We start from the raw sequence: 57,671 nt of genomic DNA, 5'->3' as shown, positions 1-57,671 counted from the left end.
ATCACCGGCGGTCGTACTCCGGCCTCGTTCGAGCCGTCTATCGACTACGTTGTAACCAAAATTCCTCGCTTCAACTTCGAGAAATTTGCCGGCGCTAACGACCGTCTGACCACCCAGATGAAATCTGTCGGCGAAGTGATGGCCATTGGCCGCACCCAGCAGGAGTCCCTGCAGAAAGCGCTGCGCGGTCTGGAAGTGGGCGCCACCGGTTTCGACCCGAAAGTAAGCCTGGATGATCCGGAAGCCCTGACCAAAATCCGTCGTGAGCTGAAAGACGCGGGCGCCGAGCGTATCTGGTATATCGCCGACGCCTTCCGTGCGGGCATGTCCGTCGATGGCGTCTTCAACCTGACCAACATTGACCGCTGGTTCCTGGTGCAGATTGAAGAGCTGGTGCGTCTGGAAGAGAAGGTGGCAGAGCTGGGCATCAACGGCCTCGACGCTGACTTCCTGCGCATGCTCAAGCGTAAAGGCTTTGCCGACGCGCGTCTGGCTAAACTGGCGGGCGTACGCGAAGCGGAGATCCGCAAGCTGCGTGACCAGTACGACCTGCACCCGGTCTACAAGCGTGTGGATACCTGTGCGGCAGAGTTTGCGACCGACACCGCCTACATGTACTCCACCTATGAAGACGAGTGCGAAGCGAACCCGTCCGTTGACCGCGACAAAATCATGGTGCTGGGCGGCGGTCCAAACCGTATCGGCCAGGGCATCGAGTTCGACTACTGCTGCGTACATGCCTCCCTGGCGCTGCGCGAAGACGGTTACGAGACCATTATGGTCAACTGTAACCCGGAAACCGTCTCGACCGACTACGACACCTCCGACCGCCTCTACTTCGAGCCGGTAACGCTGGAAGATGTGCTGGAAATCGTGCGTATCGAGAAGCCAAAAGGGGTTATCGTGCAGTACGGCGGCCAGACTCCGCTGAAGCTGGCCCGCGCGCTCGAAGCGGCAGGTGTACCGGTTATCGGTACCAGCCCGGATGCGATTGACCGTGCGGAAGACCGCGAACGTTTCCAGCACGCCGTTGACCGTCTGAAGCTGAAACAGCCGGCTAACGCCACCGTTACCACCATTGAGCAGGCGGTTGAGAAGGCCAAAGAGATCACCTACCCGCTGGTGGTGCGCCCCTCCTACGTGCTGGGTGGCCGCGCAATGGAGATCGTCTACGACGAAGCCGACCTGCGCCGTTACTTCCAGACGGCGGTCAGCGTCTCTAACGATGCGCCAGTCCTGCTGGACCGCTTCCTGGACGATGCGGTAGAAGTGGATGTGGATGCTATCTGCGACGGCGAAAGAGTGCTGATTGGCGGCATCATGGAGCACATCGAGCAGGCGGGCGTGCACTCCGGCGACTCCGCATGTTCTCTGCCAGCCTATACGCTGAGCAAAGAGATTCAGGACGTGATGCGCGAGCAGGTGCAGAAACTGGCCTTCGAGCTGCAGGTACGCGGTCTGATGAACGTGCAGTTTGCGGTGAAAGACAATGAAGTCTACCTGATTGAAGTGAACCCACGTGCGGCACGTACCGTCCCGTTCGTCTCCAAAGCCACCGGTATCCCGCTGGCGAAAGTGGCGGCGCGCGTGATGGCTGGCCAGACGCTGGCGCAGCAGGGCGTAACCAAAGAGATTATCCCGCCGTACTACTCGGTGAAAGAGGTGGTGCTGCCGTTCAACAAGTTCCCGGGCGTTGACCCGCTGTTAGGGCCAGAGATGCGCTCAACCGGTGAAGTCATGGGCGTGGGCCGTACCTTCGCGGAAGCGTTCGCCAAGGCGCAGTTGGGCAGTAACTCCACCATGAAGAAACAGGGCCGTGCGCTGCTCTCCGTGCGAGAAGGCGACAAAGAGCGCGTGGTGGACCTGGCGGCGAAGCTGCTGAAGTATGGCTTTGAGCTGGATGCGACCCACGGCACCGCGATTGTGCTGGGTGAAGCGGGTATCAACCCGCGTCTGGTGAACAAGGTGCATGAAGGTCGTCCGCACATTCAGGACCGTATCAAGAATGGCGAATATACCTACATCATCAACACCACCGAAGGGCGCCAGGCGATTGAAGACTCCAAGCTGATTCGCCGCAGCGCGCTGCAGTACAAAGTGCACTATGACACTACCCTGAACGGCGGTTTTGCGACAGCGATGGCGCTGAACGCGGATGCCACCGAGAAGGTGATTTCTGTGCAGGAGATGCACGCGCAGATTAGCAAGTAACAAGCCTGTTATCGTAGGGCGGGTAAGCGAAAGCGACGCCGGGCAAATGGCGGGTGGCGCTTCGCTTACCCGCCCTACGATGGCTGCCTCCCTCTTCAGAACCTTCTGCTTTCTCATCTCCCATCAGTCAGTTAGCCTAAAATTATCAGGTCGATAATTAAATCCAACTGAAAAGCAGGGAGAACACCATGCGTAAGAATCTTTTGCTGACTTCAATTTTTACTGCCGCAGCACTATTTACCGTTGCAGGTTGTTCCTCTAACCAGGCGGTGAAAACTACTGACGGTAAAACCATCGTCACCGACGGAAAACCGCAGGTAGATGACGATACTGGAATGATGTCTATTGATAATGCCGAAACCGGTCAGACGGAACAGATTAACCGCGATCAGGTGAAATCCATGGGTGAACTGGATAACTGATAAAAAAATGCAGTGGCCTGCGCCACTGCATCGGTTGTTGCGGTAACAGGATTACCAGCGGTGATTTAACAGGATATGACCGCCATAGGCGTCGTAGCTGTTTTCGCCCCATTCGCCGCTGGCGCGCAGCGAGATCAGGGTGGTCTCGTTCAGCTTGCCCGTTACGCCCAGCTCCAGCTGTGCGCGGTCGTCCGGGGTATCGTTGCTGAAGGTTTCGCCGTTGAAAGCGATGTCGTTCTGTCCTGCCCCTTTCAGCCAGTTAACTGCCACATAAGGCTGCCAAGCCTGAACATCTTTCTGGTCAAAGTAGCTGGATTTCACCCCTACGCGGCCAAGTACGCTGTCGTTATCAAGGGTAGAGATCCGTACGCCGTCGGCATCCTTATGATTTTCCTGGTCCAGGTAGCTGTAAATCGCCTGAATTTGCGGCTCGATTTTCCAGGTTCTCTCGTTTTCTGAGTCAACAATCCAGGCATGGCCCGCTTCCAGCGACACGGCAAAACCGTGGCTGTTGTAAGATTCATTGTCGCGCCCATCGCTTCTCAGGCCGTTGTGATACCAGCCGTAAGAGGCCCAGCTGTCGATATAGCTGCCTTTACGCAGCTTCTGATCTTCCTGCCAGGTGGCGTAGACGCCAACGTTCACACCATCGACCTTGCCGTGCGCGGAACGGTGGCTGCCGGTAGAGGTGGAGTCGGTTTTCGCCTGGCCTGCGCCAAACATCATCCCACTATGCAGAACACCAGTATCCATCTGCTTGCTGATGAAATCGCTGCCAACCTGCATGACGTACTGGGTCGTGTCATAGTTTACTTTTCCGCCTGCCACGTCATTGTCGTGATAGCGGCCTTTGACATACATCCAGGTATTGAGATCCTCACCATCGCGCAGCGTCAGCTGATCGCGATCGTCACGTTTGTGCAGGAACATCCCCTGGGCTGCCAGGTAGTTACCCATATAGGCGCCGACTTCAGGGGCCATGTTAGACGGTGCTGGTGGGGTATAGCCACCATCATCAGGGTTGGTATTGTTGCCGTTATCATCCGGCTCTGGTGCCGGCTGAGGGGCTGGCGTCGGGTCTGGCGTTGGATCGGGTGTTGGCTCGGGCGCAGGGGAAGGCGAAGTGTTCGCAGATTCCAGGTACCAGTTACCGTCGGTGTGCTTGTTCAGGCTGTATTCCCAGGCACCGGCAACAACAGGTCGGGAAAGGGAGAATGCGGCGTCGGAGTTACCACTAACTTTGACAACCTGCATACCGTTAACGGTTTGCGCACCCAGACCACCGATATTCGAGATGCGGATACCGGACTGGCCGGCGCTATCACCGGTAATGGTCAGGTGATCGGTAGCAGAATCATCCTCTCCCAACACGCTGTTCATCAGGATCTGGCTACCGCTCGTCCCGGTATAGTTGCCGTTAATGACGAATCTGTTGCCGACGTGGTCATTAAGACCATTGACCTGCAGCGTACCGCTGTTGGTCACATTACCGTTGATGGTATTCGCAGTTGAAGGCGTTACGCTATTGCCAGAGATGGCATTCCAGGAGGCGAGGGTACCGCCGTTAAGAATATTGATGTTGTTATTAACGGTTCCGGCGCTGGCAAAGGTTGCTCTATTGCCAACGGTGACGGTAGCGGTATTGCCGCTGGTGCCCAGGGTTGCGCCTTCTGCGATCAGGGTGGTACCGCTATTCAGTAGGGTATTGCCGGTATAGCTGTTATTGCCGGTCAGGGTTAACAGATTAGCATCGATTTTTTTAACGTTGCCGCTGCCGGTAATATCCCCTGCGAAAACAGAGTCGGAGCCCTGGTTGAACGTGAAGGTGCCGTTATTGGTCAGGGTGCCGGTCAGAAAGCCTGTTTGGTCACCATTACCCAGCTGAAGATGGCCTGCCTCTGAAATCAGGGTATTACCGGCGTCGTTTTTTACGATGCCCGCCAGAGTCAGTTTACCTGAGTTGATCTTAATTGAGTCACCCGCGCCGATAATATCGATGTTGCCGGTCAGTGACCAGTCAGTACCGTCCATAGACAGCGAAGCAAAGCCATCACCTGCGTTCAGGCCGCGGAAATTGCTGTCTTCTGAGCCGCTATCCAGTAACGCTAAGGTGTTTGTTGTGGAATTGGTGGAGATGACATCGCCATCAAGCACAGATCCTTGCCCCAAAGTCAGCGTATTAGCCTGGGTACTCTCAAAGGTAATTGCACTTTCTGAACCTTTTATCAGGCCATTATTTCCTATATTAAGTCTGTGATTACCCGTGACGACAACACCGTTAACATCAGCCTCGATCTGCCCCCGATTATTAAGATTACTTTTGCCTGAAGCATCAAGCAGGATACCGTTATCGGTGCCGCCTTTTAACATTCCATCATTATCAATGATGACACTGGCACCGGAGGTGAACGCGGTTTTACCTTGGATCGTACCGGTATTTGCGATGTTGACGTTACTTGAATCTTCATGAATTTTAATACCGTATTCTGCCCCCAGAATTTTACCGGCGTTGTTTATGTCCCCACCCATATTTTCGACATAAATTCCGGTGGCACCCGTGGATTCGATTAATCCACTTTGCTGGTTATTTATGATTACTTTTTGTGAGCCAGTAGCGATAAGCATTCCATCGCCTACGCCAGACACTTTCCCATAGTTCGTGACACCGTCAATTACCTGCCCTTTGACCGTAACAGTGGGCATGTCAGTGGAATTGGTAATGCTGACATCTTCAGGAATGATGTATGTATTATCTGATGAAAAAGTCTGTGGGGCATCCGTGTTGTCATTAATTATGATTTCTGCGGATACCATTAACGGGGTAAATACTATTAATGCTGATAAAGCTGGAAAAATATTTTTCAACGATGCCGTTGTCTTATTTAATTGAGGGGTTTTGCTTGTCATTGTCACATCCGTTTTGTGATTTAAGAAAGCGTATTTTAGTAATGAGGTGATTTTTTGTAAATCACTGCTTTTTAATGGTGTATTATTAATATTAAGTTAACCAATTGAGTTGTCAGCGGTTTTTTTATGAATGGTGTTTTTAAATTATGGATTAAATTCATTTTATTGATAATGTTTTTGCATTAATCCAAAGAGAATAATCTTAATGCTAAATATGATGTTTATTTTTTATGGAATTAATAAAAATAATAGATTTCCAAGCAAAGCCATTTACCAATCTTTGCGGTTAATGCCAGCAAGGCCAGAGACCCCTTCAAACGCCTCGCTTTCCTGACTACACTGACAGTCACAACAAGAAAGCCGTTTACCCAGGTTAATCATGATACTCATTATCTACGCCCATCCTTATCCGCACCATTCGCATGCGAATAAGCGAATGCTCGATCAGGTAAAGACGCTGGAGGGTGTAGAAATCCGCTCGCTCTATCAGCTCTATCCTGACTTTAATATTGATATCGCCGCAGAGCAGGAGGCGATTTCCAGAGCCGATCTCATCGTCTGGCAGCACCCGATGCAGTGGTACAGCACGCCTCCGTTGCTGAAACTGTGGATCGATAAAGTCTTCTCGCACGGCTGGGCGTACGGTCATAACGGGAGAGCGCTCAAGGGTAAAAGCCTGCTGTGGGCGGTGACCACCGGTGGCGGCGAAAGCCATTTCGATATCGGTTCCTTCCCCGGCTTTGAGGTGCTGGCGCAGCCGCTGCAGGCGACCGCGCTCTACTGCGGGCTCAACTGGCTCCCGCCATTTGCTATGCACTGCACCTTCGTTTGCGACGACGAAACCCTTCAGGCGCAGGCGCGCCACTACAAACAACGTTTACTCGACTGGCAGGAGGCGCACCATGGATAGCCATACGCTGATTCAGGCGCTGATCTATTTGGGGGCCGCGGCGCTGATTGTGCCGGTTGCGGTTCGTCTGGGGCTGGGGTCGGTGCTGGGCTATCTGATTGCCGGCTGCGTCATTGGTCCGTGGGGTTTCCGGCTGGTCACCGATGCCGAGTCGATTCTGCACTTTGCGGAAATTGGCGTGGTGCTGATGCTGTTCGTGATTGGTCTGGAGCTGGATCCGCGTCGCCTGTGGAAACTGCGCGCCTCGGTATTTGGCGGCGGGGCATTGCAGATGCTGGCCTGCGGTCTGCTGCTGGGCGGATTCTGCATCCTGCTGGGCATGGACTGGAAAGTGGCGGAGCTGATCGGTATGACGCTGGCGCTCTCATCCACGGCGATCGCCATGCAGGCCATGAATGAACGTAACCTGACGGTTTCGCAGATGGGTCGCAGCGCCTTCTCAGTGCTGCTTTTTCAGGACATCGCCGCCATTCCGCTGGTGGCGATGATCCCGCTGCTGGCCGCTTCCGGGGCGTCAACTACCCTGGGCGCCTTTGCCCTTTCGGCCCTGAAAGTTGTCGGGGCGCTGGCGCTGGTGGTCCTGCTCGGGCGGTACGTCAGCCGACCGTTGCTGCGTTTTGTCGCCCGCTCCGGCCTGCGTGAAGTCTTCAGTGCCGTGGCCTTATTCCTGGTCTTCGGCTTTGGTCTGATGCTGGAAGAGGCCGGGCTCTCTATGGCGATGGGGGCGTTTCTGGCAGGCGTTCTGCTGGCGAGCTCCGAGTACCGCCACGCCCTGGAAAGCGATATCGAGCCCTTTAAGGGGCTGCTGCTGGGGCTGTTCTTTATTGGCGTGGGGATGTCGGTTGATTTCGGGACGTTAGTCACCCATCCGCTGCGCATCGCGATCCTGCTGGTGGGCTTCCTGGCCATTAAAATGCTCATGCTCTGGCTGGTAGCTCGCCCGTTGAAGGTTCCCGCGAAACAGCGGCGCTGGTTTGCGGTGCTGCTGGGGCAGGGGAGTGAGTTTGCCTTTGTGGTGTTTGGCGCGGCAAACATGGCAAACGTGCTCGATCCCGAATGGGCGAAGGCGCTGACGCTGGCGGTGGCGCTGTCAATGGCGGTAACCCCGCTGCTGCTGGTGGTGCTGACCCGTCTCGACGCTGCCAACAGTGGTCAACAGCACGAGGCTGATGAAATTGATGAAGAGCAACCGCGGGTCATCATCGCCGGGTTTGGTCGCTTCGGTCAGATTGCGGGCCGTTTGCTGCTCTCCAGTGGGGTAAAAATGGTCATCCTCGATCACGATCCCGATCATATTGAAACCTTGCGTAAGTTTGATATGAAGGTCTTTTATGGCGATGCCACCCGCGTGGACCTGCTGGAATCCGCCGGGGCGCACAAGGCCGAAGTGTTGATCAACGCGATAGACGATCCGAAGAACAGCCTGCAGCTGGTTGAGCTGGCGAAGACGCACTTCCCGCATCTGAAAATCATCTCCCGCGCGCGCGATATCGATCACTACATCAAACTGCGTCAGACAGGTGTCGATGCCCCGGAGCGTGAAACCTTTGAAGGCGCGCTCAAATCCGGACGGCTGGCGCTGGAGAGCCTTGGCCTCGGGGCATATGAAGCCCGGGAGCGGGCCGATCTGTTCCGTCGCTTTAATATTGAGATGCTGGAGGAGATGGCGGAAATGGCGGAGAACGATGCCAAATCCCGCGCGGCAGTGGTTAAACGCACCAGCGCCATGCTGACCGAGATCATCAATGAGGATCGTAATCACCTCTCACTGACCCAGCGTCATGGCTGGCAGGGAACGGAAGAGGGTAAGCATACCGGCGATCCGCACGATGAGCCGGAGAGCAAACCTGTAGCGTGAAGAGGGGTTGCCAGCAAATATAAAAAATTTCCTGTTCTTTACTCTGCCGCCAGTCGACGAAAGATTAAGCTTTCCGTATAGTGGCGGCAATTTTTTGCATCCGGGAAATAATCAATGATCAGTCTGATTGCGGCGCTTGCGGTAGATCGCGTGATTGGTATGGAAAACGCCATGCCGTGGAATCTGCCTGCCGATCTCGCGTGGTTTAAACGTACAACGTTGAACAAGCCGGTAGTAATGGGCCGCCTGACCTGGGAGTCAATCGGGCGCCCGTTGCCGGGCCGTAAAAACATCGTAATAAGCAGCCAACCCGGCACGGACGATCGTGTTGAGTGGGTTAAATCCATCGACGAAGCCATTGCTGCCTGCGGCGATGCTGAAGAGATCATGGTGATTGGCGGGGGGCGTATCTATGAGCAATTCCTGCCGAAAGCGCAGAAATTATATCTGACCCACATTGATGCTGAAGTGGAAGGGGATACCCATTTCCCGGACTACGATCCTGACGAGTGGGAATCGGTGTTCAGCGAATTCCACGACGCGGATGCGCAAAACTCGCATAGCTACTGCTTCGAGATCCTTGAACGCCGCTAATGTGGTTACTGCACCTTTCCCGCCGGGAGAGGTGCAGCGCTCTTCTACGACGCTACGGCTTCATTTTCATCCAAATCCAGATGCCGGTTCGAAGGCTGCATAAACCAGGCTTTATCTTCCCAGCGCAGACAGGTGAGTTCTCCCCCCCAGCAGCAACCCGTATCCAGCCCATAAATGCCTTCAGGCGTGCCTTTCCCTTCCAGCGATGCCCAGTGGCCGAAGACGACACTGTACTGCTCCGTTACCGGGCCAGGGATTGCAAACCACGGCTTGAGCGGCGTCGGCGCGTTTTCCGGCACATCCTTGCAATACATATCCAGCTGACCATTCGGGAAGCAGTAACGCATGCGGGTGAAGGCGTTCGTGATAAAACGCAGGCGCGCAACGCCGCTGAGCTCCATGCTCCAGTTGTTGGGCATGTCGCCATACATCGCATCGAGGAAGAACGGGTAAGAGTCGCTGGCGAGCACCGCTTCGACGTCCCGGGCACACTCTTTGGCGGTTTGCAGATCCCACTGCGGGGTAATGCCCGCGTGCGCCATCACCACTTTTTTCTCTTCGTCGATCTGCAGCAGCGGCTGGCGACGCAGCCAGTTAATCAGCTCATCGGCGTCGGGCGCTTCCAGCAACGGCGTGATCCTGTCTTTCGGTTTATTGCGGCTGATCCCGGCGTAGACCGCCAGGAGATGAAGGTCGTGGTTGCCGAGGACGATCCGCACGCTGTCGCCCAGCGATTTGACATAGCGCAGGACTTCCAGCGAGCCAGGGCCGCGGGCAACGAGATCGCCCGTAAGCCACAGCGTGTCTGTACCTGGGGTAAAATCCACCTGCTTTAGCAAGGCGATCAGTTCATCGTAGCAACCGTGAACGTCGCCAATGAGATATGTAGACATGTTTAGTGAATGAGTGTTGGTACAGCCAGACGGAAAACAGGAATGGCAACGCGGAATGCATTGCCCTCGGTATCGACCATTTCATAATGGCCCTGCATGGTTCCCAGCGGCGTCTCGATTACTGCACCGCTGGTATACTGATACTCTTCGCCGGGCGCAATGTGCGGCTGTTCACCCACCACACCTTCGCCCTGCACTTCAATTTCACGGCCATTGCCGTTAGTGATAAGCCAGTAACGCCCCAGCAGCTGGACAGGGGTTCGCCCGAGATTGCGAATGGTCACGGTGTAAGCAAAAACAAAACGTTCTTCATCCGGTGTGGATTGAGACTCGATGTAAAGGCTTTGCACCTGAACACATACGCGGGGCGAATTAATCATGGCTTAGCTCTCCTTCGGCGGCGCATTTTCGCTGATGTAGTTAGCCAGCTTGCAGTACTGCTCTACGGAAATGTTTTCCGCGCGCATCGCCGGGTCGATACCCAACTGAGCTAACACGTCAACAGTAAACAGATTGCCAAGGCTGTTACGAATCGTTTTACGACGCTGGTTAAAGGCTTCGGTGGTGATGCGGCTCAGCACGCGCAGATCCTTCACCGGATACGGCTTCGTTTTATGCGGCACCAGGCGCACAACCGCTGAGTCAACTTTTGGCGGCGGCGTAAATGCCGATGGCGGTACTTCGAGTACCGGGATCACGTTACAGTAGTACTGTGCCATCACGCTTAAACGACCATACGCTTTACTGTTCGGCCCTGCAACCAGTCGATTAACGACCTCTTTTTGCAACATGAAGTGCATGTCAGCAATGGCATCAGTATAGCTAAACAGGTGGAACATCAGCGGCGTGGAGATGTTATACGGCAGGTTGCCGAATACGCGCAGCGGCTGGCCCATTTTCTCCGACAGTTCGCCGAAGTTCATGGTCATGGCATCCTGCTGATAAATGGTCAGTTTCGGCCCGAGGAACGGGTGCGTCTGCAGGCGCGCTGCCAGATCGCGGTCCAGCTCGATGACGGTAAGTTCATCCAGACGCTCGCCAACCGGTTCGGTCAGAGCGGCGAGGCCCGGCCCGATTTCGACCATTGCCTGGCCTTTCTGTGGATTGATAGCCGAAACAATACTTTCGATCACGAACTGATCGTTGAGGAAGTTTTGCCCGAAACGTTTACGGGCTAAATGGCCCTGGTGGACGCGATTATTCATTGAGTATTAACAATCATTTTGATGGCGAGATTAAGCGCCGTAATAAAACTGCCGACATCTGCTTTTCCCTGGCCTGCTAAATCGAGCGCAGTACCATGGTCAACAGAAGTACGAATAAAGGGTAAACCGAGGGTAATATTCACCCCGCGGCCAAATCCCTGGTATTTTAGCACGGGAAGGCCCTGATCGTGGTACATCGCCAGCACGGCGTCTGCATGATCCAGGTATTTCGGTTGAAACAGGGTATCGGCAGGCAGCGGCCCGCTGAGATTCATGCCTTTCGCGCGCATCTCTTCCAGCACCGGAATGATGGTGTCGATCTCTTCCATACCCATATGCCCACCTTCACCCGCATGTGGGTTCAGGCCGCATACCAGCACGTGCGGATCGGCAATACCGAATTTGGTGCGTAAATCGTGGTGCAGGATGGTAATGACGTCGCGCAGCAGATCCGGCGTAATGGCGTCGGAAATGGCTTTGATGGGCAGGTGCGTCGTCGCCAGGGCGACCCGCAGCTCCTCGGTTGCCAGCATCATCACCACTTTTGCGCTGTGCGACCGCTCTTCAAAAAACTCGGTATGACCGGTAAAGGCCACGCCGGCATCGTTGATCACCCCTTTATGGACCGGGCCGGTGATCAGCGCGGCAAATTCCCCGCTCAGACAGCCATCGCAGGCGCGCGCCAGCGTCTCCACCACATAATGACCATTTTCAGTGCTCAACTGGCCGGGGATAACCGGCGCGCGTAGCGGGACAGGTAGCAGCGTTAAGGTGCCTGCTTGCTGGGGAAGGGGAGCGTTTTCTGCCTGATACGGCAGAAGCGTGAGCGGGAGATTAAGCTGTTTCGCTCGCGCTTCGAGCACGCTGGCATCGGCGCAGATCACCAGTTCGACCGGCCAGCTGCGCTGGGCAAGCTGGACGACCAGGTCGGGACCAATCCCGGCGGGTTCGCCGGGAGTGATGACAACACGATGTTGTTTCATTAGTTGCTCAGGACTTTGACGTAGGCGCTGGCGCGTTGTTCCTGCATCCAGGTCGCTGCTTCTTCAGAGAACTTACGGTTGAACAGCATACGGTATGCACGATCTTTTTGCGCCGCATCGGTTTTATCCACATTGCGGGTATCCAGCAGCTCGATGAGGTGCCAGCCGAAGGTGGAGTGAACCGGTTCGCTCATCTGACCTTTGTTCATTCTCATCAGCGCATCGCGGAAGGCCGGATCGTAAATATCCGCAGCCGCCCAGCCCAGATCGCCGCCCTGATTCGCGGAACCTGGATCCTGAGAGAACTCTTTCGCGGCGTTGGCGAAGGAGGTTTTACCGCTGCGAATATCGGCGGCAATTTGCTCCAGCTTGGTACGCGCCTGCGTATCAGACATGATCGGCGAGGTTTTCAGCAGAATGTGGCGGGCGTGCACTTCCGTCACGGAGATGCTCTGGCTCTGGCCGCGCAGATCGTTCACTTTCAGAATATGGAAGCCCACGCCGGAACGGATTGGACCCACGATGTCGCCTTTCTTCGCCGTGCTCAGCGCCTGGGCAAAGATAGAAGGCAGCTCCTGAATACGACCCCAGCCCATCTGGCCGCCTTTCAGCGCCTGCTGGTCAGCGGAATAGGTGATCGCCAGTTTGCCGAAATCACCGCCATTACGCGCCTGATCGACGATGGAACGTGCCTGGCTTTCCGCCTCGGCCACCTGGTCAGAAGATGGGTTTTCTGCCAGGGGGATCAGGATGTGGCTCAGGTTCAGTTCGGTGCTGGCATCGTTCTGGTTGCCCACCTGTTTCGCCAGGGCATCCACTTCCTGCGGCAGGATGGTAACGCGGCGACGCACTTCGTTATTGCGCACTTCTGAAATCAGCATCTCTTTGCGGATCTGATTACGGTAGGTCGAATAGCTGATGCCGTCATAGGCCAGACGGCTGCGCATCTGGTCCGGGGACATATTGTTCTGCTTCGCAATGTTGGCGATAGCCTGATCGAGCTGCTCATCAGAGATCTTCACACCCATCTTCTGACCCATCTGCAGAACGATTTGATCCATGATCAAACGTTCAAGGATCTGATGACGCAGCGTGGAATCGTCCGGAAGTTGCTGACCTGCCTGACCCGCGTTGAGCTTCACAGACTGCATTAAACCATCAACGTCGCTCTCAAGTACCACACCGTTGTTCACAACGGCAGCGACTTTGTCGACAACCTGTGGGGCCGCGAAGCTGGTATTCGCGACCATAGCGATACCGAGCAGCAGCGTTTTCCAGTTCTTCATACTTTTTCCATATCAATTAACCGCAAAGCGGATTACGTGTTAAATCAAGTACATCACAATGAACTACGGTACGGCAGAATCGGTGAGCGCAGCATCTGCTGAGTACCCAGACCATAGTTGGAACTCAGGCCACGGAGTTCGATGTTAAAGCCGATGACGTTATCGTACTCGCTCTGATTTTTGTCTGGATCCCAGCCGTTAAGCTTACGTTCGTATCCAACGCGAATCGCATAGCAGCAGGAGTTGTACTGCACACCCAGCATCTGATCTGCAGACTTATTCTGGTTGGTATCGAAGTAGTAGGCTCCCACCACCGACCAACGATCGGCAATTGGCCAGCTTGCGATGCCTCCCACCTGCGAAATGCCCTCTTTCGTTTGTTCGGACGTGGCAAAGTTAGGTAACGTCGCCTGGATATATTCCGGGCTGGCGTAACGATAGCTGAGCTGTACCATTCGGTCTGCATCACGACGGTACTCGATTGAACCGCTACCGGTGGCAACATTGTTCAGCCGCGTGTCATATTGCACGCCGCTGCGCAGACCCCAACGATCGGTTATGCGCCAGTAAGTATCTCCGGCCCATACCAGCGATCCTTTTTTGTCGTCCTTCTCCCACTGGATATTGTCATCACCGGTACGTGCTTCGGTGAAGTAGTAGATTTGACCCACAGAAGCATTAAAACGTTCAACTGCAGCATCATCATAAATACGCGTTGTGACCCCGGTGGTCACCTGGTTGGCCGATGCAATACGGTCCAGACCACCGTAAGTACGGTCGCGGAACAGGCCGCTGTAATCAGATTGCAGGAATGAAGAGTCATAGTTCTGGATATTGCTCTGATCGCGGTACGGCACATAGAGATACTGGGCGCGCGGCTCCAGCGTCTGGGTATAGCCCTCGCTCCAGTTCATGTCGCGCTCGAAGACGAGCTTGCCGTCCACTTTAAACTGCGGCAGCACGCGGTTAACGGAATCTTCCAGACGCGTGCCATGATTGGCATTGTACATTTCCAGATTATCCTGCTGATAGTGGGTCGCCATCAGCTTCACTTCGGTATCGAGGCTGGCCCAGTCGTTTGAAACAGGCAGGTTAATCGTTGGCTCAAGGTGCAGACGCGTTGCTTCAGGCATGTCAGAGTCAGTATTGACGAAATGCACCGCCTGGGCGTAGACCCGGGTGTCAAAAGGACCCACATTATTCTGGTACCAGTTAACATCAAGCTGTGGCTCTGCAGCATAGGTGCTCTGCGTTTGGTCGCTAAAGACCTGGAACTGTTTGGTTGAAACGGTCGCGTCAAAATTCTGTACTACATAGCCCGCGCTGAATTTCTGCGTGGCGTAGCCATCGGTACTTGAGCCGTATTTAGAGGTAAAGTCGTTAAAATAGCTCGAGTCGCTGACTTTGGTGTAGTCGACGTTAAAACGCCACACCTGATCCATTACGCCCGAGTGCTGCCAGTAGTACAACCAGCGATGGCGATTATCCCCGGAGGTGTTTCTTGGATCATCCTCATACACTTTATCCGATGGCAGATAGTCCAGCTCCATCAGACCCGAACCCGCATGCGTCAGATAGCGGAACTCGTTCTCCCACATGATGTTGCCGCGCTTGTGGATATAGTGCGGCGTGATCGTCGCATCCATGTTGGGCGCGATATTCCAGTAGTACGGCAGGTAGAACTCAAAGTAGTTTGAGGTGCTGTACTTGGCGTTCGGGATCAGGAAGCCGGAGCGACGTTTGTCACCCACGGGCAGTTGCAGATACGGGCTATAGAAGACCGGTACCGGGCCGAGCTTAAAGCGGGCGTTCCAGATCTCCGCAACCTGCTCTTCGCGGTCGTGGATCACTTCGCTACCTACCACGCTCCAGGTATCCGAGCCTGGCAGACAGGAGGTAAAGGTCCCGTTTTCCAGAATGGTGTAGCGGTTTTCACCGCGCTGTTTCATCAGGTCCGCTTTACCGCGACCCTGGCGGCCAACCATCTGGTAATCACCTTCCCAGACGTTAGTGTCTTTGGTATTCAGGTTCGACCAGGCTTTCGGACCTTTCAGGATGACCTGATTATCGTCATAGTGCACATTACCCAGCGCATCGACCGTACGTACCGGTTCGGCTGCGCCTTCTGGCTGTTTCTGGTGCAACTGCACTTCATCGGCCTGCAAACGGCTGTTGCCCTGGTTAATATCCACATTCCCGCTAAACAGGGCGTCGTCAGGATAGTTCCCTTTTGCGTTGTCAGCGGTGATGGTAACCGGTAGCGTGTTCGTATCACCCTGTACCAGCGGGCGATCATAGCTGGGGATACCCAGCATACATTGCGAGGCGAGATCGGCTGCCAGACCCTGTTGACTGTACAGAGCCGTAGCTATCATCGTGGCCAGAAGGGTGGGGATACGTTTTTTCATACGTTTTATTTATTGTTCCGTCATCAGTGGCTTATCGCTGGCAAACGGTCAGAGACTATCTTACTCATCATCACAGTGCCAGCGTTAATCCTGCCCGTAAACGAGCCATGGTGATAGGCTCGTTATTGAATGACGAGTATGATAATGCAAATTATAGGCGATGTCCTTCACTTGACCGTGGCCAGGCCACCGGAATGATGGCGTTGCGCTGGATCAAATCGATCACCATTTGGGGAGTATATGCAGTATTGGGGAAAAATTATCGGCGTAGCGTTCGCTTTACTGATGGGCGCGGGCTTCTGGGGTATCGTTCTGGGGCTGCTTATCGGCCATATGTTTGATAAAGCGCGCAGTCGCAAGATGGCCTGGTTCGCTAACCAGCGTGAACGCCAGGCGCTTTTTTTTGCGACAACCTTCGAGGTAATGGGCCATCTGACCAAATCGAAAGGGCGTGTCACCGAGGCCGACATCCATGTCGCCAGCCAGTTTATGGATCGCATGAACCTGCACGGTGACTCCCGGGCGGCCGCGCAAAACGCATTTCGTATCGGTAAGGCGGATAACTATCCCCTGCGCGAAAAAATGCGTCAGTTCCGCAGCATCTGCTTCGGGCGCTTCGACTTAATTCGGATGTTTCTGGAGATTCAGATCCAGGCGGCGTTTGCCGATGGGTCGCTCCACCCGAACGAACGTGAAGTGCTGTATGTTATCGCCGAAGAGTTGGGCATTTCCCGCACCCAGTTCGATCAGTTCCTGCGCATGATGCAGGGCGGCGCACAGTTTGGCGGCGGCTATCAGCAACAGCAGGCGGGCGGTGGCGGCTGGCAGCAGGCGCAGCGTGGTCCTACCCTGGAAGATGCCTGTAATGTGCTGGGCGTGAAGCCAACCGATGAACCGACAACCATCAAGCGGGCCTACCGTAAGCTGATGAGCGAGCATCACCCGGATAAGCTGGTGGCCAAAGGTTTACCGCCAGAGATGATGGAGATGGCGAAGCAAAAAGCGCAGGAAATTCAGAAAGCCTACGAGCTTATCAAAGAGCAGAAGGGCTTTAAGTAAGGAAGCGGTTGGCCCGGCGGCAAGGGGTGCTGCCGGGCAACGGATCAAAAGTCTGCCGGTGCCTTAAAGGTCATCGGCGTACCGTATTCCGGGTGGGTGATGGTGAGCATCTGTGCATGCAGTTGCAGACGCGGCGCCATCGCCCGGGCTTCCGGCGTGGCATAAAAGCGATCCCCCAGAATCGGGTGACCCAGCGCCAGCATATGCACACGCAGCTGGTGCGAGCGGCCGGTAATCGGTTTTAGCAGCACGCGGGCGCTGTTGTCCGCCGCGTACTCCAGCACTTCATACTCGGTTTGCGCCGCCTTGCCGGTCTCGTAGCAGACCTTCTGCTTCGGGCGGTTAGGCCAGTCGCAGATCAGCGGCAGATCAACCAGCCCTTCCGCCGGTTGTGGATGACCCCAGACGCGCGCCAGGTACTGCTTCTTCGGCTCACGCTCTCGAAACTGACGTTTCAGCTCGCGCTCTGCCGCCTTGGTCAGCGCCACTACAATCACTCCGCTGGTGGCCATGTCCAGACGGTGGACGGACTCCGCCTGCGGATAATCGCGCTGAACGCGCGTCATCACGCTGTCTTTGTGCTCATCCAGCCTGCCCGGCACGGACAACAGGCCGCTTGGCTTGTTGACCACCATAATATGCTCATCCTGATAGAGAATGACCAGCCACGGATCCTGCGGCGGATTGTAGGGTTCCATCAACATGTTTCGCTCCGCTTACTGATGCGTCACAACGATAAGGCGCAGCGCATCCAGACGCCATCCCGCCTGGTTCAGGCTCTCAAGCACCTGCTGACGATTGGTTTCAATCGCCGCCAGTTCATCGTCACGAATATTCGGGTTCACCGCACGCAGGGCCTCGAGACGAGAGAGCTCCGCAGACAGTTTTTCATCCGCCTCGCTGCGCGCCGCATCAATCAGGGCGCGCGCTGCTTTCTCAACCTGAGACTCACCCTGCTGGAGGATGGCGTAGACATCCTGCTGCACCGCATTCACCAGCTTGCTGCCGGTATGGCGATTCACCGCGCTCAGCTGGCGGTTAAAGCTCTCAAACTCGACCTGCGCCGCCAGGTTGGTACCGTTTTTGTCCAGCAGCAGACGCACCGGCGTGGCAGGCAGGAAACGGTTGAGCTGCAGCTGTTTCGGTGCCTGAGCCTCTACCACGTAGATCAGCTCCAGCAGCAGGGTACCCACCGGCAGCGCCTTGTTCTTCAGCAGCGAAATGGTGCTGCTGCCGGTGTCGCCGGAGAGGATCAGATCCAGACCGTTGCGGATCAGCGGGTGTTCCCAGGTGATGAACTGCGCATCCTCGCGGGACAGCGCCACATCACGTTCAAAGGTGATGGTGCAACCATCTTCCGGCAGGCCCGGGAAGTCCGGCACCAGCATGTGATCGGACGGGGTCAGCACAATCAAGTTCTCGCCGCGATCGTCCTGGTTGATACCGACGATATCAAACAGGTTCATGGCGAAGCTGATCAGGCTGGTATCGTCATCCTGCTCTTCAATGCTCTCTGCCAGCCGCTGGGCCTTTTCACCGCCGTTGGAGTGGATCTCCAGCAGACGGTCACGACCCTGCTCCAGCTGCGCTTTCAGGGCGTCATGCTGTTCACGGCAAGTTTTGATCAGCTCGTCAAAGCCCTCGGTATTTTCCGGCGCCGCCAGATAGCCCGTCAGCTCGTTATGCACGCTATCGTAAATGGTACGACCGGTCGGGCAGGTATGTTCAAACGCATCCAGCCCTTCGTGGAACCAGCGCACCAGCACCGACTGGGCGGTTTTTTCCAGATACGGAACGTGGATCTGAATGTCGTGCGCCTGACCGATACGGTCCAGACGACCGATACGCTGCTCCAGCAGATCCGGGTTGAACGGCAGATCGAACATCACCAGACGGCTGGCGAACTGGAAGTTACGCCCCTCGGAGCCGATTTCGGAGCAGAGCAGCACCTGTGCCCCGCTGTCCTCTTCGGAGAACCATGCCGCCGCGCGGTCGCGCTCGATAATGGACATACCTTCATGGAACACCGCCGCGCGAATACCTTCCCGCTCGCGCAGAACCTGCTCAAGCTGAAGCGCGGTGGTGGCTTTGGCGCAGATGACCAGCACTTTCTGGGAACGGTTGGCGGTCAGATAACCCATCAGCCATTCAACGCGCGGGTCGAAGTTCCACCAGGTGCCAGTATCGCCTTCAAACTCCTGATAAATTTGTTCCGGATAGAGCATGTCCCGGGCGCGCTCTTCCGCTGTTTTACGCGCGCCCATGATGCCGGAGACCTTGATCGCCGTCTGATACTGGGTGGGCAGCGGCAGGCGAACGGTATGCAGCTCGCGTTTCGGGAAGCCTTTCACCCCGTTACGGGTATTACGGAACAGCACGCGGCTGGTGCCGTGCCTGTCCATCAGCATGGAGACCAGCTCCTGGCGTGCGGCGTCGGCACCTTCACGATCGCTGTTGGCCGCCTGGAGTAACGGCTCGATATCCTGCTCGCCAATCAGATCGCTCAGGGTGTTGAGCTCGTCGTTGGAGAGGTGCTTGCCCGCCAGCAGCAGGGCAACGGCATCCGCCACCGGGCGATAATTTTTCTGCTCTTCGACAAAGAGGTCAAAGTCATGGAAACGGTTTGGATCCAGCAGGCGCAGACGCGCGAAGTGGCTCTCCAGACCCAGCTGTTCCGGCGTAGCGGTGAGCAGCAGTACGCCAGGTACGCGCTCGGCCAGCTGTTCAATCGCCATATATTCACGGCTCGGCGCGTCGACATTCCACACCAGATGGTGCGCTTCATCGACCACCATGATGTCCCACTCGGCATCACAGAGGTGCTCAAGACGCTGCTTGCTGCGGCGCACGAAGTCCAGGGAGCAGATCACCAGCTGTTCGGTTTCGAACGGGTTATCGGCGTCGTGCTGGGCTTCGGCGTAGCGCTCGTCATCAAACAGGGAGAAACGCAGGTTGAAGCGGCGCAGCATCTCCACCAGCCACTGGTGCTGCAGGGTTTCTGGCACCACAATCAGCACGCGCTCGGCCGCGCCGGAGAGCAGCTGCTGGTGCAGGATCATGCCCGCTTCGATGGTTTTACCTAAACCGACTTCATCCGCCAGCAGGACGCGCGGCGCATGGCGGCGGCCAACGTCATGGGCGATGTTGAGCTGATGGGGAATCAGGCTGGTGCGCTGGCCGCGCAGACCGCTCCACGGCATGCGGTACTGCTCGCTCTGGAACTTGCGCGCACGGTAGCGCAGCGAGAAGCGATCCATACGGTCGATCTGACCGGCGAACAGGCGATCCTGAGGTTTGCTGAAGACCAGTTTGCTGTCGAGCAGCACTTCGCGCAGCATGACACCCGTCTCTTCGGTATCCAGTCGGGTTCCGATATAGGCGAGCAGTCCATTCTCTTCTTTTACGTCTTCAATCTTCAGCTGCCAGCCTTCATGGCTGGTAACGGTGTCGCCCGGGTTAAACATCACGCGGGTGACAGGGGAATCATTGCGAGCATACAGACGGTTTTCACCGGTGGCGGGGAAAAGGAGAGTCACCATACGCGCATCCAGCGCCACTACAGTTCCTAACCCAAGTTCGCTTTCTGTGTCGCTGATCCAGCGTTGACCAAGTGTAAAAGGCATATTTGTTCGGCTCTAATCTTTAATTGCAGGCAATAGTTCAACCACCGTTCAGGAATGACGGTCGTCGAATAATGGGTCCGGGAATGGAAAGGGCGCTATGGTACTGGATGGCAGCGATTTCGTCACCTGTCAAAATAGCCCCAACTGACCTGTCATCAGTGTAGCAAAGTCGTCGTCCATGAACGGTAAAATTCCCTCTGCGACGGGCTGTAGCTGGCGCGTGAGGTAGTGCTCATAGTCAAGGGGCGAACGCTGATAATCCACCGGCTCCGGGCCGCTGGTGGTCCAGACATACTTGATGGTGCCTCGGTTCTGGTATTGCGGCGCGCGACCAAGACGGACGTTCTCTTCATCGGCAAGCCGGGCGGCACGAACGTGGGGCGGCACGTTGCGCTGATACTCCGCCAGCGGGCGACGCAGGCGCTTGCGGTAGACCAGCTGGTCATCCAGTTCGCCCGCCATCAGGCTGGCGATGGTCTCGCGCACAAACTCCTGGTAGGGTTCGCGCCGAAAAATTTTCAGATAAAGCTCCTGCTGGAAACGCTGCGCCAGCGGGGTCCAGTCGGTACGGACGGTTTCCAGCCCTTTAAATACCATCCGCTGCTTTTCCCCCTCCTGGATAAGCCCGGCATAGCGCTTCTTGCTGCCCTGATCGGTTCCCCGAATGGTGGGCATTAGAAAACGGCAGAAGTGGGTCTCATACTCCAGCTCCAGAGCGCTGGTCAGGCCAGCCTGTTGCAGATGCGTTCGCCACCAGCTGTTAACAAATTCCACCAGCGACTGGCCAATGGCGGCAGCCTCCGCTTCGGCGTGGGCGCCCCTGAGCCAGACGAAGGTCGAATCGGTATCGCCATAAATCACATCATAGCCCTGGGATTCCACCAGCACTTTGGTCTGGCGCATGATCTCGTGGCCGCGCATGGTAATCGACGAGGCCAGGCGCGGGTCGAAGAAACGGCAGGCGCTGGTGCCGAGCACGCCATAAAAGGCATTCATGATGATCTTCAGCGCCTGGGAAAGCGGCTTATTGCCGTGGCGCTTGGCCTCTTCGCGCCCGTACCAGATCTGGCTGACGATCTCCGGCAGGCAGTGTTTTTCCCGGGAGAAACGCGCCCCGAGGAAGCCCTCAGTGCTGTGCTGCTCATCCGGCTGGGCGAGCCCTTCCACCAGGCCGACCGGATCGATAAGAAAGGTGCGAATGATCGACGGATAGAGGCTTTTGTAATCCAGCACCAGCACCGAGTCGTACAGGCCGGGGCGGGAGTCCATCACATAGCCGCCGGGGCTGGCCTGGGGCGGCACGTCACCGAGATTGGGGGCTACATAGCCCGCCCGGTGCATGCGCGGAAAGTAGAGATGGCTGAAGGCGGCCACGGAGCCGCCGTGGCGGTCGGCCGCCAGGCCATTGACCGTGGCGCGCTCCAGCAGAAACGGCATGATCTCGGTTTTGTGGAAAATCCGCGTCACCAGCTCGCAGTCTTTCAGGTTATAGGTCGCCAGGGCCGGTTTATCTTCGGCGAAGCGGCGGTCAATTTCGTCCATCCTGTCCCAGGGATTGTCGATGGATTTACCTTCCCCGAGCAGCTCCTGCGATACCGATTCCAGCGAGAATGACGAGAAGCTCCAGAAGGCAGATTTCAGCGCCTCGATGCCGTCGATAATTAAGCGCCCGTTCGCCTGGGCAAAGAAGACGCCGTTTTTAAAGCCGTGCTCGCGCCACTCCAGCTCGCTGTTGCCGCGTCCGAGCAGCAGAGGGATGCGGTAGCGCTCGGCATGTTTTTGCAGAATGCGCAAATCAAACTGCACTACGTTCCAGCCGATGATGACGTCCGGGTCGTGCCGGGCAAACCAGGCATTCAATTTTTCGATCAGCTGCGGGCGGCTGTTGACGTACTCCAGCTGGAAATCGAGCCCCGAGGCATCGCCGTTGGCCGGGCCCAGCATATAGACAACCCGCTGGCCGCAGCCTTCGATGCCGATGCAGTACAGCTCCCCGTGCCGGGTGGTTTCAATGTCCAGCGACGCCCATTTCAGGGGCGGGCGATAGTGCGGATTGGGTTTGAGACGGGCGTTGATCAGCCGTTCGCCCTGGGGCGTACCGTCCACCCAGACCGGGGCGGTGATAAAGCGCTCCATCAGAAAGCGCTCCGGGGGACGAACATCGGCCTCAAAGAGGGTCACGCCCGCCTCGCGCAGCAGCTTTTCATAACGCATCAGCTGGCGGTGGGCACGGCAGTAAAGGCCGTAAACCGGACGACGGTGGAAATCTTTCAGCTCAAGGGGCGTCAGCCGCCAGCCGTTTTCACCCTGCAGCAGCTGGCGGGCTTTTTCGACGTCAGGCTCGGGAATAAAGGCAACGGACTCCTGGACAGGCAGGGTGACGTTTAGCGGGCCGGTATCTGTCGCCAGCCAGAATTCAACTTCGGTACCCTGGGGCGTATCTCGCCAGTGCCGGGTGAGTAAAAAGCCTTGTTGCGCCTGCGCCACGCCGTTCTCTCATAAAACAAAACCAGGCCTGATTATAGCCTGGTTAAGGGGGTTTTGCTGGGGTTTTATACAGGTATGCTTTGCCGGATGGCGCTGCGCTTATCCGGCCTGGGAGACCTGTAGGCCCGGTAAGCGTAGCGCCACCGGGCGGGTTTTACTGCCCGTAATAGGCCTTCGCGCCGTGCTTACGCAGATAGTGTTTATCCAGCAACGTCTGCTGCATATCCGGCAGCTGCGGCGCCAGCTGGCGGCAGAAGATGCCCATATAGGCCACCTCTTCCAGCACGATAGCGTTATGCACCGCATCTTCAGCATTTTTACCCCACGCAAACGGGCCGTGAGAGTGAACCAACACCCCCGGCATCTGCGCGGCGTCGATACCCTGTTTCTCGAAGGTTTCAACAATCACGTTGCCGGTTTCCCACTCATACTCGCCGTTGATCTCGGCATCGGTCATCTTGCGGGTGCAGGGGATGGTGCCATAGAAGTAGTCGGCGTGGGTGGTGCCGGTCGCCGGGATCGGCTGGCCTGCCTGCGCCCAGATAGTGGCGTGGCGGGAGTGAGTGTGGACGATGCCGCCGATGGACGGGAAGGCCTGATAGAGCAGGCGATGCGTTGGCGTATCGGAGGAGGGCTTTTTCTTCCCCTCAACCACTTCACCGGTGGCGATGCTCACCACCACCATATCCTCGGCAGTCATTACCCGGTAGTCGACGCCGGACGGTTTAATGACGAACACGCCTGCTTCGCGGTCCACGGCACTGACGTTGCCCCAGGTCAGGGTAACGAGATTATGTTCCGGCAGGGCGAGGTTGGCTTCAAGCACCTGACGTTTGAGATCTTCCAGCATGTATCCTCCAGGAAAAAAGGCCCGCCCTGCGGCAGGCCAAAGGTTCCCCTGTTAACGTTTTGAACCGTAGTAGACTTCGTTCCAGCGCAGCGCATCTTTAAAGGCTGGCAGACGGGTGTCGTTATCAATGACCGTCAGTTCGATATCGTGCAGTTCCGCGAACTGACGCATGTCGTTGAGATCCAGCGCATGGCTGAAGACGGTATGGTGCGCGCCACCTGCTACGATCCAGGCTTCGGAAGCGGTTGCCAGATCCGGCTGGGCTTTCCACAGGGCGTTCGCCACCGGCAGTTTCGGCAGGGAATGCGGCGTTTCAACGGCGTCGACGCAGTTCACCAGCAGGCGGAAACGATCGCCCAGATCGATCAGGCTGGCGTTAATGGCCGGACCGGTACGGGTGTTGAAGATCAGACGCGCTGGATCGGCTTTGCCGCCGATGCCGAGATGCTGAACGTCGAGGATCGGTTTTTCATCCACGGCGATCGACGGGCAGACTTCCAGCATGTGCGAACCCAGCACCAGATCGTTGCCGTCCTCGAAGTGGTAGGTGTAATCCTCCATAAAGGAGGTGCCGCCCTGCAGACCGGTCGACATCACTTTCATGATGCGTAGCAGAGCGGCAGTTTTCCAGTCGCCTTCACCGGCAAAGCCGTAGCCCTGCTGCATCAGACGTTGTACCGCCAGGCCCGGAAGCTGCTTCAGGCCGTGAAGATCTTCAAAGGTGGTGGTAAAGGCATGGAAGCCGCCCTGTTCCAGGAAGCGTTTCATGCCCAGCTCAATACGGGCTGCATCCAGCACGTTCTGGCGCTTATCACCATTCACCTGTGCCGCCGCCGTCAGGCGATAGCTGCTTTCGTACTCATCCACCAGCGCATTAACGTCGCCATCGCTGATTTCATTGACGACCTGCACCAGATCGCCCACCGCCCAGGTGTTGACGGAAAAACCAAATTTGATCTGCGCGGCCACTTTATCGCCGTCCGTTACCGCCACTTCACGCATGTTGTCGCCGAAGCGCACCACTTTCAGCTGGCGGGTATCCTGCTTCGATACGGCCTGGCGCATCCAGGAACCAATCCGCTGGTGCGCCTGCTTGTCCTGCCAGTGGCCAGTGACGACAGCATGCTGCTGGCGCATACGCGCGCCGATGAAGCCGAACTCACGGCCGCCGTGCGCGGTCTGGTTCAGGTTCATAAAGTCCATATCAATGCTGTCCCACGGCAGCGCCGCGTTGAACTGGGTATGGAACTGCAGCAGCGGTTTGTTGAGGATGGAGAGGCCGTTGATCCACATCTTGGCCGGAGAGAAGGTGTGCAGCCACACCACCAGACCCGCGCATTTATCGTCGTAGTTAGCATCGCGACAGATATGGGTAATTTCATCCGGGGAGGTGCCCAGCGGCTTCAGCACCAGCTTGCACGGCAATTTTGCTTCCGCATTCAGGGCGTTTACGACATGTTCTGCGTGTTGAGTCACCTGGCGCAGGGCTTCCGGCCCATAAAGATGCTGGCTACCAATCACAAACCACACTTCATAATTATTAAAAATCGTCATTATCGTGTCCTTAATGTGTCAGGGTTGCCGTAGATTCCGGGATGTTCTTAACCGGGGCGGCGACAGGGAGATAGTGCTGCTCAGCGCTCTTCGCCCACTGCTGGTAGCGCTGATAAAGCTGTTCAAAACGTTGCGCCTGCTGCGCGCGCGGCTGCAGGGTACTTTCCACCTTGCTCGCCATATGCTGCTGCGCTGTCGGAATGTCGGTGTGTACGCCCGCCGCCACCGCCGCGAAGATCGCCGCGCCCAGGGCACAGCACTGATCCGAGGCGACAATCTGCAGCGGACGGTTCAGCACGTCGCAGCAGGCCTGCATGATCACCGGGTTCTTACGGGCGATACCGCCCAGCGCCATCACCTCATTGACGGCGATCCCCTGTTCGGTAAAGCACTCCATAATGGCGCGCGCGCCAAAGGCGGTAGCCGCTACCAGCCCGCCAAACAGCGCCGGGGCGTCGGTGGCGAGATTCAGATCGGTAATCACCCCTTTCAGGCGCTGGTTGGCATTCGGCGTACGGCGGCCGTTAAACCAGTCGAGAACGACCGGAAGATGATCGAGGGAAGGATTCTTCGCCCAGGCGTCGGTCAGCTGCGGCAGGAGCTGTTTTTTGCTCTCTGCGATCTGGGTTTTCAGTTCCGGATGGGCGGCGGCCAGTTGATCCAGCGGCCAGCCCAGCACGCGGCCAAACCAGGCGTAGATGTCGCCAAAGGCGGACTGACCCGCTTCCAATCCGATAAAGTCCGGTACCACGCTGCCGTCAACCTGGCCGCAGATACCTTTTACGGCGCGATCCCCGACGCTGGCTTTATCCGCTGTCAGGATGTCGCAGGTGGAGGTGCCGATCACTTTCACCAGTGTGTTGGGCTGTGCGCCCGCGCCGACTGCGCCCATGTGGCAGTCAAAAGCGCCGCCGGAAATGGCCACCGTCTGGGGCAGGCCCAGGCGTTCCGCCCACTCGGCGCAGAGCGTGCCGACCGGGATATCAGCGGTCCAGGTATCGGTAAAGAGCGGGTAGTCGAGGTTCTGGTTGATGATCGGGTCGAGTTCGTCAAAGAAGGCGGCAGGCGGCAGGCCACCCCAGCTTTCATGCCAGAGGGATTTGTGCCCGGCGCTACAGCGACCGCGACGGATATCCTGCGGACGGGTAGTGCCGGAGAGCAGGGCCGGAACCCAGTCACACAGCTCAATCCAGGAGACTGCCGCTTTTGCCACCTGCGGATCCTGACGGGTAACGTGCAGGATCTTCGCCCAGAACCACTCGCTGGAGTAAATGCCGCCGATGTAGCGGGAGTAGTCGTTTTTGCCTGGCTGATGGCACAAACGGGTGATGGCTTCGGCTTCTTCCACCGCGGTATGGTCTTTCCACAGCACAAACATGGCGTTCGGGTTATCGGCGAATGCCGGATGCAGTGCCAGAACGTGACCATCGGCGTCAATCGGCGCCGGGGTAGAGCCGGTGCTGTCCACGCCAATCCCGACGATCTGAGCGCGCTGCGCCTCGCTTAACTCTGCCAGCACGGTTTTGATTGCCGCTTCCATCGACTCGATATAGTCACGTGGATGATGGCGGAACTGATTGTTTGGCGCATCGCAATAGCGCCCCTCTTGCCAGCGCGGATACCACTCGACGCTGGTTGCTATCTCCTGACCCGTAGTGCATTCCACTGCCAGGGCGCGTACTGAGTCACTGCCAAAATCGAGGCCAATCGCAATTGCCATGGTGTTGCTCCATCAAAAAACAGATATGAATGAACATTAGAGAGTGAGGGGGAAAATCGTCAGGCGGGATCCGCTAATCTTATGGATGATTTTGCTGTGACATGGGAAAGTGTGACGCCGAGCAAATAATCCATGTGGACATTTCTGCCGTGGTTATAGACACTTTTGTTACCGCCGACCCGCTCGATGTTACGGATAAATCGCAACGGAAGCGTTATGATGGCGGATCTGAAAGCGGGCTGATACCTTTTCGATCTTTGTGTAGCCCGTTTTTATGCCGCTTTTGATGATATGGACAAATGGTTTCCTTCAGGACTGCCAGGAGGACTGAAAATATGGCTGAAACGCAAAGCGATCCGCTGCTGCCGGGCTACTCGTTTAACGCGCATCTGGTGGCGGGACTGACGCCCATTGAGGCTGACGGCTATCTCGATTTTTACGTTGACCGACCGCTGGGGATGAAGGGCTATATCCTCAACCTGACCGTGCGCGGAGAGGGGGTGATCAAGAATGGCGATCAGACCTTCGTCTGCCGTCCGGGCGATATTCTGCTCTTCCCGCCGGGTGAAATTCATCACTATGGCCGTCATCCCGATGCCCGGGAGTGGTATCACCAGTGGGTCTACTTCCGCCCGCGCGCTTACTGGCAGGAGTGGCTGGCCTGGCCGTCGATGTTTGCCCATACCGGTTTTTATCGCCCGGATGAAGCGCATCAGCCGCAGTTTCGGGAACTGTTTGCCCAGATCATCGAGGCCGGGCAGGGCGGGGGGCGCTATGCCGAGCTGCTGGCCATCAACCTGCTGGAACAGCTGCTGCTGCGCCGGATGGAGGCGATCAATGAATCGCTCAACCCGCCGCTGGATCACCGGGTGCGCGAAGCCTGCCAGTACATCAGCGACCACCTGGCGGACAGCCAGTTTGATATCGCCAGCGTCGCCCAGCATGTCTGCCTGTCGCCGTCGCGTCTGTCGCACCTGTTCCGCCAGCAGCTGGGGGTGAGCGTACTGAGCTGGCGCGAGGATCAGCGCATCAGCCAGGCCAAGCTGCTGCTCAGCACCACCCGCATGCCAATTGCCACCGTCGGGCGCAACGTGGGCTTTGAGGATCAGCTCTACTTTTCCCGGGTCTTTAAAAAATGCACCGGCGCCAGCCCCAGCGAATTTCGCGCAGGGTGTGAATAGAAAGTAAATAAAACTAAACAAGTTCGCTGGATCCTGTTCACACCCGGTAAACTATTCAGACAATTGTTGTCTTGACGCAGCAGGGCGCTCTTCGCAGAATCCCTGCTTCGTCACCTGACCGGAACTGTTATGCAGGCATTGCTGGAACATTTTATTACCCAGTCCGTTACCTATTCGCTCGTCGCCGTCGCGCTCGTGGCCTTCCTGGAATCTCTGGCGCTGGTTGGACTGATCCTGCCCGGCACGGTGATGATGGCCGGGCTCGGCGCGCTGATTGGCAGTGGCGAGGTTAACTTCTGGCAGGCGTGGCTGGCGGGGATCGTCGGCTGTCTGCTGGGCGACTGGATCTCATTCTGGCTGGGCTGGCGCTTTAAAAAGCCGCTGCACCGCTGGTCATTCATGAAAAAGAACAAAGCCCTGCTCGATAAAACCGAGCATGCCCTGCATCAACACAGCATGTTCACCATTCTGGTGGGGCGATTTGTTGGCCCGACGCGCCCCCTGGTGCCGATGGTGGCGGGGATGCTGGATCTGCCGGTGGCGAAATTTATCGTGCCGAACCTGATTGGCTGTCTGTTCTGGCCGCCAATTTACTTCCTGCCGGGCATCCTGGCCGGCGCGGCAATCGATATTCCTGCCGGTGTACAGAGCGGGGGCTTCCGCTGGCTGCTGCTGGCGACCGCGCTGCTGCTGTGGCTGGCGGCCTGGCTCTGCTGGCGGCTGTGGCGCAGCGGGAAAGCGTCCTCGGATCGCCTCAGCCGCTATCTGCCGCGTGGACGCTTATTCTGGCTGGCTCCCGTCACCCTGGGCGTGGCGCTGGTGGCACTGGTGATGCTGGTCCGTCACCCGATGATGCCGGTGTATGGCGAGATCCTGCTTAAGGTTGTCAGCCGCTGATCGGCATCAGTGGATCCCCAGCAGGCGCGACGCGCTCGCGTTTCCGCTTGCCAGCTGTTCCGTATCGCCATCCCAGGCGATACGGCCATCGGCAATCACCACCGACCGGGGGGCGATCCTGAGCGCATCTTCCACACTGTGCGATACCATCAGCATCGTCAGCTGCTGGCGCCCGCACACCTCTTTGACCAGCAGCAGCATCTCCTGGCGTAAGGCGGGATCGAGTGCCGAAAAGGGCTCGTCCAGCAGCAGGACAGGCTGCTCACGCACCAGACAGCGCGCCAGCGCGACGCGCTGACGCTGACCGCCCGAAAGCTCACCCGGCAGACGTTCCAGCAGATCGCCGATCCCCATCTGCAGCGCGATGTCGCTTAGCTTCTGCTGTTGCACTGCGTTGAGCCTGAGGCCGGGATGCATGCCCAGGCCAATGTTCTGGCGCACGTTCAGATGAGTAAAGAGATTGTTTTCCTGAAACAGCATCGACACCGGGCGCGCAGCAGGCGGCGTGCGGGTGTGATCGTGACCATTAAGGATGATGCTGCCGTTGGCCGGTTGCAGAAAACCGGCGATCAGATTGAGAAAGGTGCTTTTCCCGGCGCCGCTGGGGCCGAGCACGGCGATAAGTTCGCCCCGGCGCACGGACAAGTTGAAGCGCATCGGCAGGTGCTGATAAAGCCAGGTTACATCAGTCAGTTTTAACATCACGCCCCGGTAGTTTTTCGATAACGGTAAATAACGCAAAGCAGAGCAGCAGCAGCAGTAGCGCCGTGACGGCCCCGTCCTGGCTGCGATACGAGCCGATCTGCTGATAGAGCCAGAACGGCAGGGTGCGGAAATCATCATTGCCAAACAGCGCCACCACGCCGAAATCGCCGATCGACAGTACGCAGGCAAAGGCCAGCGCCTGGGCCAGCGGGCGCTTCAGGGCGCGCAGCTCTACCACCTTCAGCCGCTGCCAGCCGTGCATCCCCAGCGAGTCGCAAAGCAGGGTGTAGCGGGCGCTGAGGTCGCGCATCGGATTTTCCAGCACTTTCAGCGCGTAGGGAATGGCCATCAGGGCGTTGGTGAAGATGACAATGCCATCGGCCGATTCGGGCAGGCCAATGGTGCTGTTGAACAGCAGGAAAAAGCCGCTCGCCAACACGATGCCGGGCATCGCCAGGATCAGCATGCCGCTGAGATCCAGCGCCTGTCCGGCCACAATCGCCTGACGGGCATAGAGCTCCCGGCTGCTCCACAGCAGCATCATGGTCAGCAGGACGCAAAGCAGCCCGGCGCCCAGGGCAATGCGCAGCGAAGTGCCCAGCGCCTGCCATAGCACCGGCTGTTGCAGCACCGACACCAGGTTAAGATTCAGGCCATCCACCACCACCGCCAGCAGCGGCGGGAGCAACAACAGCAGGGCGAGGGTAATGAGCAGGCCATCGGTCAGGCGGCTGCGCAGGCTATCCTGCGGATCGCGCCAGCCGGCAAGCTGGCTGGCGCCGATGGGGATCGCTTTTCCCAACCGCTGGCTCAGCATCACCAGCCCCAGGCAGCAGACCATCTGCACCATCGCCAGCAGGGCCGCGCGGCCCGGATCGTAGTCGTAACTCAGGGCCTGATAGATGGCGAGCTCGATGGTGGTGGCCTGCGGCCCGCCGCCGAGCGAGAGCACGGTGGCGAAGCTGGCAAAGCAGAGCATAAAGATCAGGGCGGCGACGGGGGGGATCTGGCGGCGCAGCCATGGCCATTCGACAAAACGGAAAAATGACCCGCCACGCATCCCAAGCTGGGCGGCAAGCTGGCGCTGTTCGCCGGGGATATTTTCCAGCGCCTGTAAGAGCAGGCGCGTTGCCATCGGCATGTTGAAAAAGAGGTGCGCCAGCAGGATCCCCTGCAGGCCATAGGGCGAGAAGCGCCACTCAAGCCCGAGTGCCTGGAATAGCGCGGCCAGCCAGCCCTGACGCCCGTAAACGCTGAGAATGCCAAATACCGCCACCAGTACCGGCAGGATCAGGGTCATGGCGCACAGGCGTAGCAGCGCCTGCCTGCCAGGGAAGCGACGCCGGTAGAGCGCGCGGGCAAGAAATATCGCGGGCACCACGGAGAGCAGGGCGGAGAGAAACGCCTGCCAGAACGAGAAGCGGATAACGTGCCACAGATAGCTGTCGTGCAGAAGCGCCGCGACGTCGGTGGCTGGCGCGTTAAACCACAGCGCCAGAAATGCGCCCAGGGCGACGGCCACCATCAGCGTGGCGGCCAGCAGCCCCGGCAGCAACCAGCCGGCGATTAACGGCTGACGGCGCGTTGCCATTCACTGACCCATGCTGCACGTTTCCCGGCCACTTCCTGCGGGGTAAATTCCAGCGTGGTTTGCGGTTTCACCAGGGTATCAAAACCTGCCGGTAACGTCACATTGGTCACCGGGTACATCCAGTTGCCGGTCGGGATGGCATTCTGGAACGACGGAGAAACCATAAATTTCAGGAACTTCTCAGCCAGCTCCGGCTGTTTGCTGGCTGCGGTCCGGGCGGCGACCTCAACCTGCAGATAGTGACCTTCAGCAAAGTCAGCGGCGGCATAGTTCTCTTTTTTCTCGGCGATGATGTGGTACGCCGGGGAGGTGGTATAGCTCAGCACCAGATCGCTTTCCCCTTTCAGGAACAGACCATAGGCTTCGCTCCAGCCTTTGGTCACGGTGACCGTTTTGGCGGCCAGTTTCTGCCAGGCTTCCGGGGTCTTGTCGCCGTAGACCTTTTGCATCCACAGCAGCAGACCCAGCCCCGGGGTGCTGGTGCGGGGATCTTCGTAGATCACCCGCCACTTCTGGTCGCTCTCAACCAGCTCTTTCAGGCTCTTTGGCGGATTTTTCAGCTTGTTTTTGTCGTAGACGAAGGCGAAGTAGCCGTAATCGAAAGGCACAAAGGTGTCGTTCTTCCAGCCGCCAGGGACGTTAACCGCATCGGCCGCCACACCGCTTTTGGCGAACAGCCCGGTCTGGGTGGCTGCTTCCAGCAGATTGTTATCCAGCCCCAGCACCACGTCGGCTTTGCTGTTTTTGCCTTCCATGCGCAGGCGGTTCAGCAGCGAGACGCCATCCTCCAGCGCCACGAACTTCAGCTCGCACTTGCAGTCGGCCTCAAAGGCTTTTTTGACCGCCGGGCCCGGGCCCCAGTCGGCAGCGAAAGAGTCATAGGTGTAGACCGTCAGGACAGGACTGGCAACGGCAGGCAGCGCAACCAGCGCCAACAGGGGAAGAACAGTTTTGAACACTTTGCACCTCATTGTTTGAGAGTGGCAAAGGATTTTGAGCAACAGCCTCAAATCCCTTCGCCGGCGTTATCCGGATCAGGTTCGACGGGTATTTTCTCAGCACACGCTTTCACGCAGCACCCCGTTGAGAACGGCAGTATTGTAATGATTTGGTGAATATTACGAAAGTGTTATGGTTCCGGCGGCGCAAACCACGCCGATTTAAAATCAAACCACCCCAGCGTATTCATACGCAAGCCGCGCATACTGCGCTGCCCCTGGATCATCAGCCAGTGGTGGATCAGCGGGACGATCGCCTGCTGGGCGAGCAGCTGCTGGCACCAGACCGCAAGATTCATCTCACCCGCGCGCCACTCGGCGGCGTCCTGTTGCCAGTCCCGCTCAATACAGTTTTGCAGAAGCGGCACCTCATAGAGATGTGAGAACAGCGAGAAATCCAGCGGCAGGGTGAAGTTGACGCTGTTGAGCCAGATGTCGCTCACGATCTCGCCGCGATGCCACTCCTCATAGCTGACCTCCTGAATGTTCAGCGTCACCTGCTCGGCGGCGAGCAGCTCGCTCATCATTCTGGCGATCACCCGATGTTCGATATGTTCGCGGTAGAAGGTCAGGGTGAGGCTCTCCAGCCCGGCCGGTTGGTCGCCGCGTCCCGGACGGGCATGGTGCCAGCGCGGCAGCAGGCCATACGCCGGGAACCAGTAGGACTGATATACTTCCTCAGCCTGATAGATCAGGTTCGCCGGGGAGAGGATCCGGCTTACCCACTGGCGCACCTCGGCGCTGGCCCCGAGGTGGGAGCGGGCGTCAAACAGCAGATAGTAACAGCCCTCTTCGAGGCGGCTCTCCACTGCCTTTTCCCCCTCGGTTGGCCCCTCCAGGGTCAGGCCGACGCTCAGCTCTTCGTTGATATCCGGCAACACCCAGACGTTCACCTCGTCAATCAGCGCCCGGTAGCCGAAGTAATCATCGAAGGCGCGGATCTTCAGCTGGTTATTGTTATTACGGGAAACCGCATACGGCCCGGTGCCCACCGGCAGGCTGGCAAAGTTGTGCATGGTTTCCCACTCCCGCGGCAGGATCATAGATGGCACATACCCCAGCAGCCACGGCAGCCAGCGGTCGGGCTGCGTAAGCTGAATATCGAGCGTCCAGGCGGTGGGCGACTGGACCCGGCTGATGTGTGAATAGAGGGGCAATTCGCGGGCGCGCTGCAGCGAGGCGATAACATCAGCCATCTCCAGCTCGCGGCCATGATGGAAATGGATACCAGGCCGCAAAAAAAATCGCCAGTGCAGAGGAGAAAGCTGCTGCCAGTGGTGGGCAATGTCGGCTTCCAGTTCCCCATTTTCCTCATTTATGCGCGTCAGCCCGCTAAAGATTTGCCGCGCCATATGGGTTTCGGAGCGCCGTAATGCGCTACCCGGCAACAGGTTTTTCATCGGGCGATAATAGAGTACCCGCAGGATGTGCTTGCCCTGGCGGAAGCTGCGCCCGAGGTGGGAGACCAGCATCTGGCGCACCGCGGCTTTATCGCCGACCAGCTGCACCAGCTGCTCGATGCGATCCTGCTCCAGCAGATCCTCCGCCCGCTGCTGCTGAAGCGCCAGGCCGGTATACAAAAAGGTGAGACGCGAGCGCTTGCCGCGCCCGGCCTCCGCTTCCCAGCTCAGCCACCCCTGCTGCTGCATGGTGTTGAGCAGGGTGCGCATATGGCGGCGTGAACAGCTGAGCAGGTCGGCCAGTTCGCTGAGCGTGGTCTCCCGGGTCTGGCCGTCACAGCACTGCCACAGGCGAATGAATTGTTGTTGCAGACGACCAGAGGGCATAAAAGAGGAACTCCTGACAAAAAATCAGCAATTTATTAATCCCTATATTAAGCCAATAATTCACTTCGATGAAGCGAGGAGGTAAATATGAAGAGGTCTGCCACAAATCAGTTTTACCAACAGTATTTCTCAGCGACAAAGGGAGTGTCCTGGCTGGCCCGCCGGTGCGCAGAGCAGCGGCTGAAAATACTGGAAGAGCTGATGCAGTGGGAGGTGACAACGTCGACCTCGGAACGCTGAATTGCTTCGATCATGTGTGACTGAGTATTGGTGCTAATCACCACGCCAGCAGGTATCATCTGCTGGCTTTTTTCGTTTTCTCGTGCGCTAAAGGAACAGTGATGCTCTGGTTAATGACGATGGGACGCCGTCTCAACGGTGTGTATGCCGCTTTTTTGATGGTGGCGTTTATGATGGGCGTAGCCGGGGCACTGCAGGCGCCGACCCTGAGTCTGTTCCTGAGCCGCGAGGTGGGCGCCCAACCGTTCTGGGTGGGGCTGTTCTATACCGTCAACGCCGTCGCCGGGATCCTGGTCAGCCTGTGGCTGGCGAAGCGTTCAGACAGCCAGGGCGATCGCCGCAAGCTGATCCTCTTTTGCTGCGCGATGGCGATTGGCAACGCGCTGCTGTTTGCTTTTAACCGCCACTATCTGACCTTATTAACCTGCGGTGTGCTGTTGGCCTCGATTGCCAACACCGCCATGCCGCAGCTGTTTGCTCTGGCGCGGGAATATGCCGACAGCTCTGCGCGTGAGGTGGTGATGTTCAGCTCGGTGATGCGTGCGCAGCTTTCGCTGGCGTGGGTCATCGGTCCGCCGCTGGCGTTTATGCTGGCGCTGAATTACGGCTTTACCACCATGTTCTCTATTGCGGCGGCCATTTTTGCCATCAGCCTGGCGCTGATCGCCTTCGCGCTGCCCTCTGTGGCCAGGGTGGATTCAGCGGCCGCCGTTCCGGTGACGGAGGTCAGCGGCTGGAAAGATAAAAATGTCCGCAGGCTGTTTATTGCTTCCACGCTAATGTGGACCTGTAACACCATGTATATCATCGACATGCCGTTGTGGATCAGCAGCGATCTGGGGCTGCCGGACAAGCTGGCCGGGATCTTAATGGGCACTGCCGCCGGGCTGGAGATCCCGGCAATGATCCTTGCGGGTTATTACGTCAAACACGTTGGTAAACGGCGGATGATGGTGATCGCGGTGGCGGCGGGGGTGCTCTTTTATCTGGGGCTGATCCTCTTCCACAGCCGCGAGGCCTTGCTTGGCCTGCAACTCTTTAACGCGATCTTTATTGGAATCATCGCCGGGATTGGCATGCTCTGGTTCCAGGATCTGATGCCGGGCAGGGCGGGGTCGGCAACCACGCTCTTTACCAACAGTATCTCTACCGGCGTGATCCTGGCGGGGGTGATTCAGGGCGCGCTGGCACAAAGCTACGGCCACTCTGCGGTTTACATGGCTATTGCGGGGATTTCGCTGGTGACGCTGGTGCTCACCTGGCGGGTTAAAGATGTCTGAATAAAAAAAGAGTCCATTGACTGTGCAATGGACTCTTTAGCGTGATTAGCCCATAAAGGCTGGCTGCTTGCTCTCGTAGGCGGCAATGGCCTCTTCGTGCTGCAGGGTCAGTCCGATGCTGTCAAGGCCGTTAATCATGCAGTGGCGGCGGAACGCGTCGATGTTAAAGCTGTAGATTTTATCCCCGGCTTTTACGACCTGCGCTTCCAGATCCACTTCAAAGGTCATGCCCGGGTTGCCCTGCACCAGGGTAAACAGCTCGTCGACCTGTTCATCACTCAGCGTGACCGGCAGCAGCTGGTTGTTGAAGCTGTTGCCGTAGAAGATGTCGGCAAAGCTCGGGGCAATTACCACTTTGAAACCGTAATCGGTCAGCGCCCACGGCGCATGCTCGCGCGATGAGCCACAGCCGAAGTTTTCCCGCGCCAGCAGGATAGATGCGCCTTTGTACTCAGGAAAGTTCAGCACGAACTCCGGGTTCGGCTGCTGGCCTTTGTCATCCAGAAAACGCCAGTCGTTAAACAGGTGCGCGCCAAAACCGGTGCGGGTTACCTTCTGCAAAAACTGCTTTGGAATGATGGCGTCGGTGTCGACGTTAGCCGCGTCCAGAGGGACCACCAGGCCAGTATGTTGGGTAAATTTCTCTGCCATGATGGTCTCCTTATTTCAGGCTGCGAATATCGGCGAAGTGGCCGGTCACTGCGGCTGCCGCGGCCATCGCCGGGCTGACCAGATGCGTGCGTCCACCGCGCCCCTGACGACCTTCAAAGTTACGGTTGCTGGTGGAAGCGCAGCGTTCGCCCGGGTTCAGGCGGTCGTTGTTCATCGCCAGACACATGGAGCAGCCCGGCAGACGCCATTCAAAGCCTGCTTCAATGAAAATCTTATCCAGACCTTCAGCTTCCGCCTGCGCTTTGACCGGGCCGGAGCCTGGGACCACCAGCGCCTGCACACCCGGCGCCACTTTACGGCCTTTCGCCACTTCTGCCGCGGCGCGCAGATCTTCGATGCGCGAGTTGGTGCAGGAACCAATAAACACTTTATCAATGCTCACGTCGGTCAACGGTACGCCCGGCTTCAGTCCCATATAGGCCAGCGCTTTCTCTGCGCTGGCGCGCTCAACCGGATCGGCGAACGAGGCCGGATCGGGAACGCTGTCGTTAACGGAGATGACCTGCCCCGGATTCGTGCCCCAGGTGACCTGCGGCGCAATCGCTTCGGCCTGCAGGGTGACCACGGTGTCGAATACCGCACCCTCGTCGGTTTTCAGGGTTTTCCAGTACGCGACCGCGTCGTCAAAATCCTGGCCTTTCGGGGCGTGCAAACGCCCCTTCACATAGTTGAAAGTCGTTTCGTCAGGCGCAACCAGACCAGCTTTCGCACCCATTTCAATCGCCATGTTGCACAGGGTCATACGGCCTTCCATGCTCAGGGCCTGGATTGCGCTGCCGCAGAACTCCACCACATGTCCGGTGCCGCCTGCGCTACCGGTTTTACCGATGATCGCCAGCACGATGTCTTTGGCAGTGATGCCCGGTGCGGCCTCGCCGGTCACCTCAATTTTCATGGTCTTCGCACGGCCCTGTTTCAGGGTCTGGGTCGCCAGCACATGTTCCACTTCGGAGGTGCCGATACCAAAGGCCAGGGCACCAAACGCGCCGTGGGTCGCGGTGTGGGAGTCGCCGCAAACGATGGTCATGCCCGGCAGGGTGATACCCTGTTCAGGGCCCATCACATGGACGATGCCCTGGTAAGGGTGGTTCAGATCGTACAGCTCAACGCCAAACTCGTTGCAGTTCTTGATCAGCTCCTGCATCTGAATGCGCGCCATCTCACCGGAGGCGTTGATGTCTTTAGTCTGGGTTGAGACGTTATGGTCCATCGTCGCGAAGGTTTTGCCCGGCTGGCGCACCGGACGCTTGTGCGCGCGCAGGCCATCGAACGCCTGTGGCGAGGTCACTTCGTGCACCAGATGGCGATCGATATAGAGCAGCGGGGTTTCGTTCTGCGCTTCATAGACCACGTGAGCATCATAAATTTTTTCGTACAACGTCTTCGCCATGATTACACCCCTTCAGCGACATAGCGGGCAATGATATCGCCCATTTCTTCAGTACTGACCGCCGCGTTGCCGCGGGCTAAATCGCCGGTGCGCACACCCTCTTCCAGGGCGCGGTTGATGGCGTTTTCGATCGCGGTAGCTGCCTCGTTAGCATCCAGGCTGTAGCGCAAAAGCAGCGCCAGAGAGAGGATCTGCGCGATCGGGTTGGCGATGTTTTTACCCGCGATATCCGGTGCGGATCCGCCAGCCGGTTCGTACAGGCCAAAACCTTCTTCGTTCAGGCTGGCGGACGGCAGCATCCCCATGGAGCCGGTGATCATCGCGCACTCGTCAGAGAGAATGTCCCCGAACAGGTTGGAACAGAGCAGGACGTCAAACTGGGACGGATCTTTAATCAGCTGCATGGTGGCATTGTCGATGTACATATGCGCCAGCTGAACGTCCGGATACGCCTGAGCAATCTCGTTAACGATTTCGCGCCACAGGATGGAGGATTGCAGCACGTTAGCTTTATCAATCGAGGTCACTTTATGGCCGCGTTTGCGGGCAGATTCGAACGCGATACGGGCGATACGTTCAATCTCAAAACGGTGATACACCTCGGTATCGAACGCTTTTTCGTGCTGGCCGCTGCCTTCGCGGCCTTTCGGCTGACCAAAGTAGATACCGCCGGTCAACTCACGGACGCACAGAATGTCGAAGCCGTTGGCGGCGATATCGGCGCGCAGCGGACAGAACTCTTCCAGCCCCTGATAGAGTTTGGCCGGACGCAGGTTGCTGAACAGCTTGAAGTGTTTACGCAGTGGCAGCAGCGCCCCGCGCTCTGGCTGCTCGGCCGGTGGCAGATGTTCCCATTTCGGGCCGCCTACGGAGCCGAACAGGACCGCGTCGGCATTCTCACAGCCGGTCACGGTTGCCTGCGGCAACGGCGTACCGTGGTTATCGATCGCGATACCGCCTACATCGTAGTGGCTGGTGGTAATTTTCATCGCAAAACGGGTGCGGACAGCGTCCAGCACCTTCAGCGCCTGTGCCATAACTTCGGGACCAATTCCGTCGCCCGGTAACACAGCAATATGGTAATTCTTCGACATTACACGGTTTCCTTATTGTTCTCTTTATTCTGAGCTTTGCGTTGCAACTCTTTTTCGACTTCCGCGGCGCGCCAGATATTGTTCAGGACGTGAACCATCGCTTTGGCGGAGGATTCGACGATATCGGTCGCCAGGCCCACGCCGTGGAAGCGGCGGCCGTTATAGTTGACCACGATGTCTACCTGGCCCAGCGCGTTTTTGCCCTGGCCTTTCGCCGTCAGGTCATATTTCACCAGCTCAACGTCATATTCCGTGACGCGGTTAATGGCCTGGTAGATGGCATCTACCGGACCGTTGCCGTTGGCCGCTTCGGCTTTGATCTCGTCGCCGCAGGCCAGCTTGACGGAGGCGGTCGCGATGTCGCTTGAACCCGACTGCACGCTGAAGTAGTCCAGACGGAAATGCTCTGGCTCTTCCTGCTGCTTGTTGATAAACGCCAGCGCTTCCAGGTCGTAGTCAAATACCTGGCCTTTTTTATCGGCCAGCTTCAGGAAGGCGTCATACAGATGATCCATGTTGTAGTCGGTCTCTTTATAGCCCATCTCTTCCATGCGGTGTTTAACCGCCGCGCGGCCAGAGCGGGAGGTCAGGTTCAGCTGCACCTGATTCAGACCGATCGATTCCGGGGTCATGATTTCGTAGTTTTCGCGGTTCTTCAGCACGCCGTCCTGGTGAATACCGGAGGAGTGAGCGAAGGCACCGGTGCCGACAATCGCTTTGTTCGCTGGGATCGGCATGTTGCAGATCTGGCTCACGGTCTGGCTGGTGCGCCAGATCTCCTGGTGATTGATGCGGGTATGCACATCCATGATGTCCTTGCGCACCTTGATCGCCATGATCACCTCTTCCAGTGAACAGTTGCCGGCGCGCTCACCGATACCGTTCATGGCACCTTCAACCTGACGCGCCCCGGCGTGGACCGCGGCAATGGCATTGCCGACAGCCAGGCCTAAATCGTCGTGGGTGTGAACGGAGATAATCGCTTTATCAATATTCGGCACACGCTCATACAGGCCAGTAATGATCCTGGAGAACTCGAACGGCATGGTGTAGCCGACGGTGTCCGGGATGTTGATAGTGGTGGCACCGGCACGGATGGCCGCTTCAACCACACGGGCCAGATCCTCAATCGGCGTGCGGCCTGCATCTTCACAGGAGAACTCAACGTCGTCAGTATAATTGCGGGCGCGTTTCACCATATAGATGGCGCGCTCGATCACCTCATCCAGGGTGCTGCGCAGCTTGGTGGCGATATGCATCGGCGAGGTAGCAATAAAGGTGTGAATACGGAAGGCTTCGGCGACCTTCAGCGACTCGGCGGCCACATCAATATCTTTCTCGACGCAGCGAGCCAGGGCGCACACACGGCTGTTTTTTACGCTGCGGGCGATGGTCTGAACGGATTCAAAATCCCCCGGGGAAGAGACCGGGAAGCCTACTTCCATTACGTCTACGCCCATACGTTCAAGGGCCAGAGCAATCTGCAATTTCTCTTTAACGCTCAGGCTTGCCTGTAATGCTTGTTCACCGTCACGTAAGGTCGTATCGAAAATAATGACTTGCTGGCTCATGGGTTAGGTCCTTGTCTGAATTTGGGCGCCTTGCTACGAGCATAAAAAAACCCGCGCAGTGGCGCGGGTTTTTTGTCTTAACCAGAGAACGATTCAACGCTGAATTTCGCCCGCCAGTCTACCGCGCACAGTGGATGCGTTTAGTAGTAGTAGACCGGTGAAACGAATGCTGCGAATCATGAATCAAGCTCCAGATAAATAAGATATGCTTTTAGTGGTACTGGATACGCGGAATGATGTCAACCCCTGCCAGGCGAAAACGCCTCTTCGCCTTCGCGACCCGGGCAGAAAGAATTAGCTTATTGTGCTGGTTTTTCCCTTTTTTGCCATTTTCTTATTCTGAGTTATGTGTGCGAATTTATCAGTTGAATCGTTTGCATATACTTTATTGCAATTGTTTAAAATCCAGGAATAATAAGCCAGCGTTTTGAATTCCTTAACTTTCATCACGTTACCATAATAATTTGGGTGTTGCAGGTTAGAAGGTGATTGGTCTGATAAGAGAATGTTAACTAATTTAATTAAGTCACTGTTAATATTTCATTAAAACTTAAATAGGCCTTAACGAAATGCCATATTGTTTATTTGTGAGATCTATGGTTTCATTCGCAATATAAACTAATCGATATGCTTTCTCGCTTTTTTAAGCATGTTTTCTTATCTTATGCCTGAGCCCTGTCACGGCTGGCGGGTATTTATATATTCCTAATTTGTAACATTTCTCTTTAGCTTGTTTTATATGCGTGATAAATCATATTTTCTAAATTTATTGTTACACACGAGGAAAGGAGTTCAGCGTGACAGTGGAGCAGGGTATGTGTGAAGAAAGTAGCGAAAAATCGTCTGTGTCAGAGGGGGCAAAACCACAGCTCCGTACGGTGGACCTGAATCTTTTAACGGTTTTCGATGCGGTCATGCAGGAACAAAATATTACGCGTGCCGCCCAGTCGCTGGGAATGTCTCAGCCCGCTGTCAGTAATGCCGTTGCAAGACTCAAGGTTATGTTTAATGACGAGTTATTCGTTCGTTATGGCCGCGGTATCCAGCCTACTGCCCGTGCCTATCAGCTGTTTGCATCGGTACGTCAGGCGCTTCAGCTTGTGCAGAATGAACTTCCGGGCTCCGGGTTTGATTCAAGCAGCAGCGAGCGTGTTTTCCATCTGTGCGTTTGCAGCCCTCTGGATAATTATCTGACCTCACTTATTTATAATAAAGTCGAGGAAGTTGCGCCCAATATACATTTGGTTTTCAAGTCATCCCTTAACCAGAATACGGAACATCAGCTGCGATATCAGGAGACGGAGTTTGTTATTGGCTACGAAGAATTTCGTCGCCCCGAATTTTCTTGCGTACCATTATTTAAGGACGAAATGGTACTGGTTACCAGCAAAGCGCATCCGCGCCTTAATGGTATGTTGCAGGAGAGCGATATTTATCGCGAACAGCATGCGGTTGTTGCCCTCGATCGCTACGCCTCTTTTAGCCAGCCGTGGTACGACACGCCAGATAAGCAGGCCTGTGTAGCCTATCAGGGGATGGCAATGGTCAGCGTATTAAATGTTGTCTCGCAAACTCACCTGGTTGCCATCGCCCCGCGCTGGCTGGCTGAAGAGTTTGCCGATCCGTTGAACCTGCGAATTATGGTGTTGCCGCTGAACCTTAACTCACGCACCTGCTATCTCTCATGGCATGAAGCAGCCGGTCGCGATAAAGGCCATCAGTGGATGGAAGAGCTGCTGGTTAACGTCTGCCGGCGATAAATGCGGTCAGGATAAATTTCAGTGTTATTGCTATTTATCCTGACTTTCTTATCGTTTCTGAAATATTATTCTGCTGAAGATATTTTCATTGCCTTTTCCTGGCCGTAAAAATGGATGAATTACTGTGGCGCCGCCTTTTTAAATGATGAACGCTCACTCCCTCCCGTTCTCGCAGTAGATTTATCCATAACAATTATTAATACCTTATCTTTCTTCTTTTGGGATCCCGCGCCAGCCGAGGTTTGCTAATTGCCTGCCTCACGGCTAGCGGTTATGGTAACTGTCACTCTGCACAATAAAAATCGCCAGGGGTAACCCTGACAAAAAAGACGGCGCAGTGCATATTTCTCCTGTCCGTCTGAAACGATAAGCCTGGAGGCAAATCATGGAGATGTTGTCTGGCGCCGAAATGGTCGTCCGATCGTTAATCGATCAGGGCGTGAAGCAAGTGTTCGGTTACCCGGGAGGCGCGGTCCTCGATATTTATGACGCACTACATACCGTTGGCGGTATCGATCACGTCCTGGTGCGTCATGAGCAAGCTGCCGTGCATATGGCTGATGGACTGGCACGCGCGACAGGTGAGGTGGGGGTCGTGCTGGTAACATCCGGTCCTGGCGCGACGAACGCCATTACGGGTATCGCCACCGCCTATATGGACTCCATTCCAATGGTGGTGCTCTCCGGTCAGGTTGCAACCTCGCTGATTGGCTATGATGCCTTTCAGGAGTGTGACATGGTCGGCATCTCCCGTCCGGTAGTGAAACACAGTTTCCTGGTCAAGCAGACGGAAGATATTCCGGGCGTGCTCAAAAAGGCCTTCTGGCTGGCGGCCAGCGGGCGTCCCGGGCCGGTGGTAGTTGACCTTCCGAAAGATATTCTCAACCCGGCCAATAAATTGCCTTATGTCTGGCCGGAGTCGGTCAGCATGCGTTCGTATAACCCCACGACCCAGGGACATAAGGGACAGATTAAGCGCGCCCTGCAAACCCTGATGGCGGCTAAAAAGCCGGTGGTCTATGTTGGCGGCGGGGCGGTGAACGCCCAGTGTGAAGCACAGCTGCGCGCGCTTATCGAAAAGCTGAACCTGCCGGTGGCCTCTTCATTAATGGGGCTCGGGGCGTTTCCAGCCACCCATCGACAGGCGCTTGGCATGCTCGGTATGCACGGCACATATGAAGCCAATATGACGATGCATAACTCCGATGTCATTTTTGCCGTTGGGGTGCGCTTTGACGATCGCACCACCAATAACCTGGCGAAATATTGCCCTGATGCCACGGTGCTGCACATTGATATCGATCCCACCTCGATTTCCAAAACCGTGCCGGCGGATGTGCCCATTGTGGGCGATGCGCGTCATGTGCTGGATCAGATGCTGGAGCTGCTGGCGCAGGAAAATTATGCTCAGCCGCTGGATGAGATTCGTGACTGGTGGCTGCAGATTGAGCAGTGGCGTGCGCGTCAGTGCCTGAAATACGATACCCAAAGTGAGAACATTAAGCCGCAGGCGGTGATCGAAACGCTCTGGCAGCTGACCAAAGGCGACGCTTATGTGACCTCGGATGTCGGCCAGCACCAGATGTTTGCCGCCCTCTATTACCCGTTTGATAAGCCACGTCGTTGGATCAACTCCGGTGGTCTGGGCACTATGGGCTTTGGCCTGCCTGCCGCGCTGGGCGTGAAGCTGGCATTACCGGAAGAGACAGTGGTTTGCGTGACCGGCGATGGCAGTATCCAGATGAATATTCAGGAACTCTCCACCGCGCTGCAGTACGAACTGCCGGTGCTGGTGCTCAATCTGAATAACGGCTATCTGGGGATGGTGAAGCAGTGGCAGGATATGATCTATTCCGGTCGCCATTCGCAATCCTATATGAATTCATTGCCGGATTTTGTGCGTCTGGCAGAGGCTTACGGCCACATTGGTATGCGTGTCAGTCATCCGGCAGAGCTGGAAGCGAAGCTCAGTGAAGCCCTTGAGCACGTTAAAAATAACCGCCTGGTCTTTGTCGATGTGGTTGTGGATGGCACCGAGCATGTTTATCCGATGCATATTCGCGGCGGCGGTATGGATGAAATGTGGTTAAGCAAAACGGAGAGAACCTGATGCGCCGGATATTATCTGTATTACTGGAAAACGAGTCCGGTGCGCTGTCGCGCGTGATTGGGCTCTTTGCACAGCGTGGCTACAATATTGAAAGCCTGACGGTAGCGCCGACGGACGATCCCACGCTTTCCCGCATGACCATCCAGACGGTGGGCGATGCCAAGGTGCTGGAGCAGATCGAAAAGCAGCTGCATAAACTGGTGGATGTCTTGCGCGTCAGCGAGCTGGGGCAGGGAGCCTATGTTGAACGTGAGATTATGCTGGTGAAAATTCAGGCCACCGGTTATGGGCGTGAAGAGGTGAAACGCAATGCGGATATCTTCCGCGGGCAGATCATTGATGTCACCCCCTCTATCTACACCGTTCAACTTGCTGGCACCAGCGATAAGCTGGATGCTTTCCTCGCCTCGGTGCGGGATGTGGCAAAAATTGTCGAAGTGGCGCGTTCAGGCGTTGTGGGACTTTCCCGCGGTGACAAAGTGATGCGTTAAAGATAAAAAGTTCGCCTCTCTATTGCCCGGTGCGATTTACCGGGCTTTTTTTTGCGCACCGATGCCGGAGTCGCGACAAAAGCGGTTGCCGCACAGACTATTCTGCGTTTAGATGTTACAAGATTAAGTCATAACCCTGACAAGGTCATGGACTCTTTTATATTTTTTAAGGGGCAATTGTGAAACTGGATGAAATCGCCAGGCTCGCCGGCGTGTCACGAACTACGGCAAGCTATGTGATTAACGGTAAAGCGAAGCAGTATCGGGTCAGCGACAAGACCGTTGAGAAAGTCATGGCAGTGGTTCGTGAACATAACTACCATCCCAATGCTGTCGCCGCGGGCCTGCGTGCCGGACGCACCCGTTCGATCGGCCTGGTGATCCCGGATCTGGAAAACACCAGTTACACCCGGATCGCAAACTATCTTGAGCGCCAGGCGCGTCAGCGCGGCTATCAACTGTTGATCGCCTGCTCAGAAGATCAGCCCGATAACGAAATGCGTTGCATTGAACATCTGCTCCAGCGTCAGGTCGATGCCATTATCGTTTCAACCTCGTTACCCCCGGAGCATCCTTTCTATCAGCGCTGGGCCAATGATTCATTCCCGATTGTCGCCCTCGACCGTGCGTTAGATCGCGAGCATTTCACTAGCGTAGTCGGTGCCGATCAGGACGATGCTGAAATGCTGGCGGCGGAGCTGCGCACCTTCCCGGCGGAAAATGTCCTTTACCTGGGGGCGTTGCCGGAACTCTCCGTGAGCTTCCTGCGCGAGCAGGGTTTCCGCACCGCCTGGAAAGACGATCCCCGTAAAGTGGATTTCCTCTATGCCAATAGCTACGAGCGCGAAGCCTCGGCGCAGCTGTTTGAGAAGTGGCTGGAAACTCATCCGATGCCGCAGGCGCTGTTCACCACCTCTTTTGCCCTGTTGCAGGGAGTGATGGACGTGACGCTGCGCCGCGAAGGTAAGCTGCCTTCCAATCTGGCAATTGCGACCTTTGGCGATCACGAACTGCTCGATTTCCTGCAGTGTCCGGTGCTGGCAGTCGCCCAGCGTCATCGTGACGTGGCAGAGCGGGTGCTGGAGATTGTGCTGGCGAGTCTCGATGAGCCGCGTAAGCCTAAACCGGGGCTGACGCGCATCCGTCGTAACCTCTATCGTCGCGGCATATTGAGCCGGTCATAAGGGACGCAGGGCAGTGGAAACTGCCCTGAATTTATTGCATTTATCCACTCAGCAATTCCCCTACTCTTTTTAAGATAATTCTTTAAAAAGTATCGCCTGAGCGCCTTTTTATTTCACTTTGCTATTTAAAATTTCTTTTCATGTTTATTTAATTGTCATTAATGAGATTATTTGTATTATTTTGTTACACAACCGATCATCATTGCTGAATTATCAGCCATTTTTACCCCGCAAATTTGTCGCCATCCGCTTGCCAGCGTTCGACGCGGCGTCAGCGTTGAATCTGGCGCTGTTCACCCCTGACGATATGGCTTAAAATGCCGCCCGCGTCGCAAACTGACACTTTATATTTGGTTGCGGCGAGATGAGTGATTTTTAACGCTGGTCTGCATATTCGAGTTTTTTCTCACAAATATTCATCACGTTAATTTTGCCTCGCCAGTTGTACGGTTAATAGCCTGATTAACTTCCGTTCGTAAATCAGTAACATTTAGACTGATGTCGCGGAAGTCCTGGCTTGACAAGCTTTTCCATCGCTCCGTAAACTCCCTTAAGTGGGAATTTGTGGGTAAAAGTGGTGAGGAGGGGTGAGACTGGCATGTTCCGTGGAGCGACGTTAGTCAATCTCGACAGCAAAGGGCGTTTGTCGGTACCAACCCGATATCGCGACCAGCTGAACGAGAGCGCTTCTGGTCAAATGGTCTGCACCATTGACATCAACCACGCCTGCCTGCTGCTTTACCCCTTGCCTGAATGGGAAATCATTGAGCAAAAGCTGTCTCGACTGTCGAGCATGAACCCGCAGGAGCGTCGCGTACAGCGGCTGTTATTGGGTCATGCCAGTGAATGTCAGATGGATAGCGCGGGGCGTTTATTGATTGCGCCAGTGCTGCGGCAGCATGCGGGTCTGACAAAAGAAGTGATGCTGGTCGGACAGTTCAATAAGTTTGAACTGTGGGATGAAACGGCCTGGTATCAACGGGTCAAGGAAGATATCGACGCTGAGCAGTCTGATTCCGCGACATTGTCGGAACGATTGCAGGATTTGTCTCTATAAATATGATGGAAAATTATAAACATACGACGGTGCTACTGGATGAGGCCGTCAATGGCCTGAATATTCGTCCTGATGGCATCTATATTGATGGCACTTTTGGCCGGGGTGGCCACTCACGTTTAATCCTCTCCCAACTGGGCGCGGAAGGCCGTTTGCTGGCGATCGATCGCGATCCGCAGGCGATTGCGGTGGCAAAAACTATTGATGACCCACGCTTTTCTATCGTTCATGGTCCTTTCTCCGCGCTGGCTGATTACGTCAGCGAGCGCGATTTAACCGGCAAGATCGACGGCATTCTTCTCGATCTTGGCGTCTCCTCACCGCAGCTTGATGATGCTGAACGTGGCTTCTCCTTTATGCGCGACGGTCCGCTGGATATGCGTATGGATCCGACGCGCGGCCAGTCCGCCGCCGAGTGGCTGCAAACGGCTGATGAAGCGGATATCGCCTGGGTGATCAAAACCTTCGGCGAAGAGCGTTTTGGCAAGCGTATCGCGCGCGCCATCGTTGAGCGCAACCGCATTGAGCCGATGACCCGTACCAAAGAGCTGGCTGAAGTGATCGCGGCGGCAACGCCGGTGAAGGATAAGTACAAACATCCCGCCACCCGTACTTTCCAGGCAATTCGCATCTGGGTGAACAGCGAGCTCGAGGAGATCGAGCAGGCGCTGAAAAGTTCGCTTGGCGTACTCGCGCCGGGTGGTCGCCTGTCGATTATCAGCTTCCACTCGCTGGAAGATCGCATCGTGAAGCGTTTTATGCGCGAGCAAAGCCGTGGTCCGCAGGTGCCGGCCGGGTTACCGATGACGGAAGAGCAGCTCAAAAAGCTGGGGGGCCGTCAGCTGCGCGCATTGGGCAAGTTAATGCCGGGCGAGGCAGAAGTGGAAGAGAATCCCCGCGCCCGTAGTTCAGTGCTGCGCATTGCAGAAAGGACGAGTGCATGATCGGCAAAGTGGCAGGCACCTTAAGCAAGGTCAAAGAGACGTTAGGCAGCAACGAGCGTCATGCGTTGCCGGGCGTGATCTGGGACGATCTGTTGCGTTTCGGCAAGCTGCCACTGTGCCTGTTTATTTGCATCATTGTGTCGGCGGTCACCGTTGTGACCACCGCTCACCATACCCGTTTGTTAACGGCGCAGCGCGAACAGCTGGTGCTGGAGCGTGATGCGCTGGATATCGAGTGGCGAAATCTGATCCTCGAAGAAAATGCGCTCGGCGATCACAGCCGGGTGGAACGGATCGCAACGGAAAAGCTGCAGATGCAGCATGTTGATCCCTCTCAGGAAAATATCGTAGTACAAAAATAAGGAAAAACGCGACGCATGAAATCCGCGGCGAAGGCGCTAAAACCAAAACGTCAGGAAGAACAGGCCAGCTTTATCAGCTGGCGTTTTGCGTTGCTGTGCGGCTGCATTTTACTGGCGCTGGGTTTCCTGCTGGGACGCGTGGCGTGGCTGCAGATCATTGCCCCCGACATGCTGGTGCGCCAGGGCGATATGCGCTCTCTGCGCGTTCAGGAAGTCTCGACATCGCGTGGCCTGATTACCGACCGTTCTGGTCGTCCGCTGGCGGTCAGCGTACCGGTAAAAGCGATCTGGGCGGATCCTAAAGAGCTGCATGACGCTGGCGGGATCTCACTGGATAACCGCTGGAAGGCGCTATCGGATGCGCTGAAAATGCCGCTCGATCAGCTGGCCGCTCGCGTCAATGCTAACCCGAAAGGGCGCTTTATCTATCTGGCGCGTCAGGTAAACCCTGACATGGCCGACTACATCAAAAAGCTGAAGCTGCCCGGCATTCACCTGCGTGAAGAGTCGCGTCGCTACTACCCGTCCGGGGAAGTGACCGCCCACCTGATTGGCTTTACCAACGTCGACAGCCAGGGGATTGAAGGCGTTGAGAAGAGTTTCGATAAATGGCTGACCGGTCAACCGGGCGAGCGCGTGGTGCGTAAAGACCGTTATGGTCGCGTGATTGAAGATATCTCTTCAACCGACAGCCAGGCGGCGCACAATCTGGCGTTGAGTATTGACGAGCGTTTACAGGCGCTGGTCTACCGTGAGCTGAATAACGCCGTCGCCTTTAACAAAGCGGAATCCGGCAGCGCCGTGCTGGTGGATGTCAGCACCGGTGAAGTGCTGGCGATGGCCAACAGCCCGTCTTACAACCCGAACAATTTTACCGGCACGGCCAAAGACGCCATGCGTAACCGTGCCATCACCGACGTCTTCGAGCCGGGTTCCACGGTGAAACCGATGGTGGTGATGACCGCCCTGCAGCGCGGTATCGTCAATGAAAATACCGTGCTGAATACCGTGCCTTACCGCATCAACGGTCACGAGATCAAAGACGTGGCGCGTTACAGCGAATTGACCCTCACCGGGGTTTTACAGAAGTCGAGTAACGTTGGTGTTTCTAAGCTGGCGTTAGCGATGCCGTCCTCAGCGTTAGTAGAAACTTACTCACGTTTTGGGCTGGGAAAGGCGACCAATTTGGGGTTGGTCGGAGAACGCAGTGGCTTATATCCTCAAAAACAACGGTGGTCTGACATAGAGAGGGCCACCTTCTCTTTCGGCTACGGGCTAATGGTAACGCCGTTACAGTTGGCGCGTGTCTATGCAACGATTGGCAGCTATGGCGTCTATCGCCCGCTCTCAATTACCAAAGTTGATCCCCCGGTTCCCGGTGAGCGTATCTTCCCGGAATCGATCGTCCGTACCGTCGTTCACATGATGGAAAGCGTGGCGCTGCCCGGCGGCGGCGGCGTGAAGGCGGCGATCAAAGGCTATCGCATCGCCATCAAAACCGGTACGGCGAAAAAAGTCGGGCCAGATGGCCGCTACATCAATAAATACATTGCATATACCGCAGGCGTTGCGCCTGCGAGTAATCCGCGTTTTGCGCTGGTGGTCGTCATCAACGATCCACAGGCGGGTAAATACTACGGTGGCGCCGTTTCCGCGCCGGTCTTCGGTGCCATCATGGGCGGCGTACTGCGCACCATGAACATCGAGCCGGATGCGCTGGCAACGGGCGAGAAAAGTGAATTTGTAATTAATCAAGGCGAGGGAACAGGTGGCAGATCGTAATTTGCGCGACCTTCTTGCTCCGTGGGTAACAGGCTTACCTGCGAGAGAACTGCGAGAGATGGTACTCGACAGCCGTGTGGCTGCCTCGGGCGATCTTTTTGTGGCAGTCGTAGGTCATCAGGCGGACGGGCGTCGCTATATCCCGCAGGCGATAGCGCAAGGTGTTGCTGCCATTATTGCTGAGGCAAAAGATGAGGCCACTGACGGTGAAATCCGTGAAATGCACGGCGTGCCGGTCATCTATCTCAGCCAGCTGAATGAACGTCTCTCTGCGCTGGCGGGACGTTTTTATAACGAACCTTCTGACCGGTTGCGTCTGGTTGGCGTGACCGGCACTAACGGTAAAACCACCACCACGCAGCTGATGGCGCAGTGGGCGCAACTGCTGGGTGAAACCAGCGCGGTAATGGGTACCGTGGGCAATGGCCTGCTGGGCAAAGTGAACCCAACGGAAAATACCACCGGCTCTGCCGTTGACGTACAGCACGTGCTGGCCGGTCTGGCGGGGCAGGGTGCGACCTTTGCGGCGATGGAAGTCTCTTCTCACGGGCTGGTACAGCACCGTGTCGCGGCGCTGAAATTTGCCGCCTCTGTGTTCACTAACCTGAGCCGGGATCACCTCGACTACCACGGCGACATGGAGAACTACGAAGCGGCGAAATGGCAGCTCTATGCCACGCATCACTGCGGTCAGGCGATCATCAACGCCGATGACGAAGTGGGTCGCCGCTGGCTGGCTAAACTGCCGGATGCCGTTGCGGTCTCCATGGCCGATCGTATCAACCCGAACTGCCACGGCCGCTGGCTGAAGGCCACCGACGTGGCCTATCACGATAGCGGCGCGACCATTCGCTTTGCCTCGAGCTGGGGCGAGGGCGAAATCGAAAGCCGTCTGATGGGGGCGTTCAACGTCAGCAATCTACTGCTGGCCCTCGCGACCTTGCTGGCGCTGGGTTATCCGCTGGCGGAACTGCTCCGTACCTCCGCGCGCCTGCAGCCGGTTTGTGGCCGCATGGAAGTCTTCACCGCCCCAGGCAAACCGACGGTGGTGGTGGATTATGCCCACACGCCGGATGCGCTGGAGAAAGCGCTGGAAGCCGCGCGCCTGCACTGCGCCGGTAAACTGTGGTGCGTCTTTGGCTGCGGCGGCGATCGTGATAAAGGCAAACGTCCGCTGATGGGTGCCATTGCTGAACAGTTCGCGGATATCGCGGTCGTGACCGATGACAACCCGCGCACCGAAGAGCCGCGCGCCATCATCAACGACATTCTGGCCGGTATGCTGGATGCGGGCCGTGCCCGTGTGGTGGAAGGCCGCGCAGAAGCGGTGACCAACGCCATCATGCAGGCTAACGAGAACGATGTGGTGCTGCTGGCCGGTAAAGGCCACGAAGATTATCAGATTGTCGGCACCAACCGTCTGGATTACTCCGACCGTGTAACCGCGGCGCGTCTGCTGGGAGTGGTGGCATGATCAGCGTAACGCTAAGCCAGCTTGCGACGCTCCTGCGCGCAGACGTCAGCGGCGATGAAATGAGTTTCGATGCGGTGACCACCGACACGCGTAAAATCACTCCCGGCTGCCTGTTTGTGGCGCTTAAGGGTGAGCGTTTCGATGCCCACGATTTCGCCGAACAGGCGAAAGCCGCCGGGGCGGGTGCGCTGCTGGTAAGCCGTAAACTGGATATCGACCTGCCGCAGGCGGTGGTAAAAGATACCCGTCTGGCGTTTGGTGAACTGGCGGCATGGGTTCGCCAGCAGGTTCCGACGCGCGTTGTGGCGCTGACCGGCTCCTCTGGTAAAACGTCCGTTAAAGAGATGACGGCCGCCATCCTCACCCAGTGTGGCAATACCCTCTATACCGCAGGCAATCTGAACAACGATATTGGCGTACCGATGACGCTGCTGCGTCTGACCCGCGAGCATGAGTTTGCGGTGATCGAACTGGGGGCCAATCACCAGGGCGAAATCGCCTGGACCGTTAGCCTGACGCAACCGGAAGCGGCGCTGGTGAATAACCTGGCGGCGGCGCACCTCGAAGGCTTCGGCTCGCTCGAAGGCGTGGCAAAAGCGAAGGGCGAGATCTACACCGGCCTGCCGGCCAACGGCATCGCCATTATGAATGCCGATAATAACGACTGGCTGAACTGGCAAAGCGTTATCGGGGATCGCAAAACCTGGCGCTTCTCGCCTAATGCCGCGAACAGCGACTTCACCGCCAACAACATTCATGTGACCTCTCACGGCACCGAATTTACGTTGCAGACCCCAACGGGGAATGTGGAGGTGCTGCTGCCTCTGCCGGGTCGCCACAACATCGCCAATGCCCTGGCGGCGAGTGCACTGGCGATGGCCGTCGGCGCGCCGCTGTCTGCTATCAAAAGCGGGCTGGCAAACCTGAAAGCCGTTCCCGGACGCCTGTTCCCGATCCCGCTGGCGGAAAACAAACTGCTGCTGGACGACTCCTACAACGCCAACGTCGGCTCCATGACTGCCGCCGTACAGGTGCTGTCTGAGATGCCTGGCTATCGCGTGATGGTGGTTGGCGATATGGCCGAGCTGGGCGATGAAAGCGAAGCCTGCCACCAGCAAGTGGGTGAGGCGGCAAAAGCCTCCGGTATCGATCGCGTGTTAAGCGCGGGACATCTCAGCAATTTTATCAGCCAGGCCAGCGGCGTCGGTGAGCATTTTGCCGATAAAGCGGCGTTGATCGCTCGCCTTAAGGCACTGGTTGCAGAACAACAAATTGTGACAGTTTTAGTGAAAGGTTCACGCAGTGCCGCCATGGAAGAGGTCGTGCACGCTTTACAGGAGAACGGGACATGTTAGTTTGGCTGGCCGAGCATTTGGTCAAATATTATTCCGGCTTTAACGTCTTTTCCTATCTGACGTTTCGCGCCATCGTCAGCCTGCTGACTGCGCTGTTCATCTCATTGTGGATGGGTCCGCGCATGATTGCCCGTCTGCAAAAACTCTCTTTCGGCCAGGTCGTGCGTAACGACGGTCCGGAATCACACTTCAGTAAACGCGGTACGCCGACCATGGGCGGCATTATGATCCTCACCGCGATTGTGGTGTCGGTGCTGCTGTGGGCTTACCCGTCAAACCCGTACGTCTGGTGCGTGCTGGTGGTACTGGTGGGGTACGGGATTATCGGTTTTGTTGATGACTACCGCAAAGTGGTGCGTAAAGACACCAAAGGTCTGATCGCCCGCTGGAAATATTTCTGGATGTCGGTCATTGCCCTGGGCGTGGCCTTCGCGCTCTATCTGGCAGGAAAAGACACCCCGGCCACCGAGCTGGTGGTGCCGTTCTTTAAAGATGTCATGCCGCAGCTGGGCCTGTTCTACATCCTCTTGTCCTACTTTGTGATTGTCGGTACCGGCAATGCCGTCAACCTGACCGACGGCCTGGATGGCCTGGCCATTATGCCAACCGTCTTTGTCGCAGCGGGCTTTGCTCTGGTGGCGTGGGCGAGCGGCAACATGAACTTCGCCAGCTATCTGCATATTCCTTATCTGCGTCACGCCGGTGAGCTGGTGATCGTCTGCACGGCGATTGTCGGCGCAGGTTTAGGCTTCCTGTGGTTCAACACCTACCCGGCGCAGGTCTTTATGGGGGACGTCGGTTCTCTGGCACTGGGCGGCGCGCTGGGCATTATCGCCGTGCTGCTGCGCCAGGAGTTCCTGCTGGTGATCATGGGCGGTGTGTTCGTGGTTGAAACCCTGTCGGTGATCCTGCAGGTAGGCTCCTTCAAGCTGCGCGGTCAGCGCATCTTCCGGATGGCACCTATCCATCACCACTATGAACTGAAAGGCTGGCCGGAACCGCGCGTCATCGTGCGCTTCTGGATTATTTCGCTGATGCTGGTGCTGATTGGCCTGGCAACGCTGAAGGTACGTTAATCATGGCAGATTACCAGGGTAAAAAAGTCGTTATCATCGGGTTAGGCTTAACCGGCCTCTCCTGCGTGGACTTTTTCCTCGCGCGGGGCGTGACGCCGCGTGTGATGGACACGCGTGTCTCTCCGCCTGGTCTGGATAAACTGCCGGAACAGGTTGAACGCCACCTTGGTGGTCTGAATGATGACTGGCTGCTGGCAGCCGATCTGATTGTGGCCAGCCCCGGTATGGCGCTGGCGCACCCTTCACTGAGCGCCGCGGCCGATGCGGGCGTTGAGATTGTCGGTGATATCGAGCTGTTCTGCCGTGAAGCGCAGGCGCCTGTTATCGCCATTACCGGCTCTAACGGAAAAAGCACCGTCACCACCCTGGTGGGTGAGATGGCGAAAGCGGCGGGCAAAAATGTCGGCGTTGGCGGCAACATTGGTTTGCCGGCGCTGATGCTGCTGGACAAAGGCTGTGAGCTGTACGTACTGGAACTCTCCAGCTTCCAGCTGGAGACCACCTCCAGCCTGCATGCAGCCGCGGCCACGATCCTGAACGTGACCGAAGATCATATGGACAGGTATCCGTTTGGTCTGCAGCAGTATCGCGCAGCCAAACTGCGTATTTACGAAAATGCGAAAGTCTGCGTCGTTAACGCCGATGATGCCCTGACCATGCCAGTACGCGGCGCTGATGACCGCTGCATCAGTTTTGGTATCACCATGGGTGATTATCATCTGAACCGGCAGTTGGGTGAAACCTGGCTGCGGGTGAAAGGTGAGAAAGTGCTGAACGTGAAGGAGATGAAGCTTTCCGGTCAGCATAACTACACCAATGCGCTGGCGGCGCTGGCGCTGGCGGATGCCGTCGGTCTTCCACGTTCCTCCAGCCTGCAGGCGTTAACCACCTTTACCGGACTGGCGCACCGTTTCCAGCTGGCGCTGGAGAATAACGGGGTACGCTGGATCAATGATTCCAAAGCCACCAACGTCGGCAGCACCGAAGCGGCGCTGAACGGCCTGCACGTCGACGGCACTCTGCATCTGCTGCTGGGTGGCGACGGTAAATCTGCCGATTTCACCTCCCTGAAGCAGTATCTCTCCGGCGATAACATCCGTCTCTACTGCTTTGGTCGTGACGGCAGGGAACTGGCTGAACTGCGTCCTGAGATTGCCGAGCAGACCGAAACCATGGAACAGGCAATGCGCCTGATTGCCCCTCGCGTGAAGCCGGGCGATATGGTGCTGCTCTCTCCGGCCTGCGCCAGCCTCGATCAGTTTAAGAATTTCGAACAGCGGGGCGATCTCTTTACCCGCCTGGCGAAGGAGTTAGGCTGATGCGTTTCTCTCTCCCTCGCCCAAAAATGCCGCGCCTGCCAGGATTTGGCATCCTGGTCTGGATCTCGTCGGCATTAAAAGGCTGGGTCATGGGCTCCCGGGATAAAGACTCCGATAGCCTGGTGATGTACGACCGCATGCTGCTCTGGCTTACGCTGGGGCTGGCGGCGATTGGTTTTATTATGGTGACCTCGGCATCGATGCCTGTTGGGCAACGACTGGCGAACGATCCTTTCCTGTTTGCCAAGCGTGACGGGCTCTACATCATCCTGGCGTTCTGTCTGGCGATGGTGACGTTACGCCTGCCGATGGCGTTCTGGCAGCGCCACAGTACCGCCATGCTCATCGCCTCGATCGTGATGCTGCTGATCGTGCTGGTGGTCGGGAGCTCGGTGAACGGGGCATCGCGCTGGATTGCTTTTGGCCCGCTGCGTATTCAGCCGGCGGAATTTACCAAGCTCTCGCTCTTCTGCTATCTCGCCAACTACCTGGTGCGTAAGGTGGATGAGGTGCGTAACAACCTGCGCGGCTTCTTAAAACCGATGGGCGTGATTCTGGTGCTGGCGGTACTGCTGCTGGCCCAGCCGGACCTCGGTACCGTGGTGGTACTGTTCGTCACCACGCTGGCGATGCTGTTCCTGGCGGGGGCGAAACTGTGGCAGTTCATCGCCATCATCGGGATGGGGATCTCCGCGGTCGTGCTGCTGATCCTCGCCGAGCCGTATCGTATCCGCCGCGTGACCTCTTTCTGGAACCCCTGGGAAGATCCGTTCGGCAGCGGTTATCAGCTGACACAGTCGCTGATGGCGTTTGGCCGCGGTGAAATGTGGGGCCAGGGGCTGGGGAACTCGGTCCAGAAACTGGAATATTTACCCGAAGCGCATACCGACTTCATCTTCTCCATTATTGGGGAAGAACTGGGTTATATCGGTGTGGTATTAGCGCTATTAATGGTATTCTTCGTCGCTTTCCGTGCGATGTCGATTGGCCGAAAAGCGCTGGTTATCGATCACCGTTTTTCAGGCTTTTTAGCCTGCTCAATCGGGATCTGGTTTAGCTTCCAGGCGCTGGTTAACGTAGGTGCCGCAGCAGGTATGCTGCCAACCAAAGGTCTGACGTTGCCGTTAATCAGTTACGGTGGTTCGAGTCTGTTGATCATGTCGACCGCCATTATGTTCTTGTTACGCATAGATTATGAAACGCGTCTGGAAAATGCCCAGGCGTTTACACGAGGTTCACGATGAATCAACCGAAGCGGTTAATGGTGATGGCGGGCGGTACTGGCGGGCATGTGTTCCCCGGGCTCGCGGTTGCGCACCATTTAATGGATCAGGGCTGGCAGGTACGCTGGCTGGGAACCGCAGACCGCATGGAGGCCGATCTGGTGCCGAAGCACGGGATTGAGATCGACTTTATTCGTATTTCTGGCCTGCGCGGCAAGGGGATCAAAGCGTTGCTGCTGGCGCCGGTGCGTATTTTCAACGCCTGGCGTCAGGCGCGGGCGATCATGAAGCGTTTTAAGCCGGACGTGGTGCTGGGGATGGGTGGTTATGTCTCCGGCCCAGGCGGGCTGGCGGCGTGGTCGCTCGGTATTCCGGTTGTGCTCCACGAGCAGAACGGTATCGCGGGCCTCACCAATAAATGGCTGGCGAAAATTGCCAGCAAAGTGATGCAGGCTTTTCCGGGGGCATTCCCGAAAGCCGACGTGGTAGGCAACCCAGTGCGTGTTGACGTGCTGGCCCTGCCGTTGCCGCAGGAGCGACTCGTTGGCCGTGAAGGGCCGGTGCGGGTGCTGGTCGTGGGCGGCTCTCAGGGCGCGCGCGTGCTGAACCAGACCCTGCCGCAGGTGGCGGCGAAGCTCGGCAGCGCGGTGACCATCTGGCATCAAAGCGGAAAAGGTGCGCAGCAAACGGTAGAGCAAGCCTATGCCGAAGCCGGACAGCCGCAGCATAAAGTGACCGAATTTATCGACGACATGGCGGCAGCGTATGCCTGGGCCGATGTCGTGGTCTGCCGCTCCGGCGCGCTGACGGTGAGCGAGATCGCCGCCGCTGGCTTGCCGGCGCTGTTTGTGCCGTTCCAGCACAAAGACCGTCAGCAGTACTGGAATGCGCTGCCGCTTGAAAAAGCCGGTGCCGCGAAAATTTTTGAACAGCCGCAGTTTACCGCCGACGCGGTCGCCACCACCCTGGCGGGCTGGGACCGGGAGACATTGCTGGCGATGGCGCAGCACGCACGTGCCGCCGCGATCCCGGATGCAACGGAGCGGGTGGCGAAAGAAGTGAGCCTGGCAGCCCAGGCGTAACCCTCGCAGCGCGTGTTGCGCTGCACGATTTTTTTGAAGTAGTCGATGGCGTTTAGAGAATGAATACACAACAACT

48 protein-coding genes and 1 riboswitch (2 of these 49 cut by a window edge) are annotated in these 57,671 nt (G+C 56.9%); of the genes, 26 read left to right on the top strand and 22 right to left on the bottom strand.

The annotated features are described in order from the left end of the window. A protein-coding gene (gene carB / locus B3X29_RS02470; protein WP_159339996.1) for a carbamoyl-phosphate synthase large subunit crosses the window boundary here: on the top strand, nucleotides 1-2,211 show its 3' portion. 1,014 nt of this gene lie to the left of the window's left edge; only the last 2,211 of its 3,225 coding nucleotides appear in the window; its start codon lies off the left edge, out of view; its stop codon occupies nucleotides 2,209-2,211. A 188-nt stretch (nucleotides 2,212-2,399) separates the two neighbouring features. Then, complete coding sequence (locus B3X29_RS02465; protein WP_103178229.1) at nucleotides 2,400-2,633, top strand: YgdI/YgdR family lipoprotein; 234 nt, start codon at nucleotides 2,400-2,402, stop codon at nucleotides 2,631-2,633. Nucleotides 2,634-2,684: 51 nt separating this feature from the next. Here B3X29_RS02465 and B3X29_RS02460 read toward each other — a convergent pair whose 3' ends face one another. After that, on the bottom strand, nucleotides 2,685-5,162 hold the full coding sequence (locus tag B3X29_RS02460; RefSeq protein WP_236560481.1) for an autotransporter outer membrane beta-barrel domain-containing protein: 2,478 nt from the start codon (nucleotides 5,160-5,162) through the stop codon (nucleotides 2,685-2,687). A gap of 190 nt (nucleotides 5,163-5,352) precedes the next feature. On the opposite strand from B3X29_RS02460, the gene B3X29_RS02455 reads away from it, so the two are divergent. The 4 genes from B3X29_RS02455 (at nucleotide 5,353) to folA (ending at nucleotide 8,902) form a co-directional block, all read left to right on the top strand. Then, nucleotides 5,353-5,523, top strand: coding sequence for a hypothetical protein (locus tag B3X29_RS02455; protein ID WP_231736585.1), 171 nt, complete (start codon nucleotides 5,353-5,355; stop codon nucleotides 5,521-5,523). A gap of 396 nt (nucleotides 5,524-5,919) precedes the next feature. After that, nucleotides 5,920-6,450, top strand: coding sequence for a glutathione-regulated potassium-efflux system oxidoreductase KefF (gene kefF / locus B3X29_RS02450; protein WP_103178231.1), 531 nt, complete (start codon nucleotides 5,920-5,922; stop codon nucleotides 6,448-6,450). After that, nucleotides 6,443-8,308, top strand: a complete 1,866-nt coding sequence (gene kefC, locus B3X29_RS02445; protein ID WP_103178232.1) for a glutathione-regulated potassium-efflux system protein KefC — start codon at nucleotides 6,443-6,445, stop codon at nucleotides 8,306-8,308. Before kefF ends, kefC begins: the two co-directional genes overlap by 8 nt. 114 nt (nucleotides 8,309-8,422) lie before the next feature. Next, nucleotides 8,423-8,902, top strand: a complete 480-nt coding sequence (gene folA / locus B3X29_RS02440; RefSeq protein ID WP_103178233.1) for a type 3 dihydrofolate reductase — start codon at nucleotides 8,423-8,425, stop codon at nucleotides 8,900-8,902. A gap of 44 nt (nucleotides 8,903-8,946) precedes the next feature. Here folA and apaH read toward each other — a convergent pair whose 3' ends face one another. Genes apaH through lptD form a run of 6 tightly spaced genes read right to left on the bottom strand, consistent with a single transcriptional unit; the run spans nucleotide 8,947 to nucleotide 15,677 of the window. Then, nucleotides 8,947-9,795: a bis(5'-nucleosyl)-tetraphosphatase (symmetrical) ApaH gene (gene apaH / locus B3X29_RS02435; RefSeq protein ID WP_156653904.1), complete on the bottom strand. Its 849-nt coding sequence runs from the start codon at nucleotides 9,793-9,795 to the stop codon at nucleotides 8,947-8,949. Between the two features lie 2 nt (nucleotides 9,796-9,797). Further along, nucleotides 9,798-10,175, bottom strand: a complete 378-nt coding sequence (gene apaG, locus B3X29_RS02430) for a Co2+/Mg2+ efflux protein ApaG (RefSeq protein ID WP_103178235.1) — start codon at nucleotides 10,173-10,175, stop codon at nucleotides 9,798-9,800. Nucleotides 10,176-10,178: 3 nt separating this feature from the next. After that, a complete protein-coding gene (gene rsmA / locus B3X29_RS02425) occupies nucleotides 10,179-11,000 on the bottom strand; it encodes a 16S rRNA (adenine(1518)-N(6)/adenine(1519)-N(6))-dimethyltransferase RsmA (RefSeq protein WP_103178236.1) in 822 nt (273 codons plus the stop codon). Further along, nucleotides 10,997-11,983 carry a 4-hydroxythreonine-4-phosphate dehydrogenase PdxA gene (pdxA, locus tag B3X29_RS02420; RefSeq protein ID WP_156653905.1) on the bottom strand — a complete coding sequence of 329 codons (987 nt, stop codon included), beginning with the start codon at nucleotides 11,981-11,983 and terminating at the stop codon, nucleotides 10,997-10,999. Before pdxA ends, rsmA begins: the two co-directional genes overlap by 4 nt. Further along, nucleotides 11,983-13,269 carry a peptidylprolyl isomerase SurA gene (gene surA / locus B3X29_RS02415; RefSeq protein WP_103178238.1) on the bottom strand — a complete coding sequence of 429 codons (1,287 nt, stop codon included), beginning with the start codon at nucleotides 13,267-13,269 and terminating at the stop codon, nucleotides 11,983-11,985. Before surA ends, pdxA begins: the two co-directional genes overlap by 1 nt. A 53-nt stretch (nucleotides 13,270-13,322) precedes the next feature. After that, a complete protein-coding gene (lptD, locus tag B3X29_RS02410) occupies nucleotides 13,323-15,677 on the bottom strand; it encodes an LPS assembly protein LptD (RefSeq protein WP_103178239.1) in 2,355 nt (784 codons plus the stop codon). Nucleotides 15,678-15,917: 240 nt separating this feature from the next. Between lptD and djlA the strand changes: the two genes are divergently transcribed. Then, nucleotides 15,918-16,736: a co-chaperone DjlA gene (djlA, locus tag B3X29_RS02405; RefSeq protein WP_103178240.1), complete on the top strand. Its 819-nt coding sequence runs from the start codon at nucleotides 15,918-15,920 to the stop codon at nucleotides 16,734-16,736. Between the two features lie 44 nt (nucleotides 16,737-16,780). Here djlA and rluA read toward each other — a convergent pair whose 3' ends face one another. From rluA to araB, 6 genes are all read right to left on the bottom strand, one after another. Then, nucleotides 16,781-17,440: a bifunctional tRNA pseudouridine(32) synthase/23S rRNA pseudouridine(746) synthase RluA gene (gene rluA, locus B3X29_RS02400; RefSeq protein ID WP_103178241.1), complete on the bottom strand. Its 660-nt coding sequence runs from the start codon at nucleotides 17,438-17,440 to the stop codon at nucleotides 16,781-16,783. A gap of 12 nt (nucleotides 17,441-17,452) precedes the next feature. Continuing rightward, nucleotides 17,453-20,359, bottom strand: a complete 2,907-nt coding sequence (rapA, locus tag B3X29_RS02395) for an RNA polymerase-associated protein RapA (RefSeq protein ID WP_114387961.1) — start codon at nucleotides 20,357-20,359, stop codon at nucleotides 17,453-17,455. A 129-nt stretch (nucleotides 20,360-20,488) separates the two neighbouring features. Continuing rightward, nucleotides 20,489-22,846 (bottom strand): DNA polymerase II, encoded by a 2,358-nt coding sequence (polB, locus tag B3X29_RS02390; RefSeq protein ID WP_159339994.1) that lies wholly within the window; start codon nucleotides 22,844-22,846, stop codon nucleotides 20,489-20,491. A 154-nt stretch (nucleotides 22,847-23,000) separates the two neighbouring features. Then, nucleotides 23,001-23,696 carry an L-ribulose-5-phosphate 4-epimerase gene (araD, locus tag B3X29_RS02385; protein ID WP_114315908.1) on the bottom strand — a complete coding sequence of 232 codons (696 nt, stop codon included), beginning with the start codon at nucleotides 23,694-23,696 and terminating at the stop codon, nucleotides 23,001-23,003. Between the two features lie 51 nt (nucleotides 23,697-23,747). Continuing rightward, nucleotides 23,748-25,250, bottom strand: coding sequence for an L-arabinose isomerase (araA, locus tag B3X29_RS02380; RefSeq protein WP_159339993.1), 1,503 nt, complete (start codon nucleotides 25,248-25,250; stop codon nucleotides 23,748-23,750). Nucleotides 25,251-25,260: 10 nt separating this feature from the next. Continuing rightward, the gene (gene araB / locus B3X29_RS02375) at nucleotides 25,261-26,970 is read right to left on the bottom strand and encodes a ribulokinase (protein ID WP_159339992.1); all 1,710 of its coding nucleotides are present in this window, start codon (nucleotides 26,968-26,970) and stop codon (nucleotides 25,261-25,263) included. A gap of 335 nt (nucleotides 26,971-27,305) precedes the next feature. On the opposite strand from araB, the gene araC reads away from it, so the two are divergent. After that, entirely contained in the window at nucleotides 27,306-28,151 is an 846-nt protein-coding gene (araC, locus tag B3X29_RS02370) for an arabinose operon transcriptional regulator AraC (protein ID WP_103823228.1), read from the top strand. Nucleotides 28,152-28,280: 129 nt separating this feature from the next. Beyond that, nucleotides 28,281-29,048, top strand: a complete 768-nt coding sequence (locus B3X29_RS02365; RefSeq protein WP_103178247.1) for a DedA family protein — start codon at nucleotides 28,281-28,283, stop codon at nucleotides 29,046-29,048. A gap of 6 nt (nucleotides 29,049-29,054) precedes the next feature. On the opposite strand, the gene thiQ is transcribed toward B3X29_RS02365, so the two are convergent. From thiQ to sgrR, 4 genes are all read right to left on the bottom strand, one after another. Continuing rightward, the gene (gene thiQ, locus B3X29_RS02360) at nucleotides 29,055-29,750 is read right to left on the bottom strand and encodes a thiamine ABC transporter ATP-binding protein ThiQ (protein WP_159339991.1); all 696 of its coding nucleotides are present in this window, start codon (nucleotides 29,748-29,750) and stop codon (nucleotides 29,055-29,057) included. Further along, the gene (gene thiP, locus B3X29_RS02355) at nucleotides 29,734-31,344 is read right to left on the bottom strand and encodes a thiamine/thiamine pyrophosphate ABC transporter permease ThiP (RefSeq protein ID WP_156653911.1); all 1,611 of its coding nucleotides are present in this window, start codon (nucleotides 31,342-31,344) and stop codon (nucleotides 29,734-29,736) included. Before thiP ends, thiQ begins: the two co-directional genes overlap by 17 nt. After that, nucleotides 31,320-32,303, bottom strand: a complete 984-nt coding sequence (thiB, locus tag B3X29_RS02350) for a thiamine ABC transporter substrate binding subunit (protein WP_159339990.1) — start codon at nucleotides 32,301-32,303, stop codon at nucleotides 31,320-31,322. Before thiB ends, thiP begins: the two co-directional genes overlap by 25 nt. A gap of 34 nt (nucleotides 32,304-32,337) precedes the next feature. Beyond that, nucleotides 32,338-32,437: riboswitch (TPP riboswitch) on the bottom strand. Nucleotides 32,438-32,473: 36 nt separating this feature from the next. Continuing rightward, nucleotides 32,474-34,129 (bottom strand): HTH-type transcriptional regulator SgrR, encoded by a 1,656-nt coding sequence (sgrR, locus tag B3X29_RS02345; protein ID WP_103178251.1) that lies wholly within the window; start codon nucleotides 34,127-34,129, stop codon nucleotides 32,474-32,476. Nucleotides 34,130-34,216: 87 nt separating this feature from the next. On the opposite strand from sgrR, the gene sgrT reads away from it, so the two are divergent. Both sgrT and B3X29_RS02335 read left to right on the top strand, forming a co-directional pair. Continuing rightward, nucleotides 34,217-34,369, top strand: coding sequence for a glucose uptake inhibitor SgrT (gene sgrT / locus B3X29_RS02340; protein WP_103178252.1), 153 nt, complete (start codon nucleotides 34,217-34,219; stop codon nucleotides 34,367-34,369). 101 nt (nucleotides 34,370-34,470) lie between these two features. Then, nucleotides 34,471-35,649 carry a sugar efflux transporter gene (locus tag B3X29_RS02335; RefSeq protein ID WP_159339989.1) on the top strand — a complete coding sequence of 393 codons (1,179 nt, stop codon included), beginning with the start codon at nucleotides 34,471-34,473 and terminating at the stop codon, nucleotides 35,647-35,649. 45 nt (nucleotides 35,650-35,694) lie between these two features. Here the strand turns inward: B3X29_RS02335 and leuD are convergent, their stop codons facing one another. From leuD to leuL, 5 genes are all read right to left on the bottom strand, one after another. Continuing rightward, on the bottom strand, nucleotides 35,695-36,300 hold the full coding sequence (leuD, locus tag B3X29_RS02330) for a 3-isopropylmalate dehydratase small subunit (protein ID WP_103178254.1): 606 nt from the start codon (nucleotides 36,298-36,300) through the stop codon (nucleotides 35,695-35,697). A gap of 10 nt (nucleotides 36,301-36,310) precedes the next feature. Next, nucleotides 36,311-37,711 carry a 3-isopropylmalate dehydratase large subunit gene (leuC, locus tag B3X29_RS02325; protein WP_103823236.1) on the bottom strand — a complete coding sequence of 467 codons (1,401 nt, stop codon included), beginning with the start codon at nucleotides 37,709-37,711 and terminating at the stop codon, nucleotides 36,311-36,313. Between the two features lie 2 nt (nucleotides 37,712-37,713). Beyond that, a complete protein-coding gene (leuB, locus tag B3X29_RS02320; RefSeq protein WP_103178256.1) occupies nucleotides 37,714-38,805 on the bottom strand; it encodes a 3-isopropylmalate dehydrogenase in 1,092 nt (363 codons plus the stop codon). After that, nucleotides 38,805-40,376 carry a 2-isopropylmalate synthase gene (leuA, locus tag B3X29_RS02315; protein WP_103178257.1) on the bottom strand — a complete coding sequence of 524 codons (1,572 nt, stop codon included), beginning with the start codon at nucleotides 40,374-40,376 and terminating at the stop codon, nucleotides 38,805-38,807. The genes leuB and leuA overlap by 1 nt, the downstream gene beginning before the upstream one ends. Nucleotides 40,377-40,469: 93 nt before the next feature. Then, nucleotides 40,470-40,556, bottom strand: coding sequence for a leu operon leader peptide (leuL, locus tag B3X29_RS22560; protein WP_103178258.1), 87 nt, complete (start codon nucleotides 40,554-40,556; stop codon nucleotides 40,470-40,472). A 635-nt stretch (nucleotides 40,557-41,191) separates the two neighbouring features. On the opposite strand from leuL, the gene leuO reads away from it, so the two are divergent. The 15 genes from leuO to murC all read left to right on the top strand — a co-directional run. Further along, complete coding sequence (gene leuO / locus B3X29_RS02310) at nucleotides 41,192-42,136, top strand: transcriptional regulator LeuO (RefSeq protein WP_103178259.1); 945 nt, start codon at nucleotides 41,192-41,194, stop codon at nucleotides 42,134-42,136. A 385-nt stretch (nucleotides 42,137-42,521) separates the two neighbouring features. After that, nucleotides 42,522-44,246, top strand: coding sequence for an acetolactate synthase 3 large subunit (gene ilvI, locus B3X29_RS02305; RefSeq protein WP_159339988.1), 1,725 nt, complete (start codon nucleotides 42,522-42,524; stop codon nucleotides 44,244-44,246). Continuing rightward, on the top strand, nucleotides 44,246-44,737 hold the full coding sequence (gene ilvN, locus B3X29_RS02300; RefSeq protein ID WP_032616525.1) for an acetolactate synthase small subunit: 492 nt from the start codon (nucleotides 44,246-44,248) through the stop codon (nucleotides 44,735-44,737). Before ilvI ends, ilvN begins: the two co-directional genes overlap by 1 nt. Before the next feature lie 179 nt (nucleotides 44,738-44,916). Further along, nucleotides 44,917-45,921, top strand: coding sequence for a catabolite repressor/activator (gene cra, locus B3X29_RS02295; protein WP_103178261.1), 1,005 nt, complete (start codon nucleotides 44,917-44,919; stop codon nucleotides 45,919-45,921). A 598-nt stretch (nucleotides 45,922-46,519) separates the two neighbouring features. Further along, nucleotides 46,520-46,978: a division/cell wall cluster transcriptional repressor MraZ gene (mraZ, locus tag B3X29_RS02290; RefSeq protein ID WP_103178262.1), complete on the top strand. Its 459-nt coding sequence runs from the start codon at nucleotides 46,520-46,522 to the stop codon at nucleotides 46,976-46,978. A 2-nt stretch (nucleotides 46,979-46,980) separates the two neighbouring features. Next, the gene (gene rsmH / locus B3X29_RS02285) at nucleotides 46,981-47,922 is read left to right on the top strand and encodes a 16S rRNA (cytosine(1402)-N(4))-methyltransferase RsmH (protein WP_103178263.1); all 942 of its coding nucleotides are present in this window, start codon (nucleotides 46,981-46,983) and stop codon (nucleotides 47,920-47,922) included. Then, nucleotides 47,919-48,284, top strand: a complete 366-nt coding sequence (ftsL, locus tag B3X29_RS02280) for a cell division protein FtsL (RefSeq protein ID WP_103178264.1) — start codon at nucleotides 47,919-47,921, stop codon at nucleotides 48,282-48,284. The genes rsmH and ftsL overlap by 4 nt, the downstream gene beginning before the upstream one ends. A 15-nt stretch (nucleotides 48,285-48,299) precedes the next feature. Beyond that, nucleotides 48,300-50,066, top strand: coding sequence for a peptidoglycan glycosyltransferase FtsI (locus B3X29_RS02275; protein WP_114315899.1), 1,767 nt, complete (start codon nucleotides 48,300-48,302; stop codon nucleotides 50,064-50,066). Beyond that, nucleotides 50,053-51,540, top strand: coding sequence for a UDP-N-acetylmuramoyl-L-alanyl-D-glutamate--2,6-diaminopimelate ligase (gene murE, locus B3X29_RS02270; protein WP_159339987.1), 1,488 nt, complete (start codon nucleotides 50,053-50,055; stop codon nucleotides 51,538-51,540). The genes B3X29_RS02275 and murE overlap by 14 nt, the downstream gene beginning before the upstream one ends. After that, complete coding sequence (gene murF / locus B3X29_RS02265; protein ID WP_159339986.1) at nucleotides 51,537-52,895, top strand: UDP-N-acetylmuramoyl-tripeptide--D-alanyl-D-alanine ligase; 1,359 nt, start codon at nucleotides 51,537-51,539, stop codon at nucleotides 52,893-52,895. Before murE ends, murF begins: the two co-directional genes overlap by 4 nt. Then, nucleotides 52,889-53,971, top strand: a complete 1,083-nt coding sequence (mraY, locus tag B3X29_RS02260; RefSeq protein ID WP_103178268.1) for a phospho-N-acetylmuramoyl-pentapeptide-transferase — start codon at nucleotides 52,889-52,891, stop codon at nucleotides 53,969-53,971. Before murF ends, mraY begins: the two co-directional genes overlap by 7 nt. 2 nt (nucleotides 53,972-53,973) lie before the next feature. Further along, nucleotides 53,974-55,290, top strand: a complete 1,317-nt coding sequence (gene murD, locus B3X29_RS02255) for a UDP-N-acetylmuramoyl-L-alanine--D-glutamate ligase (protein ID WP_103178269.1) — start codon at nucleotides 53,974-53,976, stop codon at nucleotides 55,288-55,290. Next, nucleotides 55,290-56,534, top strand: coding sequence for a cell division protein FtsW (gene ftsW, locus B3X29_RS02250; RefSeq protein ID WP_039030375.1), 1,245 nt, complete (start codon nucleotides 55,290-55,292; stop codon nucleotides 56,532-56,534). The genes murD and ftsW overlap by 1 nt, the downstream gene beginning before the upstream one ends. Further along, on the top strand, nucleotides 56,531-57,595 hold the full coding sequence (murG, locus tag B3X29_RS02245) for an undecaprenyldiphospho-muramoylpentapeptide beta-N-acetylglucosaminyltransferase (protein ID WP_103823248.1): 1,065 nt from the start codon (nucleotides 56,531-56,533) through the stop codon (nucleotides 57,593-57,595). The genes ftsW and murG overlap by 4 nt, the downstream gene beginning before the upstream one ends. Nucleotides 57,596-57,654: 59 nt before the next feature. Continuing rightward, nucleotides 57,655-57,671: the beginning of a UDP-N-acetylmuramate--L-alanine ligase gene (gene murC / locus B3X29_RS02240; RefSeq protein ID WP_103178271.1), read on the top strand. Its footprint extends 1,459 nt past the window's final position; the window shows 17 of its 1,476 coding nt (coding positions 1-17); the start codon lies at nucleotides 57,655-57,657; the stop codon falls past the right edge of the window.

Origin of the sequence: Leclercia sp. UBA5076, assembly GCF_002416465.1 — a bacterium.
In the GTDB taxonomy this organism is placed as follows: domain Bacteria; phylum Pseudomonadota; class Gammaproteobacteria; order Enterobacterales; family Enterobacteriaceae; genus Enterobacter.
This window is presented reverse-complemented; position numbering and strand designations above follow the sequence as displayed.

Excerpts from the sequence above, each read along its gene's own strand:
- B3X29_RS02465 (WP_103178229.1), top strand. The coding sequence starts at position 2,400 with ATGCGTAAGAATCTTTTGCTGACTTCAATTTTTACTGCCGCAGCACTA.
- B3X29_RS02460 (WP_236560481.1), bottom strand. The coding sequence starts at position 5,162 with ATGGGTGGGGACATAAACAACGCCGGTAAAATTCTGGGGGCAGAATAC.
- B3X29_RS02455 (WP_231736585.1), top strand. The coding sequence starts at position 5,353 with ATGCTGACATCTTCAGGAATGATGTATGTATTATCTGATGAAAAAGTC.
- kefF (WP_103178231.1), top strand. The coding sequence starts at position 5,920 with ATGATACTCATTATCTACGCCCATCCTTATCCGCACCATTCGCATGCG.
- kefC (WP_103178232.1), top strand. The coding sequence starts at position 6,443 with ATGGATAGCCATACGCTGATTCAGGCGCTGATCTATTTGGGGGCCGCG.
- folA (WP_103178233.1), top strand. The coding sequence starts at position 8,423 with ATGATCAGTCTGATTGCGGCGCTTGCGGTAGATCGCGTGATTGGTATG.
- apaH (WP_156653904.1), bottom strand. The coding sequence starts at position 9,795 with ATGTCTACATATCTCATTGGCGACGTTCACGGTTGCTACGATGAACTG.
- apaG (WP_103178235.1), bottom strand. The coding sequence starts at position 10,175 with ATGATTAATTCGCCCCGCGTATGTGTTCAGGTGCAAAGCCTTTACATC.
- rsmA (WP_103178236.1), bottom strand. The coding sequence starts at position 11,000 with ATGAATAATCGCGTCCACCAGGGCCATTTAGCCCGTAAACGTTTCGGG.
- pdxA (WP_156653905.1), bottom strand. The coding sequence starts at position 11,983 with ATGAAACAACATCGTGTTGTCATCACTCCCGGCGAACCCGCCGGGATT.
- surA (WP_103178238.1), bottom strand. The coding sequence starts at position 13,269 with ATGAAGAACTGGAAAACGCTGCTGCTCGGTATCGCTATGGTCGCGAAT.
- lptD (WP_103178239.1), bottom strand. The coding sequence starts at position 15,677 with ATGAAAAAACGTATCCCCACCCTTCTGGCCACGATGATAGCTACGGCT.
- djlA (WP_103178240.1), top strand. The coding sequence starts at position 15,918 with ATGCAGTATTGGGGAAAAATTATCGGCGTAGCGTTCGCTTTACTGATG.
- rluA (WP_103178241.1), bottom strand. The coding sequence starts at position 17,440 with ATGTTGATGGAACCCTACAATCCGCCGCAGGATCCGTGGCTGGTCATT.
- rapA (WP_114387961.1), bottom strand. The coding sequence starts at position 20,359 with ATGCCTTTTACACTTGGTCAACGCTGGATCAGCGACACAGAAAGCGAA.
- araD (WP_114315908.1), bottom strand. The coding sequence starts at position 23,696 with ATGCTGGAAGATCTCAAACGTCAGGTGCTTGAAGCCAACCTCGCCCTG.
- araA (WP_159339993.1), bottom strand. The coding sequence starts at position 25,250 with ATGACGATTTTTAATAATTATGAAGTGTGGTTTGTGATTGGTAGCCAG.
- araB (WP_159339992.1), bottom strand. The coding sequence starts at position 26,970 with ATGGCAATTGCGATTGGCCTCGATTTTGGCAGTGACTCAGTACGCGCC.
- araC (WP_103823228.1), top strand. The coding sequence starts at position 27,306 with ATGGCTGAAACGCAAAGCGATCCGCTGCTGCCGGGCTACTCGTTTAAC.
- B3X29_RS02365 (WP_103178247.1), top strand. The coding sequence starts at position 28,281 with ATGCAGGCATTGCTGGAACATTTTATTACCCAGTCCGTTACCTATTCG.
- thiQ (WP_159339991.1), bottom strand. The coding sequence starts at position 29,750 with ATGTTAAAACTGACTGATGTAACCTGGCTTTATCAGCACCTGCCGATG.
- thiP (WP_156653911.1), bottom strand. The coding sequence starts at position 31,344 with ATGGCAACGCGCCGTCAGCCGTTAATCGCCGGCTGGTTGCTGCCGGGG.
- sgrR (WP_103178251.1), bottom strand. The coding sequence starts at position 34,129 with ATGCCCTCTGGTCGTCTGCAACAACAATTCATTCGCCTGTGGCAGTGC.
- sgrT (WP_103178252.1), top strand. The coding sequence starts at position 34,217 with ATGAAGAGGTCTGCCACAAATCAGTTTTACCAACAGTATTTCTCAGCG.
- B3X29_RS02335 (WP_159339989.1), top strand. The coding sequence starts at position 34,471 with ATGCTCTGGTTAATGACGATGGGACGCCGTCTCAACGGTGTGTATGCC.
- leuD (WP_103178254.1), bottom strand. The coding sequence starts at position 36,300 with ATGGCAGAGAAATTTACCCAACATACTGGCCTGGTGGTCCCTCTGGAC.
- leuC (WP_103823236.1), bottom strand. The coding sequence starts at position 37,711 with ATGGCGAAGACGTTGTACGAAAAAATTTATGATGCTCACGTGGTCTAT.
- leuB (WP_103178256.1), bottom strand. The coding sequence starts at position 38,805 with ATGTCGAAGAATTACCATATTGCTGTGTTACCGGGCGACGGAATTGGT.
- leuA (WP_103178257.1), bottom strand. The coding sequence starts at position 40,376 with ATGAGCCAGCAAGTCATTATTTTCGATACGACCTTACGTGACGGTGAA.
- leuL (WP_103178258.1), bottom strand. The coding sequence starts at position 40,556 with ATGATTCGCAGCATTCGTTTCACCGGTCTACTACTACTAAACGCATCC.
- leuO (WP_103178259.1), top strand. The coding sequence starts at position 41,192 with ATGTGTGAAGAAAGTAGCGAAAAATCGTCTGTGTCAGAGGGGGCAAAA.
- ilvI (WP_159339988.1), top strand. The coding sequence starts at position 42,522 with ATGGAGATGTTGTCTGGCGCCGAAATGGTCGTCCGATCGTTAATCGAT.
- ilvN (WP_032616525.1), top strand. The coding sequence starts at position 44,246 with ATGCGCCGGATATTATCTGTATTACTGGAAAACGAGTCCGGTGCGCTG.
- mraZ (WP_103178262.1), top strand. The coding sequence starts at position 46,520 with ATGTTCCGTGGAGCGACGTTAGTCAATCTCGACAGCAAAGGGCGTTTG.
- rsmH (WP_103178263.1), top strand. The coding sequence starts at position 46,981 with ATGATGGAAAATTATAAACATACGACGGTGCTACTGGATGAGGCCGTC.
- ftsL (WP_103178264.1), top strand. The coding sequence starts at position 47,919 with ATGATCGGCAAAGTGGCAGGCACCTTAAGCAAGGTCAAAGAGACGTTA.
- B3X29_RS02275 (WP_114315899.1), top strand. The coding sequence starts at position 48,300 with ATGAAATCCGCGGCGAAGGCGCTAAAACCAAAACGTCAGGAAGAACAG.
- murF (WP_159339986.1), top strand. The coding sequence starts at position 51,537 with ATGATCAGCGTAACGCTAAGCCAGCTTGCGACGCTCCTGCGCGCAGAC.
- mraY (WP_103178268.1), top strand. The coding sequence starts at position 52,889 with ATGTTAGTTTGGCTGGCCGAGCATTTGGTCAAATATTATTCCGGCTTT.
- murD (WP_103178269.1), top strand. The coding sequence starts at position 53,974 with ATGGCAGATTACCAGGGTAAAAAAGTCGTTATCATCGGGTTAGGCTTA.
- ftsW (WP_039030375.1), top strand. The coding sequence starts at position 55,290 with ATGCGTTTCTCTCTCCCTCGCCCAAAAATGCCGCGCCTGCCAGGATTT.
- murG (WP_103823248.1), top strand. The coding sequence starts at position 56,531 with ATGAATCAACCGAAGCGGTTAATGGTGATGGCGGGCGGTACTGGCGGG.